The organism is Streptomyces sp. NBC_01506 (assembly GCF_045040295.1).
Lineage (GTDB): Bacteria > Actinomycetota > Actinomycetes > Streptomycetales > Streptomycetaceae > Streptomyces.
Genome location: NZ_CP109422.1, coordinates 8,648,520 through 8,706,190, shown reverse-complemented (window position 1 = coordinate 8,706,190; position 57,671 = coordinate 8,648,520). Strand labels below are relative to the sequence as shown.

The 57,671-nt window shown below is 71.9% G+C and carries 48 protein-coding genes and 2 pseudogenes (1 of these 50 only partly in view); 24 read left to right on the top strand and 26 right to left on the bottom strand.

The features are described from left to right. Positions 1 to 93 precede the first annotated feature (93 nt). Both OG329_RS39060 and OG329_RS39055 read right to left on the bottom strand, forming a co-directional pair. On the bottom strand, positions 94 to 1,638 hold the full coding sequence (locus OG329_RS39060) for an NAD(P)/FAD-dependent oxidoreductase (protein WP_405791559.1): 1,545 nt from the start codon (positions 1,636 to 1,638) through the stop codon (positions 94 to 96). An 814-nt stretch (positions 1,639 to 2,452) separates the two neighbouring features. Next, positions 2,453 to 4,447 carry an FAD/NAD(P)-binding protein gene (locus OG329_RS39055; protein WP_405801600.1) on the bottom strand — a complete coding sequence of 665 codons (1,995 nt, stop codon included), beginning with the start codon at positions 4,445 to 4,447 and terminating at the stop codon, positions 2,453 to 2,455. 523 nt (positions 4,448 to 4,970) lie between these two features. Here OG329_RS39055 and OG329_RS39050 point away from each other — a divergent pair. The 9 genes from OG329_RS39050 to OG329_RS39010 all read left to right on the top strand — a co-directional run bounded on the left by OG329_RS39050 (position 4,971) and on the right by OG329_RS39010 (position 14,159). Beyond that, the gene (locus OG329_RS39050; protein ID WP_405791561.1) at positions 4,971 to 5,600 is read left to right on the top strand and encodes a hypothetical protein; all 630 of its coding nucleotides are present in this window, start codon (positions 4,971 to 4,973) and stop codon (positions 5,598 to 5,600) included. Continuing rightward, the gene (locus OG329_RS39045; RefSeq protein ID WP_405791563.1) at positions 5,597 to 5,782 is read left to right on the top strand and encodes a hypothetical protein; all 186 of its coding nucleotides are present in this window, start codon (positions 5,597 to 5,599) and stop codon (positions 5,780 to 5,782) included. Before OG329_RS39050 ends, OG329_RS39045 begins: the two co-directional genes overlap by 4 nt. Before the next feature lie 623 nt (positions 5,783 to 6,405). Next, positions 6,406 to 7,398 (top strand): mevalonate kinase, encoded by a 993-nt coding sequence (gene mvk / locus OG329_RS39040; protein ID WP_405791564.1) that lies wholly within the window; start codon positions 6,406 to 6,408, stop codon positions 7,396 to 7,398. A gap of 5 nt (positions 7,399 to 7,403) precedes the next feature. Then, the gene (locus OG329_RS39035; RefSeq protein ID WP_405791566.1) at positions 7,404 to 8,525 is read left to right on the top strand and encodes a diphosphomevalonate/mevalonate 3,5-bisphosphate decarboxylase family protein; all 1,122 of its coding nucleotides are present in this window, start codon (positions 7,404 to 7,406) and stop codon (positions 8,523 to 8,525) included. Then, positions 8,522 to 9,655: a phosphomevalonate kinase gene (locus tag OG329_RS39030; protein ID WP_405791568.1), complete on the top strand. Its 1,134-nt coding sequence runs from the start codon at positions 8,522 to 8,524 to the stop codon at positions 9,653 to 9,655. The genes OG329_RS39035 and OG329_RS39030 overlap by 4 nt, the downstream gene beginning before the upstream one ends. Continuing rightward, positions 9,652 to 10,803 carry a type 2 isopentenyl-diphosphate Delta-isomerase gene (gene fni, locus OG329_RS39025; RefSeq protein ID WP_405791570.1) on the top strand — a complete coding sequence of 384 codons (1,152 nt, stop codon included), beginning with the start codon at positions 9,652 to 9,654 and terminating at the stop codon, positions 10,801 to 10,803. The genes OG329_RS39030 and fni overlap by 4 nt, the downstream gene beginning before the upstream one ends. Then, complete coding sequence (locus tag OG329_RS39020; RefSeq protein ID WP_405791572.1) at positions 10,800 to 11,861, top strand: hydroxymethylglutaryl-CoA reductase; 1,062 nt, start codon at positions 10,800 to 10,802, stop codon at positions 11,859 to 11,861. The genes fni and OG329_RS39020 overlap by 4 nt, the downstream gene beginning before the upstream one ends. Before the next feature lie 4 nt (positions 11,862 to 11,865). Next, a complete protein-coding gene (locus OG329_RS39015; protein ID WP_405791574.1) occupies positions 11,866 to 13,065 on the top strand; it encodes a hydroxymethylglutaryl-CoA synthase in 1,200 nt (399 codons plus the stop codon). A gap of 116 nt (positions 13,066 to 13,181) precedes the next feature. Further along, the gene (locus OG329_RS39010; protein WP_405791576.1) at positions 13,182 to 14,159 is read left to right on the top strand and encodes a 3-oxoacyl-ACP synthase III family protein; all 978 of its coding nucleotides are present in this window, start codon (positions 13,182 to 13,184) and stop codon (positions 14,157 to 14,159) included. A 139-nt stretch (positions 14,160 to 14,298) separates the two neighbouring features. Here the strand turns inward: OG329_RS39010 and OG329_RS39005 are convergent, their stop codons facing one another. The 9 genes from OG329_RS39005 to OG329_RS38965 form a co-directional block, all read right to left on the bottom strand. Next, on the bottom strand, positions 14,299 to 17,820 hold the full coding sequence (locus OG329_RS39005) for a hypothetical protein (protein ID WP_405791578.1): 3,522 nt from the start codon (positions 17,818 to 17,820) through the stop codon (positions 14,299 to 14,301). A gap of 580 nt (positions 17,821 to 18,400) precedes the next feature. Next, complete coding sequence (locus OG329_RS39000) at positions 18,401 to 19,312, bottom strand: aromatase/cyclase (protein ID WP_405791580.1); 912 nt, start codon at positions 19,310 to 19,312, stop codon at positions 18,401 to 18,403. Between the two features lie 235 nt (positions 19,313 to 19,547). After that, positions 19,548 to 20,324 (bottom strand): thioesterase II family protein, encoded by a 777-nt coding sequence (locus OG329_RS38995; RefSeq protein WP_405791582.1) that lies wholly within the window; start codon positions 20,322 to 20,324, stop codon positions 19,548 to 19,550. Positions 20,325 to 20,593: 269 nt separating this feature from the next. Beyond that, a complete protein-coding gene (locus tag OG329_RS38990) occupies positions 20,594 to 21,415 on the bottom strand; it encodes a BTAD domain-containing putative transcriptional regulator (RefSeq protein WP_405791584.1) in 822 nt (273 codons plus the stop codon). A gap of 557 nt (positions 21,416 to 21,972) precedes the next feature. Continuing rightward, positions 21,973 to 22,773, bottom strand: a complete 801-nt coding sequence (locus OG329_RS38985) for a ScbR family autoregulator-binding transcription factor (RefSeq protein WP_405791586.1) — start codon at positions 22,771 to 22,773, stop codon at positions 21,973 to 21,975. Between the two features lie 185 nt (positions 22,774 to 22,958). Continuing rightward, positions 22,959 to 25,217 (bottom strand): (Fe-S)-binding protein, encoded by a 2,259-nt coding sequence (locus OG329_RS38980; RefSeq protein ID WP_405791588.1) that lies wholly within the window; start codon positions 25,215 to 25,217, stop codon positions 22,959 to 22,961. A 218-nt stretch (positions 25,218 to 25,435) separates the two neighbouring features. Further along, positions 25,436 to 26,317: a BTAD domain-containing putative transcriptional regulator gene (locus OG329_RS38975; protein ID WP_405791590.1), complete on the bottom strand. Its 882-nt coding sequence runs from the start codon at positions 26,315 to 26,317 to the stop codon at positions 25,436 to 25,438. A 331-nt stretch (positions 26,318 to 26,648) separates the two neighbouring features. After that, a complete protein-coding gene (locus tag OG329_RS38970; RefSeq protein ID WP_405791592.1) occupies positions 26,649 to 28,211 on the bottom strand; it encodes an acyl-CoA carboxylase subunit beta in 1,563 nt (520 codons plus the stop codon). 115 nt (positions 28,212 to 28,326) lie between these two features. Beyond that, positions 28,327 to 28,542, bottom strand: coding sequence for an acyl-CoA carboxylase epsilon subunit (locus tag OG329_RS38965; RefSeq protein ID WP_405791594.1), 216 nt, complete (start codon positions 28,540 to 28,542; stop codon positions 28,327 to 28,329). An 809-nt stretch (positions 28,543 to 29,351) separates the two neighbouring features. Between OG329_RS38965 and OG329_RS38960 the strand changes: the two genes are divergently transcribed. After that, positions 29,352 to 30,368, top strand: a complete 1,017-nt coding sequence (locus OG329_RS38960; protein ID WP_405791596.1) for a ScbA/BarX family gamma-butyrolactone biosynthesis protein — start codon at positions 29,352 to 29,354, stop codon at positions 30,366 to 30,368. A gap of 1,311 nt (positions 30,369 to 31,679) precedes the next feature. Here OG329_RS38960 and OG329_RS38955 read toward each other — a convergent pair. Genes OG329_RS38955 through OG329_RS38945 form a run of 3 tightly spaced genes read right to left on the bottom strand, consistent with a single transcriptional unit; the run spans position 31,680 to position 33,382 of the window. Then, positions 31,680 to 32,105: an AAA family ATPase gene (locus OG329_RS38955; protein WP_405801593.1), complete on the bottom strand. Its 426-nt coding sequence runs from the start codon at positions 32,103 to 32,105 to the stop codon at positions 31,680 to 31,682. Between the two features lie 14 nt (positions 32,106 to 32,119). Next, positions 32,120 to 32,647: a Mu transposase C-terminal domain-containing protein gene (locus OG329_RS38950; protein ID WP_405801592.1), complete on the bottom strand. Its 528-nt coding sequence runs from the start codon at positions 32,645 to 32,647 to the stop codon at positions 32,120 to 32,122. An 18-nt stretch (positions 32,648 to 32,665) separates the two neighbouring features. Beyond that, positions 32,666 to 33,382 (bottom strand): DDE-type integrase/transposase/recombinase, encoded by a 717-nt coding sequence (locus OG329_RS38945; RefSeq protein WP_405801591.1) that lies wholly within the window; start codon positions 33,380 to 33,382, stop codon positions 32,666 to 32,668. Positions 33,383 to 34,327: 945 nt separating this feature from the next. Between OG329_RS38945 and OG329_RS38940 the strand changes: the two genes are divergently transcribed. Beyond that, entirely contained in the window at positions 34,328 to 34,984 is a 657-nt protein-coding gene (locus OG329_RS38940; RefSeq protein WP_405801590.1) for a ScbR family autoregulator-binding transcription factor, read from the top strand. Here the strand turns inward: OG329_RS38940 and OG329_RS38935 are convergent. After that, the gene (locus OG329_RS38935; RefSeq protein WP_405801588.1) at positions 34,977 to 36,515 is read right to left on the bottom strand and encodes an FAD-dependent monooxygenase; all 1,539 of its coding nucleotides are present in this window, start codon (positions 36,513 to 36,515) and stop codon (positions 34,977 to 34,979) included. The two genes, OG329_RS38940 and OG329_RS38935, sit on opposite strands and share 8 nt — an antisense overlap. Positions 36,516 to 36,773: 258 nt before the next feature. Between OG329_RS38935 and OG329_RS38930 the strand changes: the two genes are divergently transcribed. Next, positions 36,774 to 36,977 (top strand): GrpB family protein, encoded by a 204-nt coding sequence (locus OG329_RS38930; protein WP_405801586.1) that lies wholly within the window; start codon positions 36,774 to 36,776, stop codon positions 36,975 to 36,977. Between the two features lie 137 nt (positions 36,978 to 37,114). On the opposite strand, the gene OG329_RS38925 is transcribed toward OG329_RS38930, so the two are convergent. Continuing rightward, entirely contained in the window at positions 37,115 to 37,807 is a 693-nt protein-coding gene (locus OG329_RS38925; RefSeq protein ID WP_405801585.1) for a haloacid dehalogenase type II, read from the bottom strand. 92 nt (positions 37,808 to 37,899) lie between these two features. Between OG329_RS38925 and OG329_RS38920 the strand changes: the two genes are divergently transcribed. Continuing rightward, positions 37,900 to 38,487 carry a CGNR zinc finger domain-containing protein gene (locus tag OG329_RS38920; protein ID WP_405801584.1) on the top strand — a complete coding sequence of 196 codons (588 nt, stop codon included), beginning with the start codon at positions 37,900 to 37,902 and terminating at the stop codon, positions 38,485 to 38,487. Positions 38,488 to 38,604: 117 nt separating this feature from the next. On the opposite strand, the gene OG329_RS38915 is transcribed toward OG329_RS38920, so the two are convergent. From OG329_RS38915 to OG329_RS38905, 3 genes and pseudogenes are all read right to left on the bottom strand, one after another. After that, positions 38,605 to 39,525, bottom strand: coding sequence for a hypothetical protein (locus tag OG329_RS38915; protein WP_405801583.1), 921 nt, complete (start codon positions 39,523 to 39,525; stop codon positions 38,605 to 38,607). A 260-nt stretch (positions 39,526 to 39,785) separates the two neighbouring features. Beyond that, positions 39,786 to 40,716 (bottom strand): IS5 family transposase gene (locus OG329_RS38910; RefSeq protein ID WP_405799383.1). Its coding sequence is split into 2 segments (ribosomal slippage): positions 39,786 to 40,365 and positions 40,364 to 40,716, totalling 933 coding nucleotides; the frame shifts between segments, so codons are not numbered across the junction. 89 nt (positions 40,717 to 40,805) lie between these two features. Beyond that, positions 40,806 to 41,041 (bottom strand): annotated as a pseudogene (locus OG329_RS38905) (IS630 family transposase); the annotation flags it as partial. A gap of 90 nt (positions 41,042 to 41,131) precedes the next feature. Here OG329_RS38905 and OG329_RS38900 point away from each other — a divergent pair. From OG329_RS38900 to OG329_RS38890, 3 genes and pseudogenes are all read left to right on the top strand, one after another. Next, a complete protein-coding gene (locus OG329_RS38900) occupies positions 41,132 to 41,293 on the top strand; it encodes a hypothetical protein (protein WP_405801582.1) in 162 nt (53 codons plus the stop codon). A 320-nt stretch (positions 41,294 to 41,613) separates the two neighbouring features. Further along, a pseudogene (locus OG329_RS38895) lies at positions 41,614 to 42,279 on the top strand (IS5/IS1182 family transposase). A 75-nt stretch (positions 42,280 to 42,354) separates the two neighbouring features. After that, a complete protein-coding gene (locus OG329_RS38890) occupies positions 42,355 to 42,684 on the top strand; it encodes a hypothetical protein (protein ID WP_405801581.1) in 330 nt (109 codons plus the stop codon). A 269-nt stretch (positions 42,685 to 42,953) separates the two neighbouring features. Here the strand turns inward: OG329_RS38890 and OG329_RS38885 are convergent, their stop codons facing one another. From OG329_RS38885 to OG329_RS38875, 3 genes are all read right to left on the bottom strand, one after another. Next, the gene (locus tag OG329_RS38885; RefSeq protein ID WP_405801579.1) at positions 42,954 to 43,976 is read right to left on the bottom strand and encodes an NAD(P)/FAD-dependent oxidoreductase; all 1,023 of its coding nucleotides are present in this window, start codon (positions 43,974 to 43,976) and stop codon (positions 42,954 to 42,956) included. A gap of 1,015 nt (positions 43,977 to 44,991) precedes the next feature. Further along, positions 44,992 to 45,261, bottom strand: a complete 270-nt coding sequence (locus OG329_RS38880; RefSeq protein ID WP_405801577.1) for a hypothetical protein — start codon at positions 45,259 to 45,261, stop codon at positions 44,992 to 44,994. Between the two features lie 306 nt (positions 45,262 to 45,567). Beyond that, positions 45,568 to 46,590 carry a helix-turn-helix domain-containing protein gene (locus tag OG329_RS38875; protein WP_405801576.1) on the bottom strand — a complete coding sequence of 341 codons (1,023 nt, stop codon included), beginning with the start codon at positions 46,588 to 46,590 and terminating at the stop codon, positions 45,568 to 45,570. A 119-nt stretch (positions 46,591 to 46,709) separates the two neighbouring features. On the opposite strand from OG329_RS38875, the gene OG329_RS38870 reads away from it, so the two are divergent. The 4 genes from OG329_RS38870 to OG329_RS38855 all read left to right on the top strand — a co-directional run bounded on the left by OG329_RS38870 (position 46,710) and on the right by OG329_RS38855 (position 51,480). Further along, complete coding sequence (locus tag OG329_RS38870; protein WP_405801574.1) at positions 46,710 to 46,907, top strand: hypothetical protein; 198 nt, start codon at positions 46,710 to 46,712, stop codon at positions 46,905 to 46,907. 137 nt (positions 46,908 to 47,044) lie between these two features. Next, positions 47,045 to 48,364, top strand: coding sequence for an SMI1/KNR4 family protein (locus tag OG329_RS38865; RefSeq protein ID WP_405801572.1), 1,320 nt, complete (start codon positions 47,045 to 47,047; stop codon positions 48,362 to 48,364). 262 nt (positions 48,365 to 48,626) lie between these two features. Beyond that, positions 48,627 to 49,529 carry a phosphotransferase family protein gene (locus tag OG329_RS38860; RefSeq protein WP_405801571.1) on the top strand — a complete coding sequence of 301 codons (903 nt, stop codon included), beginning with the start codon at positions 48,627 to 48,629 and terminating at the stop codon, positions 49,527 to 49,529. A 373-nt stretch (positions 49,530 to 49,902) separates the two neighbouring features. Then, a complete protein-coding gene (locus tag OG329_RS38855; protein ID WP_405801570.1) occupies positions 49,903 to 51,480 on the top strand; it encodes an MFS transporter in 1,578 nt (525 codons plus the stop codon). Positions 51,481 to 51,549: 69 nt separating this feature from the next. Here the strand turns inward: OG329_RS38855 and OG329_RS38850 are convergent, their stop codons facing one another. Beyond that, the gene (locus tag OG329_RS38850) at positions 51,550 to 52,143 is read right to left on the bottom strand and encodes a TetR/AcrR family transcriptional regulator (RefSeq protein WP_405801569.1); all 594 of its coding nucleotides are present in this window, start codon (positions 52,141 to 52,143) and stop codon (positions 51,550 to 51,552) included. Between the two features lie 89 nt (positions 52,144 to 52,232). Here OG329_RS38850 and OG329_RS38845 point away from each other — a divergent pair, with 89 nt between their 5' ends. Next, positions 52,233 to 52,985: an SDR family oxidoreductase gene (locus OG329_RS38845; RefSeq protein ID WP_405801568.1), complete on the top strand. Its 753-nt coding sequence runs from the start codon at positions 52,233 to 52,235 to the stop codon at positions 52,983 to 52,985. Between the two features lie 126 nt (positions 52,986 to 53,111). Here the strand turns inward: OG329_RS38845 and OG329_RS38840 are convergent, their stop codons facing one another. Beyond that, positions 53,112 to 54,272 (bottom strand): AI-2E family transporter, encoded by a 1,161-nt coding sequence (locus tag OG329_RS38840; RefSeq protein ID WP_405801566.1) that lies wholly within the window; start codon positions 54,270 to 54,272, stop codon positions 53,112 to 53,114. A 185-nt stretch (positions 54,273 to 54,457) separates the two neighbouring features. Here OG329_RS38840 and OG329_RS38835 point away from each other — a divergent pair, with 185 nt between their 5' ends. Continuing rightward, entirely contained in the window at positions 54,458 to 54,754 is a 297-nt protein-coding gene (locus tag OG329_RS38835; RefSeq protein ID WP_405801565.1) for a hypothetical protein, read from the top strand. 25 nt (positions 54,755 to 54,779) lie between these two features. Here OG329_RS38835 and OG329_RS38830 read toward each other — a convergent pair whose 3' ends face one another. Together OG329_RS38830 and OG329_RS38825 are read right to left on the bottom strand one after the other, a co-directional pair. Next, the gene (locus OG329_RS38830; protein WP_405801563.1) at positions 54,780 to 55,346 is read right to left on the bottom strand and encodes an O-methyltransferase; all 567 of its coding nucleotides are present in this window, start codon (positions 55,344 to 55,346) and stop codon (positions 54,780 to 54,782) included. A gap of 79 nt (positions 55,347 to 55,425) precedes the next feature. After that, entirely contained in the window at positions 55,426 to 56,976 is a 1,551-nt protein-coding gene (locus tag OG329_RS38825; protein WP_405801561.1) for a hypothetical protein, read from the bottom strand. 67 nt (positions 56,977 to 57,043) lie between these two features. Between OG329_RS38825 and OG329_RS38820 the strand changes: the two genes are divergently transcribed. After that, the gene (locus tag OG329_RS38820; protein ID WP_405801559.1) at positions 57,044 to 57,547 is read left to right on the top strand and encodes a hypothetical protein; all 504 of its coding nucleotides are present in this window, start codon (positions 57,044 to 57,046) and stop codon (positions 57,545 to 57,547) included. Beyond that, a protein-coding gene (locus OG329_RS38815) for a hypothetical protein (protein ID WP_405801557.1) crosses the window boundary here: on the top strand, positions 57,517 to 57,671 show its 5' portion. The gene runs 1,264 nt beyond the window's last position; the window shows 155 of its 1,419 coding nt (coding positions 1–155); its start codon is at positions 57,517 to 57,519; the stop codon falls past the right edge of the window. The genes OG329_RS38820 and OG329_RS38815 overlap by 31 nt, the downstream gene beginning before the upstream one ends.

Below are 57,671 nucleotides of genomic sequence, written 5' to 3'. Positions count from 1 at the left end.
TTCGGCCACCGGGGGGCGTAACAGGGCTGATTCCCGGCCATGTTCGCGGGTGTACGGCGGGCGGGGGCGGCTCAGGGGGGCGCGTACGCCGGTTCACGGCCGGTGCGGGTCGCGGGCCGGGGTGGTGGCCGGCGGCTGCGGTGGCGGCGGGGTGGTGGGTGTGCGCCGGGCGGAGCCGGTGGACACGGCGGTGGCGGGGCGGCGCCGGCGGGTGTCGGGGCCGTGGGTGGTGCTGGGGGGCGCGGCCGGGGCCGGGGCCGGGGCGTGCGGGCGGCGCAGTGCCGCCCGCAGCGCCCTCGGCCGCAGCGCGGCGGCGGGCGGGGAGGCGCTCTGCAGCCGTTCGAGCAGCAGTGTCGCCGCGTTCGTGTCGGTGCTCGCGGCGGTGGCGATCCGGGCCGCGAAGCGCCTGCCGAGCCGTTCGGCGCGGCCCGGGGCCCGCGGGTCCTTATCCCCCTGTGCCGCGCGCAGTTCGCGGGTGCTCGTGCGCCAGGCGGGGGCCAGTTGGTGGGCGAGGGCCCGGCGCATGCGGTGGCCGAGGCCGATGGCCGTGCCGTGTCCGGCGAGCAGGTGGTCCAGGACCAGGGCGCACTGCACCGCGGTGGTCATGCCCTGGCCGTGGGCCGGGTCGAGGACGGCGAGGGCGTCGCCGACGACGAGGAACTGGTCGGGCCAGCGGCGCAGTTTCTCGTAGTGGCGCCAGCGGTTGCCGGTGCGCGTCCAGCGGTAGACGGGGCCCAGCGGGGTGGCGGCGTCCAGGACCTCGCGCAGCAGGGGGTGGCGCAGGGCGCCCGCGGCGTCCAGCAGCTCCTGGTGGTCGGCGGGCGGGCGCATGCCGTCGCCGGCGCACAGCGACACCGACCAGCGGCCGCCCTCGATGGGGTTGAGGGTGCCCTGGGACCGGTCGGCGGCCGAGGGCATGAGCAACAGGGCCTTCCAGTCGGCGACATGGCCGACGGGCGGGGCGAACACGGCGGTGGCGACCGCGGTACGGGCACCGGCCACCGTTTCGCCAGGGGGCTCGTAGCCGAGTTCGGCGAGCCACTTCGGGGCGTGTGAGCCGCGTCCGGTGGCGTCGACGACGAAGTCGGCCGGTATCAGGTGCGCGGCGGCCCGTCCGCCGGGCGCCGCGCGGTCGCGCCGGCGTGCCCATACGCCGGTGACGGTGTCGTGGCGGCCGGGGTTCAGGGCGACGACCTCGTGCCCGGGGAGGAAGGCCACCGCGGGGTCGGCGCGCAGCCGCTGGCGTATCACCGAGTCGATCAGGTCGCGGCCGGCGCTGAGCATCGACAGGTGCGAGTCGAACCGGGGCAGCCAGCCGCCCGGACCCAGGAGCAGCATGTCCCGGGGCATCCGCACCCGTACCGCTCCGGCGCCGGTCAGGTCCTGGCCGATACCGGGGAACAACTGCTCCAGGCCCCGCTGGGCGGCTGTCATGAGGCTGTGGGTGTGCCGTGCCTGGGGCACTCCCGGGCGCCGGGCGGGGCCGGGGGGCACCCAGTCGCGCTCGATCACGGTGACCCGGTCCATGAAGTTGGCCAGGGCGCGCGCCGCGGTGAGCCCGGCGAGGCCCGAGCCGACGACCACGGCATGACCGTGACCGCCCCTGCCCCCGCCGCTGCCACCCGCGTCCCGGCTCAAGTCGCCCGCCTTCCCCGTGTGTTGTGGTTGCATCATGCGGGGCGCGGCCGTGCGGGCGGGAGGGTTCGCACCGCCGGGGGCCGGGGCCTCGAGTGAACGTCGAGGCGCCCACGAGGAGCCCTCGAGCGCCACCACGGGAACCCGGGCCGGGTGCGGGGGCGGGGAGACGGGGCGGTCCTCCCCCGGCGGCGCGGCGAGCTGTACGGCCCGGGCCGCGGACCGGCCGGCCGCGGGCGGGACTTGGCGGGGTTCGGGCCGCACGGCGCGGCAGGCACCCGGCCGGGGGCCGCGCGGCCCGGGTCAATGGTTCCCCGGCCTCGTCCTGCCCGGACGCGGCTCCGGCCGGGGGACTTGGGCCGGGACGGGCCGGCGGTGCCCTGTGCCGTACGGCGCGGTGAACACCCCGGGTCGGCCGGGACCGGCGGCGAGCTGTACGGCGCGGGCCGCCGACCGGGCGGACCTGGGCGGGACTTGGCAGGGTTCGGGCCGGGACAGCGGCGCCTCGTGCCGCACGGCGCGGCGAGTACCCGGCGGGCCGGTGGCCGGTCGGGACCCGCCCGGTGGCGGGCTGTCCGCCGGTGGCCAGGACGGCGATCGGCAGGGTTCGGGCGGGACTTGGGCCGGGGGGGGCGGTGCCTGGTGCCGTACGGCGCGGTGAACACCCGCGCCGGCCGGTGGCGGACTGTACGGCGCGGGGCGCCGACCGGGCGGGGCTTGGGCCGGGGCGGGAGTCGCCGTGCGGGGTGAGGGGGCGGCGTGTGCGGCCGCCGGCGGTGTGCCGGTGGCCGTACGCGCGGACGGTGACCCCGGGGGCTCAGGCGTCCGTCTTCGTGCCCGGGGCCGTGAGCGGGACGCGGGGCGTGGGCTGCTGTCGTGGGACGGCGAGGACCGCCGCCGCGATGGCGTCGGAGTCCTCGATGGTGACCGAGCCGACGCCGGGTCTGATGCCGGCGGCGGTCACCCAGTGCACGGACTCGGTGGGGACCCCGTAGGCGAAGCGCCGGGGGTGCGGCACGCCCCGGGCGTCGATCAGGTGGTAGGGCCGCGGGGACACGGCGAGGCCGCCGGTCTCGTAACCCGAACCGTCCCCGTCGCCGTCGTGGGTGATGCGGTACGGGCGGCACTGACCGGTGCGCAGCATCTGTCTCATCAGGGGGTCGGCGGTGCGGCGCAGGTCGATCTCGGGCAGGCGGGCCTCGATGAGTGCGGTGGCCCGTACCCGTACGTCCGGTATCCGGCTCGAGGTGGCGGTGAAGCAGGGGCCGAGCGGGTCGTGCTCCTGGGCGGTGATGTCGAGTCCGGGGCCGGTCACCTCCAGGATGCCCGCGTCCATGAGCGCGGCCATCTCCTCGATGCGTGAGGGCGGGGGGCCGATGGACAGATACGCGTTGAGCGGTGTGTAGCAGCGTTCGAGGTCGTCGCGGTGGGACGCGGCGCTCAGGCCGGCGTGGTCGACGGCCAGGCGCACCTCGTTGCGCAGGTCGCGCAGGACGTCGAGTGCGGCCTTGACCGGTCCGCTGACGTTGCCCTGGCGGGCCAGGGCGAGGTCCTGGTCGAGGTGGCCGCGCAGCCAGTCGCGGAAGGAGGCCAGGTCGCGCAGGGCGCGGGTGTCGTAGGGGCGGGCGACGCGCTGCCAGTCCCAGCGTTCGGCCGTGCCGATCCCGGCCTCGTCGAGGAGCCGGTCCTGGTCCGGGCCCGGTGCGGTGCGCAGGTAGCGTTCGGTGAACTCCTCGCGGGCCGGGCCGGGTTCGCCGCGGGCGGCGAGCAGGGCCGTGTAGTAGACGCCGCACACCTCCCTGGAGATCAGCGGCCACAGGTCGGCGGCGAAGTCGACGGCCGCGCCCCGGGCGCGCAGTGCCTCGATGTGGCCGGCGGTCAGCAGCCGGGGGAAGTAGCGTCCGTGGGCGCCCTTCTCGTTCTCGCCGCGCGCCTGGTAGGGCACGCCGCGCCGGGAGCCCGCGTACAGGCGCGGCTCGCGGCCGGAGGCCCGGTAGACCAGGCGGCCGGCGGTGCGGGTGAAGACGCCGCCGCGGCCGTGGGTGAACAGGGCCATGTAGTCGAAGAAGTTGAGCCCCAGTCCGCGCAGCAGCACGCTCTGGCCGGGGCGGATGCCCGACAGGTCCGCGTCGGCCGGGTTGGCGGGGGCCAGGTAGGTCAGGGCGTGCCGGGCGGCGAAGGCGGCCAGCCGCCGTTCGGTGGCGGTGGGCCGTACCGGTACGTGGCCCTGGGCCAGGACGACCGCGGACAGGCCGGCCAGGCGGGTGCCGTCCTCGAGTACGACCGTCTGGGTCCCGGCGCCGGGGGTGCCCGCGTCCTTGAGGGCGACGGCCCGTACGCGGTGCGTGCGTACCCTCACGTGGGCGGCGGCGTTCGCGACGACCCGCTGGAACGCCCAGGCCAGGTAGCGGCCGTAGAGCGCGCGGGTGGGGTAGACGTCGGGGCCCAGGGCGCGTGCCTCGGCGAGGACGTCCTCGCGGGCGGCGTGCGGGGCGGGTGTGCCCGCGGTGGGCGGGGCGGGCGGGGTGCGGGGGCCCGGCTCCAGGGTCTTGGCCCACTCGTAGAGGCTCGGCCCCTCCTCCAGCGGGCCGTCGATGCGCACGCTGGCGTCGGTGAACACCGTGACCTGGGAGGCGACGGTGTTCATCAGCAGGTGCCGGGACTGCGCGCAGCGCCATACCCGTCCCGGGCCCGGCGGGTCGGGATCGACGACATGCACGGTGACGGTGTCCCAGCGGGGCGACTTCCGTTCCTGCGCGCAGAGCCGTTCCAGCACGGACAGGCCCCGGGGTCCGGCGCCGACGAGACACACCTCCAGGTGTGCTGACGTGGCGTCACCGGCCGGCGGGGCCGGTGCGCGGGTGGTGGCCGGGTGGCCGGGTGACGATGGCTCCTGCGGGGGGAACTGAGCGTCCGCCGTCACCGGCGGTCCCGCGACGAGTCGGCCGCTTACTGCGCGTTCGCCTCCGTGCGTACCGTCCACAGTGCCTCCTTCCTTCCGCCACCGTCGAGGCAGGCGCTCTACCAAGGCTCGGTTCCGGGTGGAAGCCGACTTGAGGGGCGCGGGCGGTACGTGTGCCCGCGGTGCCGGCGCAAGCCGGCCCCGAACGAGGCTGTATCGGGACTCGAGCCGCCGGCCGGTGTAATTGGCACTGCCCGCCGGGACTCGCACCTGACTAACCGGACCAGGACACAGAGAGCGGAATATGGAGTTCCCCCGCAGATACGGACGCCCACCGACAGGAAAGCACTGAGTTAACTTCCGCAATCGGCACGGGAAAACCATGTGATTGAACAGCGGTTGCGGGGCGCGCCGCCCTCATGAAGGAGCTTCGATGAAGTTTCACCCATGCCCGAGAAGCCATACTCAAAAAAACCGTGCCGCCGCCGGGTCCGTCCTCTGCGCCCCCTGCGTCGGGCGGGTGGAACGCGGTCTGCGCGCGCTCCCCGGTCTGCACCAGGAGTGCCTGCACCAGGTGTCACCGACCGTCAGGCAGACGAACCCGACCAAGGTTTCGGGCTCCCGGAAGTGGGATCACCTGGACATCTCGGTTCTCGATGCCCGTCATCACATCTTCGCCATTCTCGAATCATGGTCGGGCATGGTCGTGGAGAAACTCGGAACGACCGCCCCGCCCCGTACGGTTCCTCATCTGGCGCGGTTTCTCACGCACCATCTGGGATGGCTCACCGCCCAGTCCCCGGCGGTCGACTTTGCGGATGAAATCGAGAGCATCGTCGTTGAACTGCGCCGGACGATCGACCCCGACCCCAGTGATCTCCACGCGCTCATCAGAAAGTGTGTCGTGGACAACTGCCCGGGAACGATCAGTGCCCTGCCCCGCGGCGGCGCCGGTGCGCGAGGCGGCAGCATTACCTGCTCCTCGGGGCATTCGTGGGAAATACGCGAGTGGCTCGGTCTCCGGGAGCTCATGGAACGGCAGCGAAGGGGCGTCGACGCGTGATCAGACCACCGAGCCACCGGCTCGTCCCCACGAAGGTGGCCGCGCTCGCCGTGGGGGTGTCCGAGGCGACCATCCGCAAGTGGGTGAGCCGCGGGAAGATCACCCGCTACGGCGCGCCGCACCGCCGCTCGGAGTTCGACATCGAGGAACTCACGGAGATCGCCCGCCGGCGCCGGCCATGACCCCGCGACACCGGCACGCACACCGGCACGCACACAGGCACCGCCACCGGCAGGGGCAGGGGGCGGGGCGGTCGCGGCGGGCGGCCGAAGTCCCCCCGGCCGCACCGGTGTTGGCCCGCGCGGCCCGCGGTGCCCGTGCGCGGGTGCCCCTCGCGGCGCGGTGCGCGAGGGGCCCCGCCTTCAGTGACACAGGTCACTTCGGGGCGCGGTTGGCGTGCGGGCTCCCCCGTGTCACTATCTCCCCACGTCCACCCTGCCCGGAAGTTCCCGCGCGGCAGGCCCGGTCCCCGCGCGTACGGCAGCCTTCCCGCAGGCCGGCCCGGCTGCCCGCCCGGTGTGCGTCACACCTTGCGGCCCGGCCCGCGCCCCGTACAACACCCCTTGCGCCGCGCGCGGGTGACGGCCGTCCCGGTGCTCACGAAACCCCGCCCGCCCCGCGGCGCCCGCCGGTGTCCGCGCGCCGGCTCCCGCGCGCGCCGGGCGCCGTGTGTGCCGCCGTGTGTGCCGCCGTGTGCGGTCCGCCCCCGCGGCGCGGGAGGCCGTACGGGGTGCGGCTCCATTCGTTTCCCAGCGCTTTCGACGGTGCGGTCTCCATGCAGACAAGACAAAGGGAGCTGAGTGCGTTGACTCTTCCGACCTCGGTGGAGGGGGTGCCGGAAAGCGGCCGGACCCGCTCGGTCGGTATCGGCCGCGCCCATGCCAAGGCCATCTTGCTGGGGGAGCACGCGGTCGTCTACGGCGCCCCGGCGCTCGCGCTGCCGATCCCGCAGCTCACCGTCACCGCGAGCGCCGCGTGGTCCTCCCGTACGTCCGACAGCGCGGGCGCCCTGTCGTTCACGATGACCGGTTCCCCCTCCAGGGCGCTGGTGACGCAGGCCTCCGACGGGCTGCGCCGGCTGACGGAGGAGTTCCTGGCGCGTATGGGCGTGGGAGGCGGGGCGCACTTCGACGTGATCCTCGACGGGACGATCCCGCCCGGCCGGGGGCTGGGGTCCAGCGCGGCGAGTTCCCGCGCGATCGCCTTCGCCCTCGCCGATCTCTTCGGCCGCGAACTGACGCCGGGCGAGGCGTTCGCGCTGGTGCAGACGGCCGAGAACATGGCGCACGGGCGGGCCAGCGGTGTCGACGCCGTGGCGGTCGGCGCGGCGCGCCCGCTGCTGTTCCAGGGCGGCGAGAGCCGGGATCTGGGCATCGGCTGCGAGGGGCTGTTCATCATCGCGGACAGCGGTGTCGCGGGCAGCACCAAGGAAGCGGTCGCCATGCTCGGTGAGCGGTTCGGGCACCGCCCCGGGGCGCGCGAGAGGTTCGTGGGCCGCGCGAGGGAGCTGACCGAGGCGGGAGCGGCGGATCTCGCCGGCGGCAGGGCGGCGCAGCTCGGCGCCCGGCTGACGGACTATCACGAACTGATGCGGGCGGCCGGTCTCAGTACCGGCGCGATAGACGAGCTGGTCAGGGCCGCGCTCGGGGCGGGCAGTCTCGGAGCGAAGATCACCGGAGGCGGTCTGGGCGGCTGCCTGATCGCCCTGACCGGGCCGCAGCACGCCCGGGAGGTCACCCGGCGGCTGCACGAGGCCGGAGCCGTACAGACGTGGGTCCTGCCGCTGAAGGGGGCCTGAGAGCCGTGCGCCGTGAACACCCCTCCCCCGCCCCCGTCTTGTCCCCCGCGTCCCGGCCCGCCGGGCGGGCGGGCGCGGACGATGCCACCGCCGTCGCGCACCCCAACATCGCGCTGGTCAAGTACTGGGGCAAGCGCGACGAGCGTCTCGTGCTTCCCGTCACCTCCAGCCTGTCGATGACGCTGGACATCCTTCCCACGACCACCCGGGTCCGCCTGGTGGCCGGGGCCGGGCGCGACGAGGCGACGCTCAACGGCGTGAGCGCGACGGGCGAGACGCACCGGCGTATCACCGCCTTCCTCCAACTGGTGCGCGAGAGGGCCGGGGACGGCCGGCGGGCCGTCGTGGACAGCACGAACACCGTTCCCACCGGGGCGGGCCTGGCGTCGTCCGCCAGCGGGTTCGCCGCCCTGGCCGTCGCCGCCGCGGCCGCGTACGGGCTGGATCCGGGCACCACCGCGCTGTCGCGTCTGGCGCGGCGCGGGTCCGGGTCGGCGTCACGCTCGCTGTTCGGCGGCTTCGCCGTCTGGCACGCCGGCCACGACACCGCCACCGGCACGGTCACCGGCACCGGCACCGGCACGGCCGAGGAGGCGGAGGCGGAGGAGGCGGCGGATCTCGGCTCGTACGCCGAGCCGGTGCCCGCGGCGGCGGGCATGGACCCGGCGCTGGTCGTCGCCGTGGTCGACGCCGGCCCCAAGACCGTGTCCAGCCGGGAGGCGATGCGCCGCACCGTCAGCACCTCGCCGCTGTACCTGCCGTGGGCCGACTCCAGCACCCGGGACCTGGCGGACATGCGCACCGCGCTGCGGGCCGGCGACCTCGACGCGGTCGGGGAGATCGCGGAGCGCAACGCGCTGGGGATGCACGCGACCATGCTGGCGGCCCGCCCCGCGGTGCGCTACCTGTCACCGGCCACGGTCACCGTCCTGGACACCGTGCTGGGACTTCGGCGCGAGGGGATCGGGGCGTACGCGACGATGGACGCCGGGCCGAACGTGAAAATCCTGTGCCGTCGCACGGACGCGCCGCGGGTGGCGCAGGCCCTGCGCGCCGGTGCCGTGCGCGGCTCGGTCCTCGTCGCCGGGCCGGGGCCCGGCGCCCGCCTGCTGGGCGGGGAGCGATGAGTACCCCCCGGCACACGGTGGTACGCCGCGCGCCGGGCAAGCTGTTCGTCGCCGGCGAGTACGCGGTGGTGGAGCCCGGGAACCCGGCGATCCTGGTGGCGGTCGACCGGTATGTCACCGTCACCGCCTCCCCCCGCACCGGCGGGGGTGCGGGCGGGGCGGACGTGGTGATCTCCTCCGACCTCGCCCCGGGGCCGGTGGGATGGCGCTGGCACGGACAGCGCCTGGTCCTGCACGGCCCCGGCGACGGGCAACGGGCACGCGGTGCCCTGGCCCATGTGCTGTCCGCGATCGAGGTGGTGGGCAGTCTGGGGGCCGAACGCGGCCTGCCGGCGCCCGCGCTGGAGGTCTCGGTCAGCAGCCAACTGCACCAGGAGGGACGCAAGTTCGGCCTGGGCTCCAGCGGCGCGGTGACCGTGGCCACCGTCGCGGCCGTGGGGTCCTGGTGCGCGATGGACCTGTCGCCCGACGACCGGTTCCGCCTGGCCATGCTCGCCACCGCCCGGCTCGACGCCAAGGCGTCCGGCGGTGATCTCGCCGCCAGCACCTGGGGCGGCTGGATCGCCTACCAGGCACCCGACCGCGCCCATGTGCTCGACCTGGCCCACCGGCTGGGGGTGGGCACGGCACTGCGCGCGCCGTGGCCCGGTCACCGGGTGAGCAGACTGTCGCCGCCCGAGGGCCTGTCGCTGCAGGTGGGCTGGACCGGTGAACCGGCCTCCACCGCCTCCCTGGTCTCCGCCCTGCACCGGGGCACCTGGCGGGGCACCGCCTCCCACGGCAGGTTCGTCCGGACCACCACCGCCTGTGTGCGCGCCGCCGCCGCCGCGCTGCGCACCGGGGACCGGCAGGGCCTGCTGCACCAGATCCGCCTGGCGCGGCGCGAACTGGCCCGCCTGGACGACAAGGTCGGCCTCGGCATCTTCACCCCCGGGCTGAGAACCATGTGCGACGCCGCCGAGGCCGTCGGCGGCGCGGCCAAACCCTCGGGGGCCGGCGGCGGCGACTGCGGCATCGCCCTGCTGGACGCCGGCGCGCCGCGCGACATCACACACGTACGGGAGCGGTGGGCCACGGCCGGGGTGCTGCCCCTGCCCGTGCGTCCCGCCCTGGAAGGGACCGAACAATGAGCGCTCAACGCAAGGACGACCACGTCCGGCTCGCCATCGAGCAGCACCACGGGCACAGCGGGCACAACCAGTTCGACCAGGTGTCGTTCCTCCACCACGCCCTGGCCGGCATCGACCGGCCGGAGGTGTCCCTGGCCACCACCTTCGCCGGCATCACCTGGCAGGCGCCGATCTACATCAACGCGATGACCGGCGGCAGCGCCAAGACCGGTGCCATCAACCGGGACCTGGCCACCGCCGCCCGCGAGGCAGGGGTGCCCATCGCCTCGGGGTCCATGAACGCCTACCTCAAGGACCCCTCGTGCGCCGGCACGTTCCGTGTCCTGCGCGAGGAGAACCCGCACGGGTTCGTCATGGCGAACATCAACGCCACCACCACGGCCGGCAACGCGCGGCGCGCGGTGGACCTGCTGGAGGCCAACGCCCTGCAGATCCACATCAACACCGCGCAGGAGACGCCGATGCCCGAGGGCGACCGGTCGTTCGCCTCCTGGCCCGGACAGATCGAGAAGATCGCGGCGGCCGTCGAGGTCCCCGTCATCGTCAAGGAGGTCGGCAACGGGCTGAGCCGGCAGACGCTGCTGAGACTTCAGGACCTGGGGGTGCGGGCGGCGGACGTCAGCGGGCGCGGCGGCACGGACTTCGCCCGCATCGAGAACGGCCGCCGTGAAGTGGCCGACTACGCGTACCTGCGCGGCTGGGGGCAGTCCACCGCCGCCTGCCTGCTGGACGCCCAGGACCTCACCCTGCCCCTCCTGGCCTCCGGCGGTGTGCGCCACCCGCTGGACGTGGTGCGCGCGCTGGCGCTCGGCGCCCGCGCGGTCGGCTCGTCCGCGGGATTCCTGCGCACCCTGCTCGACGGCGGTGTCCCGGCACTCATCACCCAGCTCACGTCATGGCTGGACCAGCTCGCCGCGCTGCAGACCATGCTCGGCGCCCGCACCCCCGCCGACCTCACCCGCTGCGACCTGCTGGTCCACGGCGAACTGCGTGACTTCTGCGCCGACCGGGGCATCGACCCGCGGCGCCTGGCCCAGCGCACCGGCACCACCCCCGGAAACGGCAACGGCAACGGAAACGGCACCGGCCCTGGTGCGGGTGCGGCCGGGGCCGGGGTCCTCAACGAGATGACGGGAAGCACACCATGACAGACGCGCACGCGGTGGCCGGGGTCCCGATGAGATGGGTGGGACCCCTGCGTATCTCGGGAAACGTCGCGACCACCGAGACCCAGGTACCGCTGGCCACCTACGAATCGCCCCTGTGGCCCTCGGTCGGGCGCGGGGCGAAGGTCTCCATGCTGGCCGAACAGGGCATCGCCGCCACCCTCGTCGACGAGCGCATGACCCGCTCGGTGCTCGTCGAGGCCACGGACGCGGCAACCGCCCACCGGGCCGCGCAGAGCATCCAGGCGCGCACCGAGGAACTCGGTGAGGTGGTACGCGCCTCCAGCCGCTACGCCCGGCTGATCGGCGTACGGCACGAGATCACGGCCAACCTGCTGTTCATCCGCTTCGAGTTCTCCACCGGCGACGCCTCGGGGCACAACATGGCCACACTCGCCTCCGACGCGCTGCTCACCCACCTGCTGCGGGTCATCCCCGGAATCTCCTACGGATCGATCTCGGGAAACTACTGCACCGACAAGAAGGCCACCGCGATCAACGGGATCCTGGGCCGCGGGAAGAACGTCGTCACCGAACTGCTGGTGCCCCGCGAGGTGGTCACCGGCGTCCTGCGCACCACGGCGGCCAGGGTGGTCGAGCTGAACATCCGCAAGAACCTGCTCGGGACCCTGCTCGCCGGCGGTATCCGCTCGGCCAACGCCCACTTCGCGAACATGCTGCTCGGGTTCTACCTGGCGACGGGCCAGGACGCGGCCAACATCATCGAAGGATCACAGGGCATCACCATGGCCGAGGACCGCGACGGCGACCTGTACTTCTCCTGCACCCTGCCCAACCTGATCGTGGGCACCGTCGGCAACGGCAAGGGCCTGGGCTTCGTCGAGACGAACCTCGCCCGCCTCGGCTGCCGGGCCGAGCGCGCCCCCGGGGACAACGCGCGCCGGCTCGCCGTCATCGCCGCGGCGACCGTGCTGTGCGGAGAACTCTCCCTCCTGGCCGCCCAGACCAACCCCGGCGAACTCATGCACGCGCACGTGCGACTGGAACGCGAGAACACGACAGCGAAGGCCGGTGTATAGGGGCATGTCCAGCGATCTGACAACCGGAATCCACGACCTGTCGTTCGCGACAGGCGAGTACGTCCTGCCGCACACGGCACTGGCCGCGTACAACGGCACCGACATCGGCAAATACCACACCGGCATCGGCCAGCGGTCGATGAGCGTGCCCGCCGCCGACGAGGACATCGTGACCATGGCCGCCGCCGCCGCGGCGCCCATCGTCGCCCGGCACGGCGCCGAACGCATCCGCACCGTCGTCTTCGCCACCGAATCCTCCGTCGACCAGGCGAAGTCGGCCGGTGTGTATGTCCACTCCCTGCTCCAACTGCCGTCCGCCTGCCGGGTCGTGGAACTGAAACAGGCCTGCTACGCGGCCACCGCCGCCCTGCAACTGGCCATCGGCCTCGTCCGCCGGGACCCCTCCCAGCAGGTCCTGGTCATCGCCAGCGACGTCTCCAAGTACGACCTCGACAGCCCCGGCGAGGCGACCCAGGGCGCCGCGGCCGTCGCCATGCTGATCGGCGCCGACCCCGCCCTGGTACGCATCGAGGAACCCTCGGGCCTGTTCACCGCCGACGTCATGGACTTCTGGCGGCCCAACTACCGTGAGACCGCCCTGGTCGACGGACAGCAGTCCATCGCCGCCTACCTCCAGGCCGTGGAAGGCACCTGGAAGGACTACGCGGAACAAGGCGGGCGCCCCCCGCAGGAGTTCGCCGCGTTCTGCTACCACCAGCCGTTCACGAAAATGGCCTACAAAGCCCACCGCCACCTGCTCAACTACTGCGGACAGGCCACCGACGAGGACGCCGTCGAGCGCGCCGTCAAACACACCACCGCCTACAACAGTGTCATCGGCAACAGCTACACCGCCTCGGTGTACCTCGCCCTGGCCGCGCTCCTGGACCAGGCCGGCGACCAGACCGGCGGCCAGGACGGCGGCCTGGACGGCCGGAGCGTCGGCTTCCTCAGCTACGGCTCCGGCAGCGTCGCCGAGTTCTTCGCCGGCACCGTCGTCCCCGGATACCGCCGGCACCTGCGGACCGCGGCACACCGCGCGGCGATCGACCGGCGCACACCGCTCACCTACGCCGAATACCGCGAACTGCACCAACGGTCCTTCCCCGCCGACGGCGGCGACCACCCCACCCCGGCGCAGACCACCGGACCCTTCCGGCTGGCCGCGCTGCGCGGCCACAAACGCCTCTACGACACCCGCTGAGCCATGACCGCACACACCGACCGGACCCGCCGGGCGGGCCGGGCGGGCCGGGGCCGGGCGGCGGCCGGCCTGTCGTACAGAGTCTTTTTCCCACCACCTGAAGGGAGGGCCGCCGCATGAGCGAGGTCAGGATCCTCGGCACGGGCGCCTACGTGCCGGAGCGGGTCGTCTCCAACGACGAGGCCGGTGCGGCAGCCGGCGTCGACGACGCCTGGATCACCGGCAAGACCGCGATCCGCGAACGGCGCTGGGCCGCCGGCGACCAGGCCACCTCGGACCTGGCCGCCGCCGCGGGGCGCGCCGCGCTCGAGTCGGCCGGTGTCAGCGCCGACCAGTTGGCCGTCATCGTGGTCGCCACCTCCACCCCCGACCGGCCCCAGCCGCCCACGGCCGTCTACGTCCAGCAGCGGCTCGGCGCGAGCGGCGCGGCCGCGTTCGACGTCAACGCGGTCTGTTCCGGCATGGTGTTCGCGCTGTCGGCGGTCGAGGGCATCCTCGCCAGGACCGGCGGCCACGCCCTGGTCATCGGCGCGGACGTGTACTCGCGCATCCTCGACCCGGCCGACCGCAGGACGGTCGTCCTGTTCGGCGACGGCGCCGGCGCGCTGGTCCTGGGACCCGCGCCCCAAGGCCCACGCCTCAGACACGTCGCCCTGCACTCCTTCGGCGAACTGTCGTCCCTGATCGAGGTGCCCGCCGGCGGCAGCCGGCTGCCCGCCGACCGGCACACCGCCGACGCCGGGCTGCACTACTTCACCATGGACGGGCGGGCGGTACGCCGCTTCGTCGAGGACCAACTGCCGCCGCTGGCCAAGCAGTTCCTCCACGAGGCCGGTACCGTCCCCGACGACATCCGCCACTTCGTCCCGCACCAGGCCAACGGCGTCCTGCTCGACAGCGTCTTCGCCAACCTGGCCCTGCCGCGGGCCACCTTGCACCGGACACTGACGCACTACGCCAACACCGGGGCCGCCTCCGTCCCCATCACCCTGGACGCCGCCGCCCGCGCCGGCGCCTTCCACCCCGGCGAGCTGATCCTCGTAGCCGGTTTCGGCGGCGGAATGGCGGTGGGATTCGCACTGATCGAATGGTGACACCGCCCCCGCACCGCCCCGGTGCGGCACCGCATCGCGCCCGCCCCGGTGCGATGCGGTGCCGTGCCGTGCTGTGCTGTGCTGTGCTGTGCGGGGTGGAGGGCCGGGGCGGGGGCGGGGTGGGGTGGGGGGCCGTGTGTCAGGTGCCCGGTGCGGTGGCGGCCCTCAGGGCCCCGGCCAGATCACGGGCCCGCTCCCCCGCGTCCGCGCCCGCACCGGCGAGCACCACCCGCGGCGGACAGCAACCGCCGGCCGCGATACGCCGGGCGATGTCGCAGGCCGGCGCACCGGCACCGGAGAATCCGGCGAGCAGCAGCGGCCGGCCGCCGCCCCGGGCCGCGAGGGCGGGCCACGGGCCGTCGGGGGCGGTGAGCACCAGCAGTTCCTCGGGTCCCCGATAGGTGCGGGCCAGCAGGTCGTAACAGGACGCGGGCGCGCCCGGCGGCGGGATCAGGCAGATCGTGCCCGCCCGCTCGTCGCGCGGCGCGCGCAGGGTGAGCGTCCCGCTGTCCCTCCCGGCCCCCAGCGCACGGGCCAGGGGCGGCGGGGCGCTGTCCCCGAGCAGTGCCAGCACCTGCCCGACGGTGGTGCCCGCGCCCGCCGACAGCGGCAGCTCACGCAGCAGCAGGGCGACGCGCGCGAGCAGTTCGGCCACCGTGTCCTCACCGAGCAGCGCCCGGTCGTGGACCGCGGTCAGGACCAGGGCGCCCTCGCCGTCGTGGTGGGCGAGCAGCCCGAGAGGAAACCGGGTACGGGCCGGCACGGTGCCCGGGAACTCACCGCGCACACCCAGCGCGCCGAGTTCGCCCTCCATCGCCTCAAGCGGATACGGCGGGTCCTCGAAGACGACGACGGTGTGCGCGTGCAGAGCGCCGCCGCCCCAGGCCAGGACCGACCCGGCCGGCACCCATTCGTAGGCGGCCATGTCCACGGCGCGGTCGCGCAGTTGACGCAGCAGACGCGGCACGGTGCCCGCCGGGTCCACCTCCAGGGACATCGGCAGCGCGTTGCGCAGCGGCCCCGGCATCCGGGCCGCGCCCTCGAACGCGATACCACGGCCCGGCACGCTCACCGCGAAACACACCGGCCCCGGCCCGGTGGCACCCGAGGCCCAGTGGATCAGCATGGCCCACACCGCCTGGAGCACACTGCTCTCCGCGGTGCCCCAGGTGCCCGCCCAGCGCGCGAGGCGGGCGGTGCCGGCGGGATCCAGACGCAGCCGGGCACGCCCCACCCCGCCCAGGCCCGTGACCGCGCCCGGCCCCCCGGCCCCCGCCACCGCGGCAGGGTGCCCGGCCGGGTGCCCGGTGGCGGGCGGGGCGGGGTGCGCGGTGGCGGGCGGGGCGGGGGGCGTGGTGGCGGGCGCCGTCCAGAACTCCCGGGCCGGCCGCGGGTCCTGGGCGGCGGCCCAGGCCGTGTAGTCGCGCAGGTCGGGGCGGCGCTCCCCGCCGGGCAGGGTGCCGCCCGCCAGATAGGCGCGGTAGAACTCGCGCAGCAGCAGGTGCGTACTCCAGGTGTCGAGCAGCGCCCGGTGATAGGTGAGCACGATCCGGGCAGGAGCGGCAGCGCCGACGGTCCCGGGGCGGGCGGTGCGGGCGGGCGGCTCGGGGTGCAGCAGCGTCAGGCGCAGCGCCGCGGGCCGGTGCGGGTCGAAGCCGCGCAGCCGGTCGCGTTCCAGGAAGGGGCACCAGTCGTCGTCGCGCAGGACACGGTGGGTGATCTCGGGAACGGTTCGCTCGTGGACCACGAGCAGCGGTTCGGGGCCCGGGGCGAACGCGGTGCGCAGCACCGCCTCGCAGTCGAAGACCGACTGCCAGGACGCGGTGAAGCGGGCGGCGTCGAGCGGGCCGTGCCACAGCCAGACAAGCTGCTCGACATGGTGCCCGGTACCGGGGAGCCCGGCACCGGAGGTGTAGAGGGCGCCCTGCTGGGGGGTGGCCCTGAAGGCGGGCGGGAGCGGGACGGCGGGCACCGCCGCCAGTTCCTCCAGCACCCCGCGCAGCAGGTGCCGCAGGGCGGCGGCGGAGGTGTCGGTGATGCCCCCGCTGTCCTCGCCCGTCCAGTCGAGGCCGATGTGCAGCCGGCCGGCGGCGACCTGGGCCCGTACCCGCACCCGGTGGCCGGGGAACAGCGGGGCGGCGGGCCGGGCCGGGCCGGGCGGCGGGGCGCCGGGCCCGTCCAGGGTCAGACAGGCCCGGGCGGGCCCGAGCTCGCGCAGGGCACGGCGCAGGGCGGGATCGGGGCTCCACTCGCGGCAGGCCCCGAAGCCCGCGCCGTCCCCGGCCCGGCCGGCGCAGGCCGCCAGGGGGCCCGCCAGAGCGGTCAGTTGGCCCAGCGGGCCCAGGTGGCGGTCCACGGTGAGCTGGACGGGGTAGGGGTCGGTGAGCCGGCCCGCGTGGCGGCGCGGGCCGCGGCGGGCGCCCCGCGGATCGCTGCGTACGTCGAAGCCGACCTCCGCACCCCGCTGCCAGCGGGCGAGGGCCAGGGCGAACACCCCTGTCAGCACCTGCCCGGTGGTCAGCGAGAGCCGCCGGGCCAGGTTGTGGACGATCCGCTCGGTCCGGTCCCGGTCCAGGGTGAACCCGCTACGACGCACCACACCCACACCCACACCCGCACCCGCATCCGGGTCCGCATCCGGGCCGGCCTCCCGGTCCGGGTCCGGGCCGGCCTCCCGGTCCGGGTCTGCGGTGAGCCCTGCAGCCTCCCGGTCCCGGTCCGGGTCCGGGTCCGTGGGCCCGGTCCGGTGCACCGCGCCCGCCCCGGCGGGCGGGGCGGTGGTGCCGGGGGTGCGGGACCTGCGCTCGGCGACCTGGTGCCAGTGCTGGGCCTCCGCGGGGTCGCGGGCCAGTTCCCGCAGTTCGCCGACCCGGCCGGCCGGCGGGTCCGGCATCCGCCGGGGCCGCTGGGGGCGTCCGGCGCCCGCCCCGGTCAGGGCGGTGGTCAGGTCGTCGAGCAGGATGCGCCAGGACCCGGCGTCCACGGCCAGTTCATGCACGAGCAGAGCGAGCCGGTCGGCCCGCGGCCCGCCGGGGCGGCGGTCCCGGGCGAGCAGCAGCCGCAGGTGGACACCGGTGCGCGCGTCGAGACCGGCACCGATACGGTCCAGGATCGCGGCGAAACCGGCCTCGTCGGTGAACTCCCGCTCCACCAGCGGATCCTGACCGTCCGCCGGCCCGGACCCGGCCCGCACCGTGCGCCGGCCGTCCGCGGCGCCGGGACGCGAACGAAGCTGCGGATGGGCGGCCACGACGGCACCCAGCGCCTCACGCAGCACACCCGTGTCCCACGCACCCGCCGCCGGCTCGATCAGCACCGCCTCGTAACGGTGCGCACCGTCCTGTGCGGGGGCCGCGCGCCGGGCGGCCGGCGGCGGCAGCTCGGTGAGCCGGTCGGCGATACGGCCCGAGACCAGGGCGGCGGGCGCCCCCCCGGGCGCCAACAGGCGCAGGGTGTGGTGATCGGGGCCGTGCCGCAGCAGCCGGTGCCCCCAGGAAGACCGGGCCCCCTGCCCGCCGGTGAGCTCGCCCAGCAGATGTTCCAGCGCGGCGGCGTCCAGCGGCCCGCGCAGTTCGAGGTCCCACGGCGCCGCGTGCGGAGGGGGCCCGGGATCCACGACCACGAAGACCGGCGCGCCGGCCGGACGGTGGGGGGCGGTCATGGTGCCGGGCGGTCTGCGGCGCGGGCAGCGCGGACGGCGCGGGGCGGGCCGTGCTGCCTGTGGCCCATGACGGCCTCCTGCCTGCGTCCACAACGGTCGGGATGAGCACGCTAAGGGCAGTACGCGCCCGAAGTCCGTTTTCCCGAGCGGGTGTGCAGTGAGGTACGAGCGGTACCCGAGCAGGCCGACGTTTTCACACGGCTCCCGCCCCACAAGCCCCGGGCCCCGGGCCCCGGGCCGCGGGCCGCGGGCCGTAGCCGATCCGGGCCCGGGTCCCCGCCGAAAGGCCATTTCCCGGTCGGCGGAGGGGAAATGACCTTTCACCGCCGTGTCCGGGCGCGGAACAGGAACGGCGGCATTCGCGGGCACCACCGGTCCACCCGCCCCACTTCGGTTCACGTACGCCGCTCCACGCGGGTTCAGTTCATCTGTGCCGCGTTTCAAATTGCGTCCGTCCATTCCGCTGTTCCGCACCCCGCACCCCGCCGTGCCGGCGGACACCACCGCGGCGGCGGGGACGGGGCGGGGTGCGAACGTACGGCGGCAGAACGGCGGGGACGGCGGGGGCGGGGCGGGGGGGTCACAGCATGCGCACGGCGCTCTCCGCGTGCTGCTTGGCCAGGGCCAGCAGGGAAAGGCAGTCCTGGCCGAGTTCCCGGCGTACATGGCGGCGGGCGCCGGCGAGGTCCGCGCCCTCGCCCAGCACCGCGGTGATGTTCTCCTCGCGCAGCACCACGCTCTGCTTCGCGCTCACGCTCACCCCCCTCTCGTCCCCGACGACCAGCCATTCACCGGTGTGTGCCGCCAGCAGCGCGGGGGGCGCGGTCTGCTTGAAGATGATCCGGCCCGCGTGCGGGAAGCAGATGCGTACCGATTCGGTGGTGTGCGAGCCGTGCCCGGTCAGCGTCCGCAGGCTCATGCGCTGCACTCCGGGTGTGTCCTCGGCCAGGTCGACCGAGGTGACGTGCGGCACCAGTTCGGGCCAGTCGCCGGCCCGGTAGAGGAAGTCGTAGACCAGCTCGGCCGGGCCGTTGACACGTACCGAGTCCTCGAAGGACAGCATCAGTTCGTCCAGGCGTGTCCAGCGCTCGGCGCAGCTCTTGAGGTCGGCGAGCTGGGCACGGGCGGTGAGGTCGGCGGCCCGTTCCACCCATGCCAGGTCCTCGGGCATGTCGTCGGTGACGCTGAAGCCGTACAGCAGTTCCAGCTCGGTGTCGTGCGGTCCCTCGCCCCGTATGCCGAACACGCCGCCCATCGAGTCCAGCGGGGAGGCGGGCGGTTCCTGGCGGACCTCGATACGGCGCCTGACCGGGTCCAGGTGCCGCCACGAGGTCCACGACTTCAGCTCCCCGCCCACCAGGGACCACATCCGCAGGCGTTCGCGCTCGCCGTCGGACTGAAGGCGCTCCACATGGATGCTCGGGGACAGATACAGCGGCAGGTTCGCCGCGTCGGCCAGTACCGCGTAGACCACACCGGCGGGCGCGGCCACACGTACATGGTGTGCCGCCCTGTCCACACGCTCACCTGACATCTGAACACCTCTCTTCTTTCTTTCACCTTGCGCCGGCCGGGACGCGGACCTCGGTCCGCACGGCAGGACGGGAGTGCCTGATCCGGCAGCAGGCCACAGGCCGCAGGCCAGACCGGAGTCCGGGGGGGCCGGGCCGGGGGCCGGTGACCGGGGGGGGCGGGCCGGGCCGGTGCACGGGGGCCGGTGACCGGGATCAGGCGACGGGCGCGGGCGCGGGCCGGGCCGCGAGGCGGGACGCGACACGGCAGGCGCGGCCCACGAGCCGGGGCAGTTCGCGGGCGCCGCGCGCGAAGGGGTCACGGCCGGGGACGGTGCGCACGAAGACCGGCCCCCGGGTCCACCGTCCCCGCCCGCCGGCCTGCGGCGGCCGCGGCGGGGGGTCGTCCCGGGCGGCGACGACGAGCACCGGGGTGGTCAGCGGGCCGGCCGGGGACGGCTCGCGGGCCGCCTCGTCAAGGGCCTGGGCCAGCTCCAGATCGGCGCGCAGCACCGGCAGTACGGCCCGCAGCCAGATCCCCTCGTCGCTGCCGGGCGGTACGGCGCCGCCCCCGCCCAGGGCGTGCAGCAGTTCGCTGTCGCTCGCCCGGCGCACGTCGGGCAGCGAGGGCGGCGGGGAGGGCGGCGGGCAGGAGCCGACGGCCAGCAGCGCCGGGCCCGGCAGGCCCGCCTCGTGCAGGGCACGGGTCACGGTGAACGCGATCATCGCGCCCAGCCCGTGCCCGTACAGGACATACGGGCCGGTGTGCGGGCCGGTGTGCGGGCCGGTGTGCGGATCGCGGTGCGGGCCGGTGAACAGCCCCAGCACCTCGTCGAGCAGTCCCTGACGGGTGGTCACCCGCGGTTCGCCGCGCCGGGCCGCGCCGCCCGGCAGGAGGACCGGGGCCGGCTGAACACCGGGTCCCACACCCGCCGCCCAGCCGTCGAAGACGCGCACGCCGTCGGCGGAGTGCGCGAAACAGTGCAGTCGCACTGGCTGTCCGTGCGGCACGGGCGTCCTCCTCGGCGTTCCACCGCCGGCACCAAAAGGGGGGCGGTACCTCGCCGGCGGGGTGCGAGCATCGCCCGGCAGCCTCGAATCCCGGTCGAGTCCCGGCCGAGCCCCCGACCACGGCCCGTACGGCCGCACGTCCGCGCCCGGGACCGCGGGGGCGGGGGTGCGGGTGCGGGTGCGGGTGCGCCGGGTGCGGGCCGGCGCGGCACGGGGCGAGGCAGGGCAGGGGCAGGGGCAGGGCGGGGGTCTCAGGCGGCGTAGCGGTCGAAGGTGGAGCCGCGGCGCGGGCCGGCCACCACGGCGAGTTCCGGGTCGACCGCGAGCATCGCCTGGTGCAGGCGCTGGAGCTGCGGCGAGGGTTCCACACCCAGCTCCTCGATCAGCCCCTCGCGCAGTTTGCGGTACACGTCCAGGGCCGAGGCCTGCCGCCCCGACCGGTACAGGGCCACCATCGCCTGCGCGTGCAGTCCCTCGTGCTGGGGGTGACGGGCGGTCAGGTCGGTGAGTTCGGCGATCAGTTCCGCGTGCCGGCCCAGCCGCAGGTCCGCGTCGATCCGCCGCTCCGTGGTCACCAGCCGCGACTCCTCCAGCCGGGTGGCCTCGATCTCCAGGACCGGGCCGAGCCGTACGTCCACCAGCGCGGGCCCCTGCCACAGCGACAGAGCCTGCCTGAAGCACCGGGCGGCCCGCTCGTCCCGGCCCTCCTCGAACGCCTCCTGGCCCTCGGCGATCAGCCGCTCGTAGGTGTGCACGTCCACCGACTCCGGCGGGATCTGCAGCAGATAGCCGCCGTGCCGGGTGGCCAGAACGTCCTTCGCCGCCCCCGGGGCGTCGGGCCCCATCGCCGTGCCCAGGATGCGGCGCAGTTGCATGATGTAGGTCTGCAGCGTCGTCATCGCGCTCTGCGGCAGCTCCGTCCCCCAGACCTCCTCCATCAGTGTTGACACAGGCATGACACGACTTGGATACAGGGCGAGCAGAGCGAGAACCTGTCGTGGCTTCCCGGCGGTCGGGACGATCGAGTCCCCGTTCACGGCGGCACACAGCGGACCCAAAACCTGAATCTCCATGGTTCCCTCCGTTCGTCGTCGGGCACTCCCGATGGCGGAAAGTCGTCGGCGAACCAGCACGCTAGCCCCACCCGCACCGGAGGCACCGGTTCCTTCAGCGGCACTTGAGCAATCCTCCATGAACGGCAAAACAGGCAAGGACAATTCGAAAAGCGGCAGAAATAAACACGCGGACGCACCACACACTCCCCCGCATACGCCCCCCCGTTCATTTCCCCCGATTTCTTCACGCCCCCCGCCCGCCCCCGGACAAGGACCCCGGCACCCGCGGGCAGGACACACCGGACCCCCGCCCACCAGGGCGGAAAACAAACCGCACGAACCGTATTCACCACGGGGCCAAGCCCCCCGCAGGCACCGCACACGGCCACGGCACCGCCCCGCCGGGGCCGGCCGTCCGGGCCGGGCGGGGGCGGCGGCGGGGGCGGCGGGGGCGGCGGGGGCGGACCAGGCAGGCACCGGCCAGGGCCTGTCGTCAGGGCGGGCCACGTGCCCGCCCGCCGGGGCCTGCTGTCCGGGCCGCCGTCCGGGCCGGGGAGGTGCGGGCGCGGGGGGGTCTAACGGCCGAGGGGGGTCCGCCGCGCCCGCTCCGGTGCCGGCGCCGGTACGGGCGCCGGCGCGGGTACGGGGGCCGGCGCGGGTACGGGGGCCGGCGCGGGTACGGGGGCCGGCGCGGGCGCCCGTACCGGCACCGGAGCGGGCGGGGTCACAGGCGGGGGCGGGGGCGGGGGCGGGGCGGGGTGCGGGCGCGAGCCGGCACACACCACCGTGCCCAGCTCCCGCCGGTCGACGAGCAGCGGCAGCAGCAGTTCCCAGGAACGGGTGACGCTGGGCCGCGAGAGCCAGGAGGCGTCCTTGCCGCCGAGCACTTCGAAGCCCGTGGTCGCGGCGACGACGACACGGGCGGCGTCCGCCCAGGACACCCCCCGCGCGAGCGCGCCGCCGCGCTCGGCCCGGCGCAGACTGTCCTCGACCCAGCGCTGCCACTGCCCGCGCAGCGGGGAGGGGGTACGGCGCGCGATGTCACCGCAGAGCTCGAAGCCCGCGCGGACCACGGCGTCCTGGGCCAGGGCGGCCATCAGCTCGTGCGTGGCGTCCACCACCGCCTGCAGCGAGTCGCCCTGGCGGGCGCGGGCCGCCTCGGTGAGCCGGCGCACGCTCTCGGCGGCCTCCGCCTCGACGGCCTCGGCGAGCACCGCCTTGTTGGCGAAGTGGAAGTGCAGCGCCCCGTTGCTGACACCGGCCCGTTTGCTGATGACGGTCAGCGACGCGGGAACGAAGCCCACCTCGGCGAACGTCTCGGCCGCCGCCCGGATCAGCGAACGCCGCGTGCGGGCGGCCCGCTCCTGTTTGACCATGCGCTGCCTCCCGGACAACAGGACACCGAAGCCGGGCGGACCACCGGCAACCTCATACCCCTTGCGACATACACCTGGTGCGCGGGCCGGTGCCGTGCGCGGCCGGCCCGGCCACGCACCACAGGCTAACAAACCGCTCAAGCGGTTTCATGGGTGGGGGGAACATTGCCGATCACCGTGCGGCGTTACGCCGCGGGCTCCGGCTGCGGTTCGGTGGCCGGTTCGGTGGAGTCCTGGGGGTCGGCGGGGGTGTGTACCGAGTCGAGGAGGAGCTGGGCGACGTCGACGACCTGGAGGGATTCTTTGGCCTGGCCGTCGTTCTTCCTGCCGTTGAGTGAGTCGGTGAGCATGACGAGGCAGAAGGGGCAGGCGGTGGAGACGATGTCGGGGTTGAGCGAAAGGGCTTCGTCGACGCGTTCGTTGTTGATGCGTTTGCCGATGCGTTCTTCCATCCACATCCGCGCGCCGCCGGCGCCGCAGCAGAAGCCGCGTTCCTTGTGGCGGTGCATCTCCTGCTGGCGCAGGCCCGGGACGGCCGTCATGATCTCCCGCGGCGGGGTGTAGATCTTGTTGTGGCGCCCGAGGTAGCAGGGGTCGTGATAGGTGATCAGGCCCTCGACGGGGGTGACGGGGACCAGTTTCCCCTCGTCGATCAGGTGCTGGAGCAACTGGGTGTGGTGGATGACCTCGTAGTCACCGCCGAGCTGCGGGTACTCGTTGCCCAGGGTGTTCAGACAGTGCGGGCACGTCGCGACGATCCTCTTCGCCGACCTCGCCTTCCTGGCCGACCCGTTGTCGTTGTCGTCCTCGCCGTCTTCGCCGAAGGCGGTGTTGAGCAGTGCGACGTTCTCCTGGCCGAGCTGCTGGAACAGCGGCTCGTTGCCCAGGCGCCGGGCCGAGTCACCGGTGCACTTCTCGTCCCCGCCCATGATCGCGAAGCTCACCCCGGCGATGTGCAGCAGCTCCGCGAACGCCTTCGTCGTCTTCTTCGCCCGGTCCTCCAGCGCCCCGGCGCAGCCGACCCAGTACAGGTAGTCGACCTCGCCCAGGTCCTCGACGTCCCGCCCGACGACCGGGACGGGGAAGTCGACCTCTTCGGTCCACTGAAGGCGCTGTTTCCTCGCCAGGCCCCAGGGGTTGCCCTTCTTCTCCAGGTTCTTCAGCATCGTGCCGGCCTCGGAGGGGAACGAGCTCTCGATCATCACCTGGTAGCGGCGCATGTCCACGATGTGGTCCACATGCTCGATGTCGACGGGGCACTGCTCGACACACGCCCCGCACGTGGTGCACGACCACAGCACGTCCGGATCGATCACCCCGCCCTCCTCCAGCGTCCCCACCAACGGCCGCCCCGCCTCCGCGACAGCCCCCGCCGGCACACCCTCGAGCGCCCCCGCGGACGCGTTCTCCCCGCCCGCCAGCAGATACGGCGCCTTCGCGTGCGCGTGGTCCCGCAGCGACATGATCAGCAGCTTCGGCGACAGCGGCTTGCCCGTGTTCCACGCCGGACACTGCGACTGACAGCGCCCGCACTCCGTACACGTGGAGAAATCCAGAATCCCCTTCCAGGAGAACTCCTCCACCCGTGAAACACCGAACACGTCGTCCTCGCCCGGGTCCTCGAAATCGATCTCCCTGCCCCCCGACACCATCGGCAGCAGCGCACCCAGCGCCGTGGCCCCGTCCGCGTTGCGCTTGAACCAGATGTTCGGGAAAGCGAGAAAACGGTGCCAGGCGACACCCATGGTGATGTCCAGCGAGATCGTGATCATCCAGATGAAGGAGGCCGCGATCTTGATCATGGCGACGAGGTAGACGAGGTTGTGCAGGGTGGGCGTGCTCATCCCCGAGAACCAGGTGACCAGCGGGTAGGTGATGAAGTACGCCGCCTCGTAGCCCTCGACATGGTGCAGGGCGCCCTCCAGGGCGTGCAGCACCACGATGCACAGGCTCACCACGACGATGACCGTCTCCACGAAGTACGCCCGGCCCGTCCGCGAGCCGGCGAAGCGGGACTTGCGCCCGGGACCCGAGGGCCGGCTGAGCTGGCGCACGGCGATCAGGAGCAGCACACCCAGCGCCGTCATCGTGCCCAGGAACTCCACGAGGACGTTGTAGGGCGTGAAGTGGCCGATGTACGGCAGCACCCAGTCGGCCTGGAAAAGCTGCCCGGTGGCGTTGACGATCGTCAGGAGCAGCGCGTAGAAGCCCACGGCCACGAACCAGTGCGCGAGGCCGATGACGCCCCAGCGGTTCATACGGGTGTGGGCGGCGAACTCCGTGGCCAGCATCACGCTGCGCCGGTAGGGATCACCGGTGCGCAGGCGGGCGGGGACGGGCCGGCCGAGCCTGACGAGGCGGTAGATCCGCGCGGTGGCCCGGCCGAACAGCGCGAGGCCGCTCACGATCAGGGCCAGCGACACGATGATCGCGACGAGTTGCATGAGTGGGGCTCCTCGGACCTGCGAAAGACGGCTACCAGACGGTAACTTAACTGGCCGTCCGAAGCCACCCACTCACACACACCGCCGCCGGGCCACGGCGCCCGCGCCGCACACCGGTTGACACGAAACGGGCACCGGCCGGCGCACAACAGGCACCGGCCGGTGTGCGGCGGGCACCTGCCGGTGTGCGGCGGGCACCTGCCGGTGTGCGGCGGGCGTCAGTTGACGCGTAAAGGGCCCGCGGCGCCCGTGCGGGCGGCGCCGGCCGGGGCAGCGGCGGCGGGCGCCTGCTGCTCCGCGAGCGGGGCCTCCGGCGCGGCGACAAGGATCGACTGCTGGAGCTGGCGCAGCCGCGGCGAGGGCTCCAGGCCCAGGTCCCGCACCAGGGTGCCGCGCAGCCGGTGGTAGACGTCCAGGGCCTCGCCGCGCCGGCCCGAGCGGTGCAGCGCCAGCATGAACTGGGCGTGCAGGTTCTCGTGGGTGCTGTAACGGCTGGTCAGCACCGTCAGCTCGGCGAGCAGTTCGCGGTGGCGGCCGAGTCTGAGGTCGGCCTCGATGCGCTGGTCGAGGGCGCACAGCCGGCTCTCCTCCAGGCGTCTGGCCTCCATCTCCAGTTGCACACCGGTCTGTACGTCGGCGAAGGCCGGGCCGGTCCACAGGGCCAGCGCCTCGCACAGCAGCCGCGAGGCGCCCTTGAAGTCCCCCGCGTCCAGGGCGCGGTAGCCCATGCCCGAGAGCCGTTCGAACTCCCGGACGTCACTGCTGCCCTCGCCCAGGACGAGCATGTACCCGCCGGGCGAGGTGACCAGGACGTCCTTGGCCCTGCGCGCCGGGGGCCCGGTGTGATCGGCGCCGGGCGCCTGCCGGCGCAGCGCGAGGGTGATCAGGTCGCGCAACTGCAGCACATAGGTCTGCAGCGTGGTGCGCGCGCTGCGCGGCGGCCTGCCCGCCCACAGCTCGTCGATGAGGGCGGAGACGGGCACCACCCGGTCGGCGCACAGCGCCAGAAGGGCGAGCACCTGCCGGGGCTTCGGCGCAGTAGGGGCTATGGACGCCCCGTTCTCCTTGACGTCCAATACGCCCAGTACGTCGATCTGCACGCCGTGGCCCCCCTAGGTGTGTGCTGTTATCCGGCACCTCACGAGTACAAAACAGGACAGACGGTTTGTCAACAGCAAACCCCCCGCGCTGTTTTGATGCACCGTACAGCAGGGCGTGTGCGGCCGGTCCGTACACGCCTGTGATATGGGAGTTCACCCTCGCACGGGCACCGGCCCGCGGGAAGAAGACCGGGTGCCGTGCGGGCCGGCGCCGGGTCACGTTCCGGCCGGCGGGCGGTGATACGGCCACGGAGGCCGTTTCCGGACAGGCATAACAGACCCGCCGTACCGCTTGGCCGGTGCGGGGCGGTCATCGCCTGTGCCTCCGTCCTCACTGCGGGGGGTTGCCGTGTTTGCGTGAGGGTAGATCGGCGTGCTTGGTGCGGAGCATGGCGAGGGCCGAGATGAGGACCTCGCGGGTCTCGGCGGGGTCGATGACGTCATCGACCAGCCCGCGTTCCGCGGCGTAGTAGGGGTGCATCAGCTCCGCCTTGTACTCCTTGACCATGCGCCGGCGCATGGCCTCGGGGTCTTCGGCGTCGGCGATCTGCCTGCGGAAGATGACGTTGGCGGCGCCCTCGGCGCCCATCACCGCGATCTCGTTGGTCGGCCAGGCGTAGGTGAGGTCGGCGCCGATGGACCGGGAGTCCATGACGATGTAAGCACCCCCGTACGCCTTGCGCAGGATCAGCGAGATCCGCGGCACCGTCGCGTTGCAGTACGCGTAGAGGAGTTTGGCCCCGTGGCGGATGATGCCGCCGTGTTCCTGGTCCACCCCGGGCAGGAACCCGGGCACGTCCAGCAGGGTGACGAGGGGGATGTTGAACGCGTCGCACATCTGCACGAAGCGGGCGGCCTTCTCCGACGCCTCGATGTCCAGCACACCGGCGAGAGAGCGCGGCTGGTTGGCGACGATGCCCACCACCTGCCCGCCGAGGCGGGCCAGGGCGCAGATGATGTTGGTGGCCCAGCGTTCGTGGATCTCCAGGAAGTCCCCGTCGTCGACGAGTTCGGCGATGACCTCACGCATGTCGTAGGGGCGGTTGCCGTCGGCCGGCACCAGGTCGAGGAGTACATCGGAGCGGCGTGCGGGCGGGTCGTGGGACTCGGCGGCGGGCGGGTTCTGCCGGTTGTTGGAGGGCAGCATCGCCAGCAGGTAGCGCACCTCCGCGATGCACGTCTCCTCGTCGTCGTAGGCGAAGTGCGCCACCCCCGAGGTTTCCGCGTGCACATCCGCCCCGCCCAGGCCGTTCTGGGTGATCTCCTCACCGGTGACGGCCCTGACCACGTCCGGGCCGGTGATGAACATCTGCGAGGTCCCGCGCACCATGAACACGAAATCCGTCAGCGCCGGACTGTAGGCCGCACCGCCCGCACAGGGGCCGAGCATCACACTGATCTGCGGGATCACCCCCGACGCCCGCGTATTGCGCTGGAAGATCCCCCCGTAGCCCGCGAGCGCCGAGACACCCTCCTGGATACGCGCCCCCGCACCGTCGTTCAACGAGACGAGGGGGGCGCCGGCCGAGATGGCCATGTCCATGATCTTGTGGATCTTCTCCGCGTGCGCCTCACCCAGCGCACCCCCGAAAATCCGGAAATCATGCGCATACACGAACACCGTGCGGCCCTCGACCGACCCCCACCCGGTCACCACACCATCGGTGTACGGACGCTTCGCCTCCAGCCCGAACCCCGTCGCCCGGTGCCGCCGCAACTGCTCGACCTCCCGGAACGACCCCTCATCCAGCAGCAGCCCGATCCGCTCACGGACCGTCAGCTTGCCCTTGGCATGCTGAGCCCCGGTCGCACGTTCACCCGGCCCGCCCAGCGCCCGCGCCCTGATCTCCCCCAGCCGCGCCACCTCACCACGCAGACCACCCGTCACCGTCACCAACCCCGCCCCCCTTTCCGGGACAGACCGGAGAGATCACACCCCGGCCCCGACGAAACAACACCCCCACACGGCAGACAGCCCCCGCCACCGGCACCGGCACCGGCCGCAGAACTCACCGCCAACTGCCCGGCGCCACATAACCCCCCGCACGCTCCCACCAGCCCCACCCCGGCAACACCCCACCCCCACGCCGGAAACCGGGACCGGCCCCCGCCCGGCCACGCGCCCGCACAGCCAGCAGCACCGCCGCGAGAGCCGCCAACTCCTCCGCACCGGCCCGCCCACGCTCCACCCGCACCACCACCGGCACACCCTCCACCCGGCCCACCCCCTTCCCCTCCGCCTCTCCCGGCCACCGTCACGCCCATCGTCGGCCAGAACACTCGAGAAGCACTGACAAACCACTCGAGCCCACCAACCCGCAACCCGGAACACAGGCCCCAGGGGCCGGGCGGAACCCAAAAGACCTGAACGGGAAGACAAACCCGGTGCCCGGAAGACGACCACGGCGGGAAGACAGCCCACCAACCCGCAACCCGGAACACAGGCCCCAGGGGCCGGGGCGGACCCGGAAGAACAGCCAAAGGCCGGAAGACAGACCGGAACACAGAACAAGACCCCCGGGGGCCGGGAGCCGGGGGGGGAACGCGGAAGACAGCCCGGGCGCGGAGAGACAGACCCGGAACCCGGAACACAGAACGCCGGGCTGGAGGATGACGCCCGGAAGCCGGCCCGGGACCGGAAAACAGACCCTGAACACGGCAGCAGACGGCCCGGAACACGGCACACAGGTTCGCGGGACCCGGAACACGCGCCGAGGGGGGCCGGCAGACGGGCCCGGTGCCCGGCCGGGCACCACCGGTCGCCCGCCCGGGGCCCGGGGGTGCGGCTGCACCCCGCCACCCCCACCCCCACCCCGCCACCGCCACCGGGGCGGAGCAGGCCGCCCGCCCCCGGACACCGGGCGGACGGGACCCGATAGGGAACCCCGCCTTCCGCAAGCCGCACAGGCGGAGTGCCTCATACCGCTAGAAAGCAAACAGGGCGGTATGTATCTTCGCTGGCCTGACCCCAACAGCACCAGCGACAGCATCAGCACCACTGACAGCACGCCAACGCCACCCAGGGGGAACAGACATGCCTGCGAGCACCTGCCGTGCCACCACCCCCGCGTCACCCACCACCACCGCCACCGCCGCCGCACACCCGGGAAACGACACCAGAACCCCGCACAAAACCCCCGCACCCCACCACCAACCGCCCCTGACCACCACCGTCCCCAAAGAACTCGTCCACCGCGCCAGCACCGCCGACGTCCTGCTCACCGGCTGGCAACGCCTGGACGGCCACCGGTTCACCCTCACCGCCCAATGGCCCCGCAGACACAGCTTCTTCACCGGCATCGACGGCTGCCACGACCCCCTGATCGCCGCCGAAACAATCAGACAGACCGGAATCCTCCTCGCACACACCGAACTCGGCGTCCCTCTGGGCCACCACCTGCTCGTCGAACAACTCCACGTGAACATCCAGCCCCAGCACCTGCGCCTGGACCACACACCCACCGGCCTCGAACTCCACGTCACCTGCACCCGGATACGCCAACGCCGCGGCATCCTCGCAAGCTGCCGCCTGGACATACACATCCACCGCAACGGCCAGCTCGCCGCCACCGGAGGCGGCTCCTTCACCTGCATCAGCCCCAAGGTCTACCAACGACTGCGCCCCACCACAGCCCTCACCCACGACCACCGCACCACCACACCCCCCACCACCATCCCCGCCTCCCCCCACACCGTCGGACGCCTCACACCCGCCGACGTCGTCATCTCCCCCCTCCCCCACCCCCACCACTGGCAACTGCACACCGACACCCGCCACCCCGTCCTCTTCGACCACCCCGTCGACCACATCCCCGGCATGGTCCTCCTCGAAGCCGCCCGCCAGGCCACCACCGCCACCCTCGGCCACCCCAACCTCCCCCTGACCATCACCAGCCAATTCACCCGCTACGTCGAACTCGACACCCCCTGCACCATCACCACCCACCACACCCCCACCCCCCAACCCCACCCCCCAACCATCCACATCACCGCCCACCAGAACCAAACCCCCGCCTTCCACGCCACCATCACCACCACCCCACCCCCCTGACCCCCAACCCCCACCAACACACACCGGGAAACCGGGAAACCGGGAAACCGGGAAACCGGAAAGAGGAACCAGAGAACCAGAAGGCCAGAAGGCCCGGGAACGAGAGACCCGGAAAACCCAGGAGCCGCAAAGCCCGAAGGCCGGGAAGCCCAAGGCAAGAGGCCCGGGGAAGCCGGGAAGCCCGAGAGCCGGGGGACGAGAGACCCGAGAAGCCCAGGGGCCGGGAAGCCCGCGAGCCGGAACCACACCACCCACCACCCCCAAACCTTTCGTGAGGTGGCCCGGCCGCTGGGAAGCAGCCCCCGGGCTCCTTCACGGACCGAGCGTTCCGGCCGTCGACGGGCATACTGCCGCCCGGTGGTTCCCGACCCGGCCGGCAACCGGGCAGCGGCGTTCGGCACGTCCGGCTCCCGGCGCAGCCCCACGGGCCACCCGACGACGCGAACGACCGCTGTGGCGGAACACTCCTCCCACCCAGTGCCGGACCCGGTGACCGCCGGCTGGAAGGACTCCGAGCGGACCATGTCCGACGAACCGGAACGGCATGCCGGAAGGGCATGCCGGAAGGGCACGTCACTGATCACCGATCCCGGGGCCCGGCTCGCCGGCACCGGCTTCGCGACCCCGGTACCCGCCTGCCGTGGCCGACGGAACCGCGGAGGGCCCGCAGGGCCGAAGACGTCCTGACCGACGGAAGCCACCCGGCCCGGATCCAGACGGACACACACAGCAAAGCAGCCGGGACCGTCAAACCCCCACCGGCTGTTGGGCGACGTTGAAAATGCCGGCGGGCGCGGCACCGACGGTGCCGATGAGTGAGAACGCGGCCACCCCGCCGGGGTGGCTCCAGCGGGGCGGTTGCCGGCAAGGTACCGGTTCGGCCGGCAAGGTGCCGATGGGGCCGGCCAAGGATCTCGATGACAGCGGACCGGGCCGCCTTCTCGCCGCCGGCGGACCTTGCCGCCGGCGAATACAGCGACGAGGGATGACAGGCAGAGGTTGCCGACCGCGCGGGGCAAACCGCCGACGGTGGTGCGGACAAGGTCGACGGCGTCCTCGGTGAAGAGCCGGCCGGCCCGCCCCGCGAGTCCAAGGTGCTGCCTGACGCAGCCGGCAGTCCCGGTCCCGGTCCCGGTCATGCCGGGCATCATGCAGCCGCCGTCCGCTGTCCGAGGACGGCGAGGACGCGAGGACGCGAGGACGGCGAGTTTCACCGTGCGGCGGAGGGCGGGCCGGCCCACGAGCAGGCAGGACAGAGACGAGTCCCGGTCCACGGCGGTGCTGGTGAGCATACGGATGGCTTCGAACTGTTCACAGTTGAGCAACTGGGCCCCGTCCAGGACCAGGACCGGAGTACGTCCCCGTTCCGCGTTCCTCACCTCCGGCGGTAAGCGCCTGGCCTGTCCGGGCGGTGGGCCGGGAGCCGAGATGGGCGGGCGGCTGGCCGAAGGCGGCGACGATCGCTTCGTGGATGCCACGGACCCCGGTCATCGGGTTCGGCAGATAGATCACGGTGTGTTTCGACGGGTCGAGGCTGTGCAGAACGGTGCGGACGGAGACGGTTTTGCCCGCGCCGACCTCGCCGGTGACCACGCCGATCGAGCGTTCCGCGATGCACCAGCCGATGCGGGCGACGGCCTCGTTGTGGGACGCGTGGCGGTGGAGCATGCCGGGTGCGAGGTCGCGGCCGAAGGGCACGCGGTTGAACCCGTAGTGGGCCTGGAGCTTCTCAATCACGGTGATTCTCCTGGTCAGTTGCCGCGGGGTGGACCGGGTGGGTCACTGCTCGGGCGGGGTTCCGGGTTCGGGTTCGGCGAAGGCCGCGTAGTTGACCTTGTCGGCGAGCGTGCGTGTGTGTGGGCCGCGTCGATGAGGCCGAGGTAGTCAATCCCGGTGGTCGGGCGGGGCAGTTCGGCCAGGGTTTCCGGCCGTGCCCCGGGGTGGGAGTGGCGGCTGATCTGGAAGGGCAGCGCGGTCCCGGCGTCCTGGCTGTTGACGCGGACCCGCAGGAAGGACAGGTCGAAGGGGTCGAAGACCAGCTCGACGCGCTGCCCGGACAGAAGCGGGCCGACCTGACAGCGGTTGCCGTGCAGCAAGACCAGCGCGGTCTTGGAGACGGTCCGGTATTCCGACCAGCGGAAGGCTTCCGCGAGGTCCGCCGGGGCGCGGACCGGGAAGGGACTGCCGGCCACCCACCGGCCGAACGGGGCGGCTCCGGTCTCGGAGTGGACCCGGCGGTGGCAGACGTTCTCGACCCAGACGGTGAACAGCCGGTCCATCTCCAGCAGGCTGGTGATCTACCGGCCCGGTTGTCCGTCGCCGGAAGCCATCTCGACAACGAACTCGCTGTTCACCATGCGGAAGAACCGTTCGATCCCGCCCCTGCCCTGCGGGCGGCCGGGCGTGGAATACACGAGCCTGATGCCGAGTCTCGCGCACGCCCGCAGCAGCCACGAGTCCACGAACGCGCTGCCGTTGCCGACGTAGACCAGACGCGGGACACCGCGCGAGGCAAGAGCCGGCCGCAGAGCGGCGGCCAGACGGACGGCGTCCTCCGAGAAGCCCCACCGGAGGCCGACCACAGCCCGCGAGTGATCGCCGATGAACGCGAACAGATACGCTTTCCTGCCCTCCGCCACCGGCCCGTGCAACGCGTCCCCGGTCCAGAGTTCGCTGGGCCCCTCGGCCTCGAACCGGCCGAAGACGGCGGGCGAGGCCGGGGCCTGCAAGGCGGCCAGACCCCCACGAACGATCATGCGCTGGATGGTGCGCTCGTCCGGGGCCCAGCCGAGCCGGGCGGCGATGATCCGGCGGATCTGCGCGGCCGACCGCGCCGGGTCCTCCTTCTTCAGCGAAACGGCGAGCTCCATCACCTCCAGCGGGGTGCGGAACCGCGACTGGCGGGGCGAGGGCACCAGGGCACCGAAACCGCCCCGGCACCATCCCATGATCCAGCGGTCCAGCGTCCACCGGGTGATCCGCACCGCCCGGCCGTCCCGATCAACATGAGCCACCACCGCAACTCCCGCACCAGAGCGCCGCGTCGACGGCGCGACAGGACCGGGCCGGCCACTTCCCTGATCACCATGCAGCGGAACAGCCCGATCACCTGAACCCGTCCCAGCCGCATCCGGCCTTCCTGCCCTGCCACCCGCCCACCTGCCTCACGATCACGGCGTCGACAGACGCACGCACAGAGGCCGACAGGAGGGACCGGCGTGGCGCCAGGGGCAACTCATGTTGACCGTCTTCGCAGACCAGGCAGGGACCAGCAGCATCCCACAGGTCACCGCACAGGCCGCAAGCCAGGGCGACACCGCGCCGACGGCCGGCCACCAGGACGTCACCGACCACCAGGCACCCACCACCGCGGCGACCGCGTCGGCGACACCAGAACCCGGGGCCCGAGCCGGGACCCGCCACCGACAGCCCACCCCCACACACAGACCCGCACACCCCGCCCCACACCCGGCCCCAAACCAACAACACCACCACAACCCCCACCACAGCCGACACCACCCCCACCACAGCCGACACCACCCCCACAGAAACACAACCCCCGCCGGCCACCCCACCCCCCAACACCCACCCCCCGCAACCCACAAACACCCACCCACAGCCCCCGCAGACACAGAACACGGAAAAACCCTCCACAACACAGCAACACCCAGCCACCCGGCCACCCGGCCACCCCCACGAACCCCCAGGAACAAGCCGGCAACACCCCCGGACCAGCACCACAACCACACCCCCACACCACCCCCGAACCCCGCAACAACACCCACCCACAACCCAGACACACAACACCCACACCCCATACACAAAACCCCCAACAGCCCACCCCAACCCACCACCCCCAAACCGCACAACCCCACCCCCACACCCCACCACGCTAAGATACGAACCAGACGGTATCAAAAGGGTCTCCGGGCTCACCACACACACAAGGAGACCACCCCATGGCCACCCAACACCGCGCCATCCGCACCCGACGCACCATCCTCACCGCCGCCGCCAAAGTCTTCGAACAACGCGGCTACCAAGCCGCCACCATCAACGAAATCCTCACCACCGCAGGCGTCACCAAAGGCGCCCTCTACTTCCACTTCCCCTCCAAAGAACACCTCGCCGAAGGCGTCATCCACGAACAGGACCACCAACCCACCACCCCCGACCACCCCTGCAAAACCCAACAAATAATCGACACCATCCTCCTCCACGCCTACCGCCTCCAAACCGACCCCCTCGTCCGCGCCGGCGTCCGCCTCACCCTCGACCCACACAACCACCAACTCAACCGCCAAGCACCCTTCCAACGCTGGACCCAACTCGGCACCACCCTCCTCACCCAAGCCCACAACCAAGGCGAACTCCTCCCCCACATCAAACCCACCCAAACCGCCGAAACCCTCGTCGGCGCCTTCGCCGGCATCCAAGCCATGTCCCAAACCCTCACCAACTACCAAGACCTCCCCCAACGCACCACCACCCTCCTCCAACACATCCTCCCCAACACCGCCACCCCCACCACCCTCACCACCCTCGACCTCACCCACACCCGCACCACCACCCTCCACACCACCCTCACCACCACACAAGAAACGAGCCTCACCTGACCGCACCCACAGAGCGACCGTGCACCACCCCACCCTCACCGAAAAGCGCCCCCAAAGCAGAACCCAACTCCCCACCCCCCGCCGCCCATCCCACATATCCGTCAGGCCGCACCAACATCGCCTCACACACCACGCCAGCCACCGGCTCCGCACGCACCACCCGCAACACCCCCGCCCACGCACGCGCCTGCTCCTCATAGCCCCCGGCACAAGCGCCGGTCTCGTCGCCGAAGAGCAGGAGCAACGGCCGCCCCTCGCTCAGCAGGCCGATCACATCGGTACGGCCCTCCTCCGTCGTCAGCGCCACATTCCGCAGAAAACTCCCCTCCAGGGGAGAGGAATCCGCGCCGCGCGCAGGCAACACCGTGTCCTGGCCACTGACCATCGACGCCAGCACACCACCCTCGGGCCCATTGGCAAGCAGCTCGCCGAACACGGCACGCAGCGGATCAAGTTCGGCATCCGGCCGCATCAGGGCCAATTGGGCCCGCGTGTGGTCGATGACCCGCTGCGCGGCGGGCCTGCGCTCCTGGTCGTACGTGTCGAGCAGCCCCGCACCCGCGACGCCGCGCACTGTGAACGCCAGCTTCCAGCCCAGGTTCAGGGCATCCAGTACACCGGTGCTCAACCCCTGCCCGCCGATCGGGAAATGTACGTGCGCCGCGTCCCCCGCCAGCAGAATCCGCTCCTTGCGGTAGGACCCCACAAGCCGGGAGAAGTCACTGAATCTGCTCAGCCACTGCGGCGCTCCCATCCCGATCTCCCGCCCCGCAATCCACGACACCTCCCGACGCAACTCCTGCAAAGTCAACGGCACGTCGCGCACACCCGACGCGCCCTCACAATTCAGCGTCCGCAGACGCACCCCGCCCCCCGCCGTGACATCCTTCACCACCAGCCAGCCCCGCGCCGTCCGGTGCCACCCCGCCTCCAGAGCACCGGCCTCTTCCAGACGGACATCACCCGCCATCGCCGAGACCGTCGCCGGATACGTCCAGGAATCGAAACCCGCCAACTCCCGCACCACACTGCGCGCTCCGTCCGCCCCCACCACATACGGCGACACACACTCCACCTGCCCACGCGGCCCCACCGCCGTGACACGGGCCCCGTCCAGCCCCTGACGCACCCCACTCACCCGGTGACCGCGCAGAACCACCACACCAGCGGCCCGCGCCCGCTCCTCGAAATGCCTCTCCAACTCCTCCTGCGGGCACTTCATCACCGGCACCGGCTCCCCCGCCGGCACCGAAATCACCAGCCCCGGCATCCCCGCGAAATGAAACCCACCACTCACCGGGCCGGACCCCGCCGGCGCACCCACACCGGCGAACCCACCGAGATAGCCACGCCGCACCAGACACTGCACCGCCCGCGCATGCATCGTCGTCGCCTTGGGCCGCTTCGAGACGCCCTGCCGCTCCTCAACCACCACCGTACGAACCCCGTACCCCGCCAACTCACAAGCCAGGAGCAATCCCACCGGCCCGCCGCCCACCACCACGACCTCCGCCCGCACGTCACCCACCATCCCGAACCCCCCAATCCCGGACACACCATCAGCACACTCACAGGCGCTCCCGCGGAACCGACCGGATCAGCCGGTTGCGCACAAACCGAGAGAGTATACCGGTCGGACGGTTCTACGTAGTGGTCCCACCGTCGCCGAACACCCAGCCTCGGACGGCCAGTTGGTCCGGGCCGGCGAGCAGGGCCCTCCCGACTCCCCGATCCTCCCGAATCTCCGGCGCACCCGGCGCGCGGGCCGACGGTGGTTAGTCCTGCCGCCATGGTGGATCTTGATGAGCCCGTCCACCTGGTGGCCTACGACCCAGCCTGGGCAGAGATGGGGCAGGCGCTCGTTCGTGAGGTCTCACGTCAGGTGGTGTGGGCCTTCGCCGATGTCGAACACATCGGCTCCACGTCCGTGCCCGGCGTGGACGCGAAGCCCGTCATCGACGTGCAGGTCGGCTGCGCTCCATCATGGCTGTAGCCCGTCAGGCCGGCTGAAGGGCCGCATCTCAGAACCGGAATCCCGACCGGAGCGAGGCGGGGGGGGCGGGGGGCGGGGGGCGGGGGGGTATGCATTCCGGATTGATGCGGCGGCGCTTCCGTGGGGCCGTACCGCGGCTACGTCGTCGTCAGCGCGGTGACCAGATCGCCGAGACGGTCGAAACGCCGGTCGAAGTCGTCGGAACTCGTCGGCGGATCCCCGCCCGGTCGCCGGACGTACGCAGTCCGCATGCCCCTTGCCCGAGCCGCGCGCAGGTCCCAGGCGTGGGCGGCGACCATGAGTACCCGTTCGGGGGGACATCCGGCGGCGTCGATGGCGAGTTGGTAGACCTCCGGCGCCGGCTTGTAGGCCAGGACTGTTTCGGCGGACAACGCCTGGTGCCAGCGCAGCCCGGCGTGGGCGCTGAGGCGTAGCAGAGCGGTGCGGCCGGCGTTGGAGAGCCCGAGCACGGCGAAGTGGCGCGCGAGCCGGTCGAGGGCGGCGACGGAGTCGTCCCAGGGGGGCAAGCGCTGACTCGCTGTGGCCAGCCGGGCGATGGCCGCCGGATCCGTGAGTCGGGCGTGGTCGGCGACCCGTCGGGCGGCCTCCGCGTCGATGGTCTCGGTGCCGGCGTACGGGCGTTGCCCTTGGCCGATGCGTCGCTCCTCGCGCTCGCGGTGCCGCTGCCACAAGGAAAGCGACTCGTCGACAAGGGCATCGCCGGACGCGGGAATCGCGTCGCGAATCGCCGTTCGAAGGCCGCCGGGTTCATCGACCAGTGTTCCGAGGACGTCGAAGACGACGACCTCGATATCGCGGATGTCGGCCATGCGTTCTCCTGCGTTCTCCTGTTCATGCCGGCGTCACCGGCTCAGCAGGTGACGACCTTGCCAGCAGACTCGTCACCGGTCAAGATGGTGACGTGAAATTCGCGTTCGTGAGCGGCAACACGGCCCTCGATCTGGCCGGCACCGTGGGGTCTCGCCGGGACGGGCCCGTCGACGCCCTCGCCGCGCCCGCAGACCTCGAACGGTGGGTCGCCGAGTGCGGCGAGTTCTCCGGGCTCCGTGGGCTCCCTGGGCTCCTCGGTCAAGTCCCCGCCGATCTCCCGGCGTTCGAGTCGGCGCTGGCACTGCGAGAAGCGATCTACCGACTCGCTTACGATCGCGTGCTCGACCGCCCCTTCGATCCACGCAGCCTCGAAATCGTCAACGAGACAGCCGCAGGGCCGGTGCCCACGATCAAGCTCAGCGACGCGGGACTGCGTATGTCGGGTGACCTCGTCGCGGTTCTCTCCCACGTAGCCAGAAGCGGCATCGCCGTACTCGCCGATCCTCACGTCTGCCTCAAGGAGTGCGGTCGCACCGGCTGCACTCGTATCTATCTCGACCGCTCGCGTGGCGCCCGGCGCACCTGGTGCGGGATGGACGAGTGCGGCAACCGCGTCAAGGCCGCGGCCTATCGAGCACGCAGGCGGGCTACGGGCGTACCTCCCCGGCCCGCCCGATGATCGCCTACTGATCGGCCGGCAGCCCCCTGGCCCCGACGAGAACGCCGGTCCCCGGACCCATCGGTGGACCCCATTGGTCAACCTCATCGGTTCATGGAGACCGGCGTCGTGTCACGGTCAGATACCGCAGAACGGCGCCGTCCGTACGTATCCCCCGAGGTTTTCGTCGTCCGTGCCCAGGAGTGCGTCGGCCGAGCCGGGCAGGCACTCCACCGCTTCGATCTTGTACTGCGGGAACGTTCCCAGTACGGCGGGGGTCGCCGCGAGCGTGACCCGTACGCTGCCCGCCGCCGACACGCTCACCCGGCCCGCGTCGCTCACCGCGGAATCGAACGGGCCGTCGTCGCCGGCATCGGTCGCCGAACTCACGATGATCCGGCCGGCGCCGGTCACCGAGATGTCGGAGATGTGGCGCGTGCCGTCGCCGGCCGGGTACGGCGCCCGATAGGCCCGGCGCGTCACGGCACCGAACAGCGGCTGCCCCCACGAGGCGAACGTCAGCGGCGCCGCGTACAGCGTGGCCGGACGGTCCGCTCCGGCTCCACGGTCCGCCCACAGCACGGCGAGCTTCCCCCGCTGAGCGACGAGCGCGAGGCTCTCGAAGTCGTCGCCCTCGCCGATCGCCGGCAGCGGCGTGTAGTCGACGACGGTCGCCGTCGAGCCGGTGACCTTCAGGCGGTAGACGATGCCGCGGCTGGTGAGCGCCAGATACTCCCCCGGCATCTCGGGGATGGCTTCGATGGCCTCCAGATCGACGGGTTCCGGCCCGTCCCAGGTGATCGGGGCGACGTCCGAGGAGCCCTCGCGATGGGTGAGCCGGGACAGACGCGGCTGCCCGGCGCGCTTGTTGTCGTGCACGAACAGCGCGTGCACGCCGGCCCGGTCTCCGGCAGGGCCCTCGTACGCGAGACCGCTGACACCACTGCGGGAGTCGTTACCGACCTTGTGCCACTCGCCGTCCGCACCGGCCGCCGGTACGGTGCCGAGGATCGTCAGCAGCGCGGTCGCCGCGCTCACCAAGGCTGTGCGTTGCGCCATCGGGAGTTTCACTGAGTCGCTCGCCTTCTGTCCGACAGACGCGACATCACGCGCCGGGCGTCAGGTTATTGATCTTGGTGAGCGCGGCCCAGTGACCGCTACGCCGTTCGGCGGAGCGCGAAGTCGGATTCGGCGGGCTCGCACCACGACCGCCGAGCGCCACCGCCGAGCGCTACCGCCACCGAGCGCCGGCGCCGCTCGGCGCCGCAGTCCGGTCCGCCCACGGCGAGACGTCGCCCAACTAGGACTTGTCCGGTCGATCATGTTCGGAGCCAGATGGTGAGGGCTGCGGCGGTTGCGGTGCCGAGGTAGACGTAGCGGCGTTTGTCGTAGCGGGTGGCGACCGCCCGGTGCTGCTTGAGGCGGTTGATGGCCCGTTCGACGGTGTTGCGTTTCCTGTACCGGTCTTCGTCGAAGCCCGGTGGCCGTCCGCCGCGTGAGCCTTTGCGCAGGCGGGCGGCCTGGCTGTCGGTCTTCTCCGGGATTGTGTGCCGGATACCGCGACGCCTCAGGTATTCGCGGCACGGCCCGTTGCTGTAAGCCTTGTCGGCCGCGACGCTGTCAGGCGTCTTGCGGGGCCTGCCAGGCCCGGTCTTCGGGATGCGGATCTTCTCCAGGACCGGCTTGAACTGGGTGCAGTCCGCTCCCTGACCTGGTGTGACGATCAGGGACAGCGGGCGGCAGCGGCCGTCTGCGCTCAGGTGGAGCTTGGTGGTGAACCCGCCGCGTGAGCGGCCCAGGCCCTCACCTCCCGCACCACCTCCACCAGGCGGGCGTGCAGACTCTGCCAGGCGGTTTCGCCCTGGTGTTCTGGACCGTCGCCCCCTTTGAGGCGGGTGCCGGCGGCGGGTCGGTGCGGGCGCCGGCCGCGTGCTGATGAGCCCGCACGATGGTGGAGTCGACCGAGATGTCCCAGTCGATCTCACCCGCCGCATCCGCGGCGGCCTGGACATGCTGGAGCAGACGCTCCCACGTCCCGTCGCCCGACCACAGCCGGTGCCGTTCGTAGACGGTCTTCCACGGGCCGAACCGTTCGGGCAGGTCACGCCACTGAACACCGGTCCGGACCCGGTGCAGGATCCCGTCGATCACCTGCCGATGGTCCCGCCACCTGCCACAACGCCCGTTGCTGACTGGCAGGAACGGCCGCAGCCGTTCCCACTCGGCATCACTCAGATCACCCCGCCCCATGCCCACACCAACGACCCGGACATGAACCAGTCACATGATCGGCCGGACAAGTCCTAGTCTCCCGCGCCTGAATATCGTCGGCAGCAGGCGGTGAAGTGCAGTTGCACGCGCGGGTTCTTGGGCGGCCGGGTATCGATCTCGGCGTGGTTGGCGACCTTGCGGAGGAAGTCGCCCAACTCGGCCTGCCGTGGCGGTCGTGGCACCGGTGGGTCACCTTGCCGGTGGCCACTTCCAGAGCCGCGAGCAACGTGGTGGTTCCGTTGCGCCGGTAGTCGTGGGTGGCTTTCTCCGGCAGCCCGGGGCGCAGCGGCGGTACAGCACGCGTCATCGTTGGTCCGAGACCGGCGGCATGCTCTGCCTGTGGGTCGAGCCGTGGGAAGCCGATCACTGGATGCGTCCGGGGAAAGAGTTCAGCGTGGTGACCGAGACGGAGCCGGAGCGGTCGCCGTTCAACGTGGTCGTGCATGGTCAGGGCATCACCGTGTGGGTGAACTCGGGTCATGACGCCGAGGTCTTCGAGAAGAACGGCGGCCCGGTGCCGTGCGGCCACCAGCGGCCGGCCGAGGACAGCCTCTGAACCGCGTCGGGTCGTCGTGTCGGCAGCCAGATGACCAGGGCTGCCGCCATCGCGACGCCGAGCAAGACGTAGCCGCGTTTGTCGTGTAGGCAGTAGCCACCGCCTCGGACTGCGTCACGCGGTTGTTGGCTCGTTCGAGGGTGTTTCGCTGCTTCTCGTAGCGCTCCCCGTCGAAGGCCGGTGGCCGTCCCCCGCGTAACCCCTTGCGCCGACCGGCTGCCTGACTGTCGGTCTTCTCCGGAGTCGTGTGACGAATGCCCCGGCGCCACCAGGTACTCGCGGTGGGGTCCGCGCGCGCCTCGAGCCGTGATGATCTCGGTGTGGGGCGAGGGGATCTTTCAGATGACCAGTGGGCGACGCGCTGGGGCCGTTGTTGCCGGCCGACGGCGGTCGATCGACGGACTCCGGTAGCAGGTGCGGGCCGGGGGACCGGGGCCCGTGGCGGGATCTGCCGACGGAATACGGCCTGTGGCAGACGGCCTCTGGGCACTTCCGTCGCCTGGCAACGCGATGGTGTCCGGTCGGCGGTCCTGACCGGGCTACAGGCCCGGGCTGACGCGTCCGGGCGGACGCCTCCGGGCTGATCACCTGGGGACGTGAACGTCGACTCCACGATCTGCCGGGCCCATCAGCACGCGGCCGGTGCCCGGCGCGACAGCCAGACCAGAAGGAACCCCGGGCGGCCGCCAGGCCGAACCCGACGATCACGGTCTGGGCCGTTCCTGCGGCGGCTGGACCACGAAGGTTCATCTGGCCTGCGAACAAGGTCAGAAACCGTTGTCGCTGCTGGTCACAGCCGGTCAGCGGGGAGCCGGCCCGCCGTTCACGGCCGTGCCTTCGACCGCGAGGACTACAAGGCCCGGCACGCGGTCGAGTGCGGCATCAACCGGCTGAACCGGAACCGGGCGGTGGCCACCCGTTTCGACAAGCTCGCGGTCCGCTTCGAGGCAACCGTCCTCATCGCCGCGATCAACGAACGGCCGTGACCTGCCGGGAGTGTCGGTCCCCCGTGTCATCCTGGCCCCGATCAGGTCAGCGGGTCGAGGGGAGACAGGACCGCGATGGGAGCTACGTACTACCGGGCCGAGAGTGTAAGCGGCGACCACATCGACGACCCGTCCGAGGACGCCCTGTTCATGCTGATCGGCGACCTCGACATCTCGGACAACACCTTCGTCGTCATCCAGCCCGACGAGGACGACCCGGTCTGGTTCACCTCGGTCGCGGTCTTGAACGAAGGCGGGTACGAAATCGTCCGCCGCGACACCACCCGCGGCGAAATCGACGTCGTCACCGAGACCGGCATCAACCGGATCGCCCGCGACCTCACGATCTGGATGGCCTCCCGCGCCTTCCCCGGACGACCCACCCAGCACACCAACAGCTTCTAGACAAACCCTAGGTGCGGTCCACGCGCCGGCCTGGGGGGTGATGATCAGGGGCGGCGGGCGGCAGCGGCCATCCGTGCTCAGGTGGCGCTTGTGGTGAACCCAACCCACGCGAGCGGTCCAGGCCGGGTGCCGTCGCCCGACCACAGGCGGTGGTGTTCGTAGACGGTCTTTCACGGACCGAACCGCTCGGGCAGGTCACCCCACCGCACAACGAATCGGGCCGGAGGAGTCACATGATCGGCCGGACAAGACCTGACGACGCACAGCCTTCAGAAGCGATCCGGGCGGCAGCCCGACAGAGCCGACTCAACGGTTCCGTCGACCAACTCCCGTGCGACCAGGCGGCCCACGGCCGCGGCGAGCGTGACCGCCGAGTGCATCACCGCCAAGTAGAGGCCGGGGACCTCGGTGACCGGGCCGACGATCGGCTCACCGTCGGCCGGCATGGGACGCGCTCCGACTCGGGCGCTGAGCAGTTCGACGCTCCCGGCGCCACGGAAAGTGGACCGGACGGCGGCGAGGGTCCGTTCGGGCGAGTCCGCGGCGGCGATCAGCCGGTCCGCGGCGACCTGCCGAAGATCGAAGTCCTCAGTGTTGACCACGCGGCGGACCAGACCGGCCGGCGCGCGGAGCCGGAACAGCGGCGACGGCGACGGTTCGACCGGGACGCGCACGCCGAGCTGCGCGCCCAGCGCGGCCGTGGCAACTCCGGCCGCCAGCACCACCGTCGCACCGGAGAGGGGTCCCGCCGCCGTCTCAACCCCGGCAATCCGGCCCGCCGTATCCCGGCGGAGCGCGGTAACCGGCGTGTCCAGATGCACCCGAGCTCCATGGGTGCGAGCGCCCGCGACCAGGTGCTCGGTCACGCCCACCGAGTCGACGGCGCCGTCATCCGGCGCCCAGACAGCCCACTTCGGCGGCTCCCGAAGGGTGGGCTCGAGCGTCGCCACGGTGGCCGCGTCCACGATCGTCTGCCCGTTCCCGACGTCCGGCGCACTGTCCCCCCTGGTCCAGCTCAGGGAGCCGGACCAGGTCACCGGCAGCCCCGGCAACTCGGCCCCGAGTCGGTGGTATTCCGACGTTGCGGTGGCCCGCAGCCCGGCGGCCGGACCTTTATGCACACCAGACGCTCCGATCCAGGCGAACGAGTCCGCCGTCACGCCGGCGCCTGGGCGCCCGGCGTCGACCAACGTCACGGCGGCACCCGCCCGCGCGGCGTGATACGCCACGGACGCACCGACAATGCCGGCGCCGACGACGACCAAGTCCCGACTCACTGCTGGGTTCGACACGATCACGACCTTAACGTCCGCGACGTCCGCCCGCGCGGGCTGGTGGGTCAACGCCCGCTCACCGACGACCGCCCGTGAACGAGATCTGGATGCGGGACACTGCGCCCGGTTGTTCAAGTCCCTTGCGCAGACGGGCCTCAGGGCATGGGTCGTCGGGGCGCCCGTCCGGAGCGTGGGCGTCGTCCGCGTACCAGAGGTTGCGCAGAGGGCGTTGGACTTGTTCGTTCTCCTCGACCGGGTCCCGGAAATCCCGGCGGCCGGCAAGTGCCCCACGTACGAGGTCAGTTGCACAGGCCGGCCGTACGGTCCCTCTCCGGCAGGACGCCGCAGTGATCGAGGAGACGCCGACGACCGTCGGGCCCCGCGCCCAAGCCCTCGTGGAGCTCCCGGTGGAAGTCGCCCTCCGTACGGGCTTGATACGGCTCCCAGAAGGCGGGTTCGACCGGAACTGCTCTGCCGGGCACGTGCGTTGAACGACCGTCACCGGCCACCTGGAGTGGGTCACGCCGCGGCGCCGGCGGGCGCGCGGCGCCGGTCGACCAGGCGCCGGTTGGGGTCTGCCGCGTAGTTGAACCTTCCCGCCTACGTGAGACCAGGCGTCGTACGACACCGCCGCCGCCGACTACGCAACGCTCGGGCGCGCCGTGCGCGGCGCGTTCGCCGGGCTCGTACGGGCCGCCGCCGGCAGGCCGGTTTCCGCTGTGGGGTGCGGCCCCGCCCACGTAACCGCGCATCTGCCTCATCCCCCGGAACTGACCGCGCTCGGTGTCGACCGCGTGGATGTCCGGCGTGATCGCCAACTGCGGTCCGGTGTAAGCCGACCGAGCCGTCCTCCCGCCGTCGTCGCTCTTGCGTTTTTCGGCATCGTCACCAACGGTGCCGGCGACATCCAGCGCGCCCAGCTCACCGGGTCCGGCCTCGCCGACCTGGTCGATACGGACCGGAGATCCCTGGCGCCGGGAGGCGCCAGGGATCAGGCCCAGCTATCGCGTGGCCTGGCCACGCGAGGGGAGGGTTACGGGTTGTAGACCCAGCCGGAGCAACCTACGTGATGCTCACAGACGCGGAACTGGGTGATGTGGGTGTTGGGGAAGTCGGTCCACGGTCCCCACGTCCCGTCGTTGCCGTTGCCGTCCCAGACGTTGGTGTGCCCGCCGGCCGCCGTGTAGACCTCGGCGAACACGCCGTTGCCGTCGCTCTCCCCGTCGTACGCCCGTACCCCTTGTGCCCACGCTTCGGCCCTGTCGCTCCCGTGGTTGATGGTGACCGCCGACGCGGACGTCACGGTGGCCACTGCGATCAACGCCGCAACGCCCAACACTGTTGCGGACCTGGCGAGCCCTCGGATTCGCATAGCTTTCCCCTCTCGCTACGAACTCGATGTCATGTGCTCGAAAGAACTGTTCGGCGCTGTTTCCCTCCGCCTCGACATCGCGGAGGAATGGCCTGTACCTCCGCACGCAATTGAGCTACCTGTCACTTCGCGGCAGCTTCGGGAGAACAGGGGGCGCCTACCGGGTTCACTGTGCCGCGTCTCATGTCCTTGAGTCGTTGGCACAGAGCGCGGAGAGACTTGGCAAACAGCGCACGGTCACGTGCGACGGTGGCCGTGAAATTCCTGGTGTCTGAGATCCCTGGGCGGCGCGCCGTAGGCGGCGCGGAAGGCGCGGCTGAAATCCGCGGGGTGACGGAATCCCCAACAAGCGGAGATATCACCAATCGTGTGGTGTCTCAGCCGCGGGTCGAGAAGGTCGGCCTTGCACCGTTCGAGGCGGCGTCGCCGGATCATCGCGCTGACCTTCTGGGGCTGGCCCTGGAACAACTGGTGCAGTGTGCGTACGGATATGTGGTGGTACGAGGCAATGGTGGCCGGCCGCAGATCATGATCGCCGAGGTTGTGCTCGATGAACGCGCCGACCCGTGCGCGTAGTACATGCTCACGGGTTTCCACAGGCAGGGTGTGCTCCGCGTCGATGTGGCTCGCGAGGAAAGTGACGGCCAGCTCGAATCCGATGCGGCCCAGCCCATGCAGTTCCGCCGAGCCGTACGCGGCAGGCTTCTCCCGGAAGCCGGACAGGAATTGGCCGAGCAGCGCGCCTGTCGGGGTTCGTGTGAGGAGAGTGTTGCCCAGCAGGCAGTCCGCCGTACCGCCCGGCAGTGGCAGGGAAGCCCTGGGCAGTCGCATCAGCGTCAGACGTTTCTGCCGGCCATGGTCGAGGAAGTCGGCGGCCAGAGGATGGGAAGTGTCGAACAGAGCCATGTCTCCGGCCGTGAGGCATGTGACATTGCCGGACTGTTCCAGTCTGATCGGGCTGCCGTGGACCGCGAACAGGTAATAGTTCTCCGGGTCATGATGCCGGATGAGCGCGGGGCTCCGACGAGCCGCCAGCGGCGAGAAGGTGAGAGCCACCACTGCGGTGCCGGACAGGTCGGACACGTCGGCTCTCCCGCGGAAGCAGTCGGCGTAATCGCTGGCCATCGCTGTGGGCATGACGTCCTGACGCATCCGATGCGCCCACCACTCAAACCGATCCCGCGCCGGCACGATGTCAGTGGACAGGGTCATCACAGGTTTCTGCACCAGGGACGCTTCTTCGGGCGCGAGTTCGGACACCCGTTGATGGTCCCTCGGGCTCGGGAGCAGTAGAAGGCGGCCGTCGGTCGCAGTGAGAGCGCCCCTGACCGGTAAGCGTCACTGCTGCCCCGAACCGGCAGAGGGAGCACTGCCCACCGGTGACAACCGATCCGGACGCGCTGCGGGCCATGCCCGACGGCAAGCGTCTCGCCGCCCTCCGGGCTCTGTCGCCGTCCGAGCCGGCTCAGGTGAAGGCCCGGACGCGTGACGCCCGGGAGGCCGCAGGCAAGCGGTACGGCCCTGCGCGGCGGCTGAGTCCCTGGGACGAGGACCCGCCGGACATCGCATTCGACTGACCGTCCGCACCCGCTGACTGCGTCAGCAAGGCGGTTATGCCTCGCAGGAGTCACGAGCGCACAACGGCTCGCGTCGTCCTGCTCAGCACGTCCGGAGCCGCAGAAGAGGCAGCGCCGCCACGTGCCAGGATGTGCTGATGGATGACCTCAGTCGCGCCTGGGAGCGCATCGAAGCCTGGCTTCGAGGGCACCAGTGCACCAGTGCCCTGTCCGAGCTGCCTCCGGCCTCCTCCGAAGAGGCCGTTCAGGTCCTCCAGGACGCGATCCCCTACCCGCTCCATCCCCACCTCGTGCAGTGGCTCAGAATCCACGGCGGCGCCCCCATGAACGACGCTCCCATGAATGACGCCCCCGTCTGGCCGGGCGGCCACGTCCCGTACGACGTCGAAGCGCTCAAGCGCGGGCCGGATTACATGCGGGAGATGCTCGAAGAGTTCCACGACGAGTTCGGCGAGGACCCCGAGGAATGGGTGATGAGCCCGTGGGCGGACCCGCTGTGGCTCCCCGTCGCCGGCACGCACACGGGGGAAAGTCTCCTCGTCGACCACCGGCCCGGCGACACCTACGGCAACATCATCGAGATCGACTACGAGAGCAACGAGGTCACGGCGGTCCGCTGGAAGAGTCTGGGGGAGATGATCAGGCTGATGGCGCAGTCGCTGGAGACCGGCACCCCCGTCCCGTACTCGCACCGATACTCGCGCGTTCCTCAACTGAACGAAGGCCCGCCCAGCCATCTCACCTGGGTGTTGAGGGAAACCCTGGCCGATGAGACGGAGCGCGAGCAGGTCACTCCCGAGGACCAACTGGTCACCGCTGCGTGGGAGCGTCTGAAGGTCTGGCTGAGGCTGCGCGCGCCGGAGTCCTACGCGTCGCTGCGACCGGGCGCCTCCGATCACCGGATCGGGCAGGTCGAGCAGCGGCTGGGCTTCCCACTGCCCGCTCCCCTGCGTGCCTTGTGGACGCTGAACGATGGTGTCACCGCCTCCGGTGCTGGCGCGTTCCTCAACGGGCTGGCGCTGATGCCGATCGAAACCGCCCTGGAGACCCGTGAATTCGTCGCCGACGAGATACCGGGCTGGGGCTCACGGTGGGTCCCCTTCACCGCCGACACGGTGGACGAGCCGACGACCGGCGATTTCATGGACTGCGACACCGGCCTGACCGGTACCTGGGCCAAGGGCGAAGAACCTCGCATGCACCACACACCCGAGGGCGGGCTGACTCTGCCGGGGGCGCTGGCACACATCGTTGAGGTTGCGATGGCGGGAACCGACCTGAGGGTGCCGTCGATGAGCGGTGGCGGCGCCCTGGGTGTGGCGGTGGGCCTGCTGATGGTGGAGGAGCCCCGGGAAGGGGCGGGAGGGGCGGGAGCGCCGTCACCCGGCCGTCACCCGGCCGTCGACCGGCGGGAAGCGGTTGGCAGTGAGCAGATCACCGCTCATCAAATCCCATAGCCCCGGCCCCTGGTGCTGCCCGCCGGCCGCGAACAGCACCTGCCACATCGGCCACGGCGAAGTCGTCAAGTGTCCCTTCGGACGGAATCCTGCCGCTCTTGATCAACCGGTTGTCAGCCATGCGAAAGAGGCTGACCGGGGGGTCTGACAAGCCAGGTGAGCAGGCAAAACCCTTTGCGCGTGCCACCGTCCGGATGATGGGGTGGCACGCGTGACCAACCACGATGAGCCTGCGGCTGTCCGACCGTTGACCCTGGCTTGGGTGACCCAGCATCTGGAGGCCGGCGAGCGGGTTGTCGCAGTCGAGGCGCTGCACGGCGGCATCACCGCCGAAATGCGGCGGCTGACCATCGTTACGCGCGACGGAGGCACCCGCGATCTGGTGCTGCGGACCTTCGTCGACACGCCGCACGCCGAGGACTCGCTGCACCGGGAGGCCGGCGCGCTGACCCTGCTCACGGGGACCGATGTGGCTGCTCCTGAACTGGTCGCGGTCGATCCGACCGCCGCGCATTGCGAGTACCCGTCGCTCCTGATGACACATCTGGCGGGCCGGACGGTCCTCGCCGATGAGGGAGTGGAGGCGCGCGTCCCACTGCTGGCCCGTCAACTCGTGGCGATCCACGCGCTACGACCCGCCGAACGGCCCCGGAAGTACGTGACGTTGACGACCGCCGACACCGTCGTGACTCCGAAGGGCGCCGACGCGGCGGCATGGGCCGCGGCGATCGACATGATCCGCGGGCCCGCGCCGGCCTATGAAGGGCGATTCCTGCACCGGGACTTCCATCCCGGCAACGTGCTGTTCGACGTGTCGCCCGCACACCCGGCAGGTCCCCGGATCGCCGGCGTTGTCGACTGGGCGGCGACCTCCTGGGGCCCGGCGGATCTCGATGTCGCGCACTGCTCCACCAATCTCGCGCTGCTGCACGGCCCGGCGTGGGGTCTGAGGTTCGCCGAGGCGTACGAGGAGGCCGGCGGGCTCCTGGCCGGGAGCGCGGCCGAGCGGCTGTACTGGCGGGTGCGGGACGGGCTGGCGTTCTCGGAAGAAGTGCGGTTGGTGGCGCGGCCTTGGCGGGACGCGGGCAGGACAGAGCTGACGACGCGAGCCGTGGAGGAGCGGCTGGATGCCTACGTCACCGCGTTGATGGACACGCGGGGCTGAGACAAGGCGATCCGTAGGCGGTCCGTAGGCGCGGGCGGCACAAGGCGCGAGTACAAGGCGCGGATACAAGGCGCGGGTACGGCGGCGAGCCGCCGCCATGGCCCGTGCCCGCCTCGATCGGGGCGCGCTCGCCCACGGCGGCGTTCGTCCTGATGGCGGTCCGTGTTCGACGTTCGACGCGGGCGCGGGCGCGCCCGCGGGCAGGTGAGGGTCGTGCGGCCGGAGACGGCCCGCTCGCGACACGCTCCCCGCACCGACGCGTGTCCCCCGGCACCCGCCCGGGGAGGCAAGGTCGTCCGATTCATGGTGTTCTGACCTCACTGCCGGGCTGCTGACGCGCGGCGGCAGAGGTCCACTGCGAAGGAAGACATCGATGAGCGATCCGTCGGCCCCCGGCCCGCCCGGCGGGACACAGAGCGGCACACCGGGCGGATCGCCGACGGATGGCTCCGGCGCCTCGGATCCCCCGGTGGACGAACCCGATCCACATCGCTGGTGGGCGCTGGCCGTCATCGCGACCGCGCAGCTCATGGTGGTGCTCGACGCGACGATCGTGAACATCGCGCTCCCCTCCGCACAGCGTGACCTCCACATCAGCAACGGCAACCGCCAGTGGGTGATCACCGCGTACACCCTGGCCTTCGGCGGACTGCTGCTCCTGGGCGGACGGATCGCCGACCTCGTGGGCCGCAGGCGTACGTTCATCATCGGCCTCATCGGGTTCGCCGGTTCCTCCGCGATCGGCGGCGCGTCCATCGGTCAGGAGATGCTGTTCCTCTCGCGCGCGCTCCAGGGCGTCTTCGCCGCCCTCCTGGCGCCCTCCGCGCTCTCCCTGCTCACCACGACCTTCCCCTCGGGCAAGGACCGTGCCAAAGCCTTCGGCATCTTCAGCGCCATCGCGGGCGGCGGCAACGCCATCGGGCTGCTCCTCGGCGGCATGCTCACCGAATGGCTCAGTTGGCGCTGGTGCCTGTACGTGAACGTCCCCATCGCCCTCCTCGCCGTCATCGGCGCGTTCACGCTGCTCAAGGACCGCGCGGGCACCAAGGGCGCGCATCTCGACATCCCGGGCGTCTTCCTCGGCTGCGGTGGTCTCGTCGCGATCGTGTACGGCTTCAGCCGGGCCGAGGCGATCGGCTGGACCGCCACGGAAGTCCTCACCGTGCTGAGCATCGGCGTCCTGCTGCTCGTCACGTTCGCCTGGTGGCAGACCAAGTCCCCCGGCCCGCTGCTGCCCCCGCACATCGTCCGGGACCGCAACCGCGGCGGCTCGATGCTCGTGATGGCGCTGACGACGATCGGCCTGTTCGGCGCGTTCCTGTTCCTGACGTACTTCCTCCAGACCATCCTCGGGTACTCGCCGCTCTCCGCCGGCCTGGCGTTCCTGCCTCTGTCGGCGGGAATCATCATCGCCTCGACCCAGATCTCCGCCCGGCTGCTGCCCCTCGTACCGCCGCGCTTCCTGCTGGTCCCCGGGCTGCTGCTGAGCGCCGGCGGCATGTTCTCGCTGACCTTCATCGACACCCACTCCAACTACGCGCAGCACATCCTGCCGGGCACCATCCTGCTGGGCGTCGGGCTCGGACTGACCTTCCTGCCCGTCATCTCGACGGCCACGATGGAGGTCGCCCCGCAGGACTCGGGTGTCACGTCCGCGAGCGTCAACACCGCGCAGCAGGTGGGTGGTTCCATCGGTACGTCCCTGCTGAACACGATCGCGACCACCGTCACGGCCACGTATCTCACCAGCCATCTGGCGGCGGCGGCCCGCAAGGGCGGTCTGACACCGCAGGAGCGGACGAGCATCGTGAACACCGGTACGGTCCACGGCTTCACGGTGGCCATCGCCTGGGCTGCGATCATCCTGCTCGCGGCCGCGATCATCGGCGCCGTCCTGATCAACGGCAAGTCGCCGAAGGCCCGCGCGGCGGAGAAAGCCGCGGCGGGCTAGGTCCCGGCCCAGGTCAAGCGTGGAACGGCTCCACGCTCCACGCTCAAGGCACGGGGCGCGGGTGGGTGTTCACACCGGCCAGGCGCGCATCGCCGTCTCGGCCAGGCTCTCCAGGTCCGCCTTCGTGGCGCCGTCGCGTGCCTGCTGGGACATGCCCTGGATGACGGCGCCGACGAAACGGGCCAGGGCGGCCGGGTCCGTGTCGGGGGGCAGTTCGCCCGTCGCCATGTCGGCGCGCAGGCGGCTCTCGAAACTGGCGATGTTGGCTTGGCGGCGCTCCCGCAGCGCCGTCTCTACCTCGGGGGTCACGCAGTTGGCCGCCGCGCAGATCATCAGGCAGCCGCGCGGGTGGGAGGGGTCGGTGAACTCGGCGGCCGTCTCCGTGAGCAGCCGTGCGAGGCCGGCGCGGGCCGTCGGTTCCTCCTCGAGCGCGCGGGCGCCGAAGGAGCCGTAGCGCACCGCGTACGACTCCACGACCTCGGCGAACAGCGCCTTCTTGTCCCCGAACGCGGCGTACAGGCTCGGCGCACCGATGCCCATGGCATCGGTCAGGTCGGCGATGGAGGTCGTCTCGTAGCCGTGTTCCCAGAAGGTCAGCGTCGCCCGCTCCAGTGCGGCGTCGCGGTCGAAGGAGCGGGGCCTGCCGCGCCGTTTCGTCTCCATGCGGACATCGTAACGCGTTCTGTAGTGGCCGCTAGAGAATCTGCTACGGTCATTTCTGTAGCGACCACTAGAGAAAGGGGGGCGCCGCCATGGGCGTGCTCACCGGCAGGACGGCGCTGGTCACCGGCGGCAGCAGGGGCATCGGGCGGGGCATAGCCGAGCGGCTGGGCCGGGAAGGGGCGCGAGTCGCGGTGCACTACGGCACGAACGAGACGGCCGCCGCCGAGACGGTCAAGGCCGTCGAGGCGGCGGGCGGTTCGGCCTTCGCGCTGGGGGCGGAGCTGGGACTGCCCGGCGACGCCCAGACGCTGTGGGCGCAGTTCGACCGGCACGCGGACGGGGTGGACATCCTGGTCAACAACGCGGGGATCGGCACCTCGACCGCGTACGAGGGGATGGGTGAGGCGGAGTACGACCGGCTGTTCGCGGTCAACACCAGGGCGCCGTTCTTCCTGACCAGACTCGGTCTGGAGCGGATGCCGGACGGCGGCCGGGTGATCAACGTGTCGACGGGCCTGACGCATACGGCGCTGATGCCGGACCTGATCACCTACGCGATGAGCAAGAGCGCCCTCGACGTCTTCACCCGCGACCTGTCCAAGCTGCTGGGACCCCGAGGCATCACGGTCAACGCCGTCGCCCCCGGCATCATCGACACCGACAACACCGCGCCGACGATCCGCGCGAGCGAGGAGGCATGGGCGGGCGCGGCGGCGGTGTCTGCGCTGGGCCGGGTGGGCCGGGTGGACGACGTCGCGGGCGTGGTGGCCTTCCTGGCGTCCGACGAGGGGCGGTGGATCACCGGGCACTGGCTGGACGTGACCGGGGGCTCGCTGCCGTAACGGATGGTTCACCGCCGTAACAGCTCGTCGGTGTCGGGCGAACGCCGGCGCGGGAGTAGCACACGGTCCGGCTGTGACGGCGCACCGGCCCGGCTGCCGTGTCGGCGCAGCCGGGCCACGTACCGCTTACGTCGACGGGACCACGGCACCGGTGTCCGGCCGGCCGGTTGCCGGTTCGGGTGACGGGGGTGACGGGGGTGACGGGGTGGCCGGCGGCTCCTCGGCCGGGTCGCTGAGCTGCTCCCGCAGATAGTTCCAGCCCACCGCCATCAGCGCGGCGACGGGCACGGCGAGCAGGCTGCCCACGATGCCGGCCAGGCTGGCGCCCAGCGTCACCGCCAGCAGGATCACCGCCGGGTGGAGGCCGAGTCCCCGGCTCTGGATCATGGGCTGGAACACATTGCCCTCGAGTTGCTGCACCACGATGATGATCCCCAGCACGATCAGCGCGTCCGTCGGGCCGTTGGAGACCAGCGCGATGAGTACCGCGACCAGTCCGGCGAACAGAGCGCCCACGATCGGCACGAACGCCGACACGAAGGTCAGCACCGCCAGTGGCAGCACCAGCGGGACGTCCACGATCCACAGCCCCAGACCGATGAAGACGGCGTCCAGCAGACCGACGAACGCCTGCGAACGCACGAACGCCCCCAGCGTGTCCCAACTGCGGGCCGCGACGATCGGGACGTCGGTGGCGAGCCGGCCCGGCAACTGACGGGTCAGCCACGGCAGGAACCGCGGCCCGTCCTTGAGGAAGAAGAACATGAGGAAAAGCGCCAGGACAGTGGTGACGACGCCGTCGACCACGGTGCTCACGCCCGCGACGACAGCGGTGACCATGCTGTCGAGACTTTCCTGAGCGTTGGAGACCCCGGTGTCGAGCGCACCGGAGATCTCGTCCTCGCCGATGTTCAGCGGCGGTCCGGCCGCCCACTCGCGCACCTTGTCGAAACCGTCGCTCACGCCGACCGCCAGCTCGCCCGACTGGGACACCGTCGGCACCACGATCAGCGCCACCACGCCGACGGCGAGCAGGAGGAACAGCAGTGTCACCGTCGAAGCGGCGAGGGCCGGAGGCCATCCGTGCCCGCGCAGAAAACGGGCCACGGGCCAGGTGAGCGTGGTGAGGAGCAGTGCGACCACGAGCGGCCACAGGATCGGCCATGTCTGTCCCATGAGCCACAGCGCCGCCCCCGTCACGACGAGGACCACCAGTAATTCGACGGAGACGCGGGCCGACGTACGGAGCGCGGCACGGCTTTTCTCGGAACTCAACGACGCAGACATGGAGGTCACCCTATGGGCACCGGGCCCGCCCTCCGACCGGCCTCCGCCATTCAAGACCACCCCGGTCGCCACGCTCAACCCGCGGCCTGCGAAGGGGGGTTGGATCCGGTGCAGGGCACGCAGTCGTCGGTCTCCCGGCGCGATCTCCGGACGTCCGACCGACCGGACACCTCTCGCGCGAGGAGATGGACGAAGGGCTCGAGCGGGCGCTCTCCGCCAGGACGTGGAGCGACCTCGCGCCCGCGCTGGACTCGCTGCCGCAGGAGAAGGCGGGCACCGCGGCCACGATCGGCGCCGCCGGCGGACGTATCAAGCGGCGGGGCGCGTGGCGGGTGCCCCGGCCCTACAAGGAGGAGCCGCGCACCGTGTGGAAGGACCCGCGCTACCGGCCACGTCGGCCCTCCGGACCCGCAGGGCCGACGATCCGGATCTCCGGGGCCATGGGGTACGCACGGTTGGAGGTCCGCCACGCGTGGCGTTGAGGCGAGCCGGGTCTGCTCGGACGGTTCAGACGTGGCGTACGGCAACAACCGCTGTGCTGACCGGTGTTGTCAGTATCTCGGTGGCGTTCAGGGCTGGATGAGTGAGGTAGAACAGACGGAGTTCGTCCACTTCGCCCTCGAAGCGGGGCGGCCAGTCGGACGACGGGGTGAAGTCGTCCAGGAGGAGAATTCCGCCGGGAGCGAGCAGTTCGACGACCCGCGCGGGGTCGTCGCGCTTGCCCCCGCCGTCGCAGAAGAAGACGTCGAACGGGGCATGCCGCTCAAGCAGCCGCCAGTCCCCCGTGAGAACGCTGACGCGCGTGTCGTCCGCGAAGACCCCGGCCGCTCGGCCGGCCAACTCCGCGTCACGCTCGACGGTGACCAGGCGCGCCTCGGTACCGAGACCGCTGTGCAGCCAGGCCGTGCCCACGCCCGAGCCCGTGCCGCTCTCGGCGACCACTCCGTGGGGCTTCGAGGCAGCGGCCAGGCTGAGCAATCTGCCCACCTCGTGGATGCAACTCTTCTTGAACCCCGCCTCGGCGGCGATGCCCTCCGCCGCCACCACGCGGTGCGGAATCTCACGTTGTGCCATGGTCAAGCCCCCTTCGCACCATGGGTATTTGACGCTATCCGAAAGCGGCCCGACGGGCGTTCGTCAGTCCGCGCGTGCGTCAGCGCGAGTCGCGCCCGAGAGCGGCGACCGCCCATTTCGCCCGGGTGGACAACTCGCTCAGCGCCTTGGCGTAGTGCCCGGCCGTCTTCGACAGCAGCACCTTGCCGTGCGCCATCGTCTCGCGGGCCAAGGTGGCGTCGCCGGCCTCGGCCGCCGCGAGCGCGAGTTCCAGGTGCTGCTCGGTGATCAGGCAACCGATGCGGCGACGGTGTCCCAGGGGTACGGCTCCGACCGACTCCCGTGCGCGCTCCAACGCCTTTCGTGCCGCGGCCAGATCACCCTTGTGGCGTTCCATCCGGGCCAGCGCGCCGGCCGCCGTCGCGCGGTCGTGGTCGGTGTCCTGGAGGGAGAGGAAGTCGGACTGGGCGCGGGCCGCCTGGGCGTGGTCACCAAGGCGCTCGAGTGCGTGGCTCAGTGCGACGAGCCGTTCGGCGTCGGGGCCGGTGTCGTCCAGCATGCGGATGAGCGCGACCCTGGCGTGCTCGGTCCTGCCCTGCCGGCGGGCCAGCTCGGTCCAGGTGAACTCGCTTTCCGTGTCCGGGTCTTGGCCGTAGCGGTCGGCATCCATGGCGCGCGCCCAGTCGAGGACACACTCGGCGCCCGAGCCCGCCGCCCCGTCCGTCGCGGCCCTGACCCGCGGCAGGTCCTCCTCCTCGCCGTGCAGCGCCACGAGCATCGCGGCGATCTGGCGCTCGGTGTACCACTCGGTCCCCCGCTCGGCCGTCTCGCGCTCCAACAGGCTCCGCAGCAGGGGCAGATCGCCGTCCCGCCGGTCGTACTGTGCGGCCCGCACCACCCCCGCGCGCAGCACCGCGTCGGCCACGGCCTCGTCCCGCGCTCCGGGATCACCCGCCCGTACGCGCGCGAGCATCGCCCGTCCCGGGTCGAGCACGATGTCCCGCAGCGGTCGGCGGCTCGACTCGTCCATCAGCCGATAGGCCCTGAGTTCATGGGAGTTGAGCAGGAGATAGTCCGGATCGGTGCGCTCGACCGCCGCCTCCATCAGGGCGACCAACTCGGTCAGCGGGCGGTCGGGAAGTCCCAGTCCGGCGAGCAACGCAGCGCGGTGCGCGTCCAGTTCGGGTGCGAAGTCCTCGCGCGCCTGCGCGTCGGCCGCGTCGACCGCCGCGCGCAGTTGGTCCTCGTCGAGGTCGCCGGAGATGTCCTCGCAGTAGCGGGGCACGCGGACAAGCATCTCGACCGCCTCGGAGACGCTGTCGGCGATCAGCACCGCGTCGCCCTCGGAGGACGCGTACAGCACGGCGCTCCCTGCGCACAGGAAGTACGTACCACCCGTGTCGTCCCCCGCGATCGGCTCCAGCGAGGCTCCGGAGGCGAGATGGACCTCCTCGACGTGGTCCGCCCGGTCCACGTCGAAGTCGAAGGGAAACGCCGCGAGGGCGGCCAGTTCGGGGCGTGTGCGGAGCAGACGCAGCACTCGGTCGGTCATAGCGAGGAACCCTACGTCCCCGCTCGATCCGAACGGCGTCCCGGGGACGGCGGGGAGCGCGGGAGCGCCGTCGAGCGATCCGGCGTTGTCAGTGGTCACCAGTAGGTTCTTGGGTGTTCCGCCGAACCGGCGCGGAACTCCCCCCTGGTGCAAAGGAGATGGTGCGGTGTCGCGTTGGGAGAGGTCGAGCACGGCGCGGGTGGTACCACCCGCACGGCCGCGCAAGCTCGCCAAGGTGCCGTTCGTCGAGCTGGCCGACGGGCGTCTGCAAGGTGTGGTGTCCAGCGGCTCGGACATCGAGCGGGTCTATGTCTCGTCGGTCGTGGCCGGCACGTACGCCTACGCGTGCAGCACCAACAACAACCGGCCCTGCGGCGGCGCGCGGGGCGGATTCTGCAATCACATCCGGACCCTGGTCCACGAGTCGGTGCTCCAGTACGGCGCCGAGCGCGTCGCCCGCTATCTGCGGATCGAGACCGCGCAGGGCGAGCCGACCGCGCAGACCCTCACCGCCGGTATGACCGGCACCCGCCCGTCGCAGGGGGCCACCACGGCCGCCGCGACCGTCTTCAGCCGGTTCCTGCGTCACCTCGCCTACCTGGAACTCGCCCCGACCACCGCCCCGTTGCCCGAGATGCAGTGGTTCCCGCCGACCAGGGCGGTGGCGTGATGCGCGCCGATCTGCTCGCCGAGTCCGTCGACGGGCTCGAAGAAGCCCTGGCGGCCGTCGACGCCTTCGACCGGGCGCTCGTCGTCGGTCTGCTCCGCCCCCACGCCGTGCGGGACGCCGGCCT

Bases quoted from the DNA above. Each gene is read 5' to 3' on its own strand.
- OG329_RS39050 (WP_405791561.1), top strand. From the start codon at position 4,971: ATGAAGTTTCACCCATGCCCGAGAAGCCATACTCAAAAAAACCGTGCC.
- OG329_RS39030 (WP_405791568.1), top strand. From the start codon at position 8,522: ATGAGTACCCCCCGGCACACGGTGGTACGCCGCGCGCCGGGCAAGCTG.
- fni (WP_405791570.1), top strand. From the start codon at position 9,652: ATGAGCGCTCAACGCAAGGACGACCACGTCCGGCTCGCCATCGAGCAG.
- OG329_RS39020 (WP_405791572.1), top strand. From the start codon at position 10,800: ATGACAGACGCGCACGCGGTGGCCGGGGTCCCGATGAGATGGGTGGGA.
- OG329_RS39015 (WP_405791574.1), top strand. From the start codon at position 11,866: ATGTCCAGCGATCTGACAACCGGAATCCACGACCTGTCGTTCGCGACA.
- OG329_RS39010 (WP_405791576.1), top strand. From the start codon at position 13,182: ATGAGCGAGGTCAGGATCCTCGGCACGGGCGCCTACGTGCCGGAGCGG.
- OG329_RS39005 (WP_405791578.1), bottom strand. From the start codon at position 17,820: ATGACCGCCCCCCACCGTCCGGCCGGCGCGCCGGTCTTCGTGGTCGTG.
- OG329_RS38990 (WP_405791584.1), bottom strand. From the start codon at position 21,415: ATGGAGATTCAGGTTTTGGGTCCGCTGTGTGCCGCCGTGAACGGGGAC.
- OG329_RS38985 (WP_405791586.1), bottom strand. From the start codon at position 22,773: ATGGTCAAACAGGAGCGGGCCGCCCGCACGCGGCGTTCGCTGATCCGG.
- OG329_RS38980 (WP_405791588.1), bottom strand. From the start codon at position 25,217: ATGCAACTCGTCGCGATCATCGTGTCGCTGGCCCTGATCGTGAGCGGC.
- OG329_RS38960 (WP_405791596.1), top strand. From the start codon at position 29,352: ATGCCTGCGAGCACCTGCCGTGCCACCACCCCCGCGTCACCCACCACC.
- OG329_RS38950 (WP_405801592.1), bottom strand. From the start codon at position 32,647: ATGGACCGGCTGTTCACCGTCTGGGTCGAGAACGTCTGCCACCGCCGG.
- OG329_RS38940 (WP_405801590.1), top strand. From the start codon at position 34,328: ATGGCCACCCAACACCGCGCCATCCGCACCCGACGCACCATCCTCACC.
- OG329_RS38935 (WP_405801588.1), bottom strand. From the start codon at position 36,515: ATGGTGGGTGACGTGCGGGCGGAGGTCGTGGTGGTGGGCGGCGGGCCG.
- OG329_RS38930 (WP_405801586.1), top strand. From the start codon at position 36,774: ATGGTGGATCTTGATGAGCCCGTCCACCTGGTGGCCTACGACCCAGCC.
- OG329_RS38925 (WP_405801585.1), bottom strand. From the start codon at position 37,807: ATGGCCGACATCCGCGATATCGAGGTCGTCGTCTTCGACGTCCTCGGA.
- OG329_RS38915 (WP_405801583.1), bottom strand. From the start codon at position 39,525: ATGGCGCAACGCACAGCCTTGGTGAGCGCGGCGACCGCGCTGCTGACG.
- OG329_RS38890 (WP_405801581.1), top strand. From the start codon at position 42,355: ATGGGAGCTACGTACTACCGGGCCGAGAGTGTAAGCGGCGACCACATC.
- OG329_RS38865 (WP_405801572.1), top strand. From the start codon at position 47,045: ATGGATGACCTCAGTCGCGCCTGGGAGCGCATCGAAGCCTGGCTTCGA.
- OG329_RS38855 (WP_405801570.1), top strand. From the start codon at position 49,903: ATGAGCGATCCGTCGGCCCCCGGCCCGCCCGGCGGGACACAGAGCGGC.
- OG329_RS38850 (WP_405801569.1), bottom strand. From the start codon at position 52,143: ATGGAGACGAAACGGCGCGGCAGGCCCCGCTCCTTCGACCGCGACGCC.
- OG329_RS38845 (WP_405801568.1), top strand. From the start codon at position 52,233: ATGGGCGTGCTCACCGGCAGGACGGCGCTGGTCACCGGCGGCAGCAGG.
- OG329_RS38840 (WP_405801566.1), bottom strand. From the start codon at position 54,272: ATGTCTGCGTCGTTGAGTTCCGAGAAAAGCCGTGCCGCGCTCCGTACG.
- OG329_RS38835 (WP_405801565.1), top strand. From the start codon at position 54,458: ATGGACGAAGGGCTCGAGCGGGCGCTCTCCGCCAGGACGTGGAGCGAC.
- OG329_RS38830 (WP_405801563.1), bottom strand. From the start codon at position 55,346: ATGGCACAACGTGAGATTCCGCACCGCGTGGTGGCGGCGGAGGGCATC.